We start from the raw sequence: 56519 nt of genomic DNA, 5'->3' as shown, positions 1-56519 counted from the left end.
AGGAGGTCGCGGCCGCGCTCCGCGAGCGCGCCGAGGAAGTCGACGTGTGGGTCTGCAGCGAGTTCAGCGACGACCCCGCGATCACCGAGCAGTTCGCCGATTCGGCGGTCACGGTCGCACCGTTCCCCGAAGACCCGACCGCCGATGCGGCCGGGCGCCTGCTGGCGGTCGACGGTGAGACGGTCCTGCTCAGCGTGCTCGGCGGCGAGGAGCTCCCCGGCGTCCGCACGGAGACGGCCATCTGGAGCTCGGACACGGGCATCGCGACGGTGCTCCTCCAGTTGCTCCGGAGCCACCTCGACGACGACATCGAAGCAAAACTGTAGCGCCGGCCACCCCCGCGACCGGCGAGTTCGACGGACGGTACCCGCGACGACTTCTCGGCCGCACTCGGCGGCCGCGCTCCGCGCTTACTGCATGTTCGTCAGCTTGGCCACGTAGACCAGGCTGAGCATGTGGTCGTCCACGTCGAGGTCGACGCCGTCGTTGGACCCGTTCTCGTCGATGCCGAGCAGGTAGTCGTTGAGCTGTGACTCGACGTCTTCGGTGATCCAGTCGATGGACTCGTAGTAGTGGAGCGCGTCGGCCGCGCCCTTGTAGCCGGCGTGCATCAGCAGGAACTCCAGCCACTCGAAGACGACGAACTCGGCGGCGTAGGTGTCGGGGATCGAGCGCAGGTACGGCTTCGAGAGGTCGTCGCTCCCGCCGACCAGCGGCAGGAGCTCGCGGTAGAGCCCCGCGCGGAAGGAGTCGCCGGCTGACATGTTCACGTCGCCGCCCTCGTCGAGCGGCCCCCACTCCATCTCCGCGGGGTCGGCCGGGTCGGCGGGGTCGGTCGGGTCGTCGTGGTCGGCTCGGCGCTCGTCGACGTCGGCGTCGCCGCGCTTGCGGGCCATCTCCCGCAGCTCGTTGAGGTCGTAGTCCCGGGGGTTTATCGTCATGATACTGTCCGTATTCTCACCCGGTGGCTTAAATCTTCCACTCGGTCAGACGGCCGTCTGACGACACACCCGCCACTTGAGGCCGCGAGCGCGGCGAACTGCCGACCCTCGATCGCGGGCGGCCACCGTCGAACAGTTACGGATCGTCGGGTCGCTGGCCCCCGATTTCAGCTTCTGATAGCCCGGCGCGTATTTTTATAAGCCGGTAGGGCAGAGACCGAGACAACGTGGCGACCAGCAGAACAGGACCGGCGCGCATCTGCGTGACCAACGCGAAGGGCGGGACCGGCAAGACGACCGTGGCGATCAACGTCGCCGGGGCGCTCAACGAGCGCGGCCGCGACGTGCTGTTCGTCGACCTCGACCCGCAGGGTAACGCGACGGAGGGGCTCGGCCTGCTCGACGAGTTCGACTCGGCGCCGCCGACGCTGTTCGACGTGCTGACCGACGGCAGTCAGCGCGACCGGCTCGGCGACCTGATAGTCGACCACCCCGAGATGGACGTGGTCCCGAGCAACATCGACATGCTCCAGGCCGAGCGCGAGCTGACCATCGCAGACCTGGTCGCTCGCGCGACGGCCGGCGACGCCGACATCGACCCCGAAGCGCTGTCGTCGCTCGCGGTCAACGTCACGCCCGACACGGTCACGGGCGGGCACGCGCTCGACACGCTGGACGAGGCGCTCGCGGCGGTCGAGGACGACTACGATTACGTCGTGGTCGACTCGCCGCCGTTCTACGGGAAGCTGACCGACACCGGCATCTTCGCCACCCGGAACGTCCTCGTGCCCGCGCTGACCGAGGCGACCTCGGAGCGGGCCATCGAGCTCCTCATCGACCAGATGGCGGCGCTGGAGTCCCAGGCCGACATCACCGTCGACACGCTGGGCGTGGTCGCCAACCGCGTGGAGACGACGGGCGAGGACGAGACGATGCTCGAGTGGTTCGAGGCGGTCTTCGCGGACGACCCCGTCTGGGAAGTCCGCAAGCGGGTCGCCCTCCAGCGGGCGTTCTCCGCGGGGCAGTCGCTGTTCGCCTACGACCCGTCGGTGGACATGACGGAGGTGTTCCTCGACATCGCGGAGGACCTGGACCGGCAGTTCGGCTACGCGGAGGTTACAGCATGACTGACGACGACGAACGCATGGACCGCGCCCGCCGCATCCGCGAGATGCGAGAGGGTTCCCGGCCACAGGACGACGCATCGAACGACGACCAGCCGGCCGACTCGTCCGCGGACGGCGCCGAGGCCGACGACGCGGACGAACCGGACGCCGACGCGTCCGCCGACCCCGCTCCCGACGGCGGCGACGCGGACCGGGAGGCTGCGTCCGAGGAGGACCAGCCCACGGACGACGCGGACTCCGCAGAGGACGACGGAGAAACGCGGGCCGACGACCCCGCCGACTCGACGGACGACGAGCCCGCCGACGCCGAAGCCGACGACGTATCGGCTGACGCCGACGACGAGTCGGCGGACGGCGAAGCGGTCGACGACGCGGAAGAGGTAGACGACGCGGAGTCCGCGGCCGCCGCGGCGGCGGAGGCGGCCGCGGAGTTGAGCGAGACGGACGAGGGCGGGACGATCCACATCCCCGGCGCGGACGTGGGCGACGTCGAAGTCGACGTCGAAGAGATGGCCCGCCAGGCGGGGCTGAGTTCGGCGGACGGGCCGGACGGCGACGCTGGTGGCGAGGAGGACGACGGCGGCGTCGACCCGGTCGCACCCGGCGCGGCCGGCCGCGCCGAGGGCGCGGAGACCCAGACCGGCGAGGAGACGCGCGTCCTGGAGTTCGCGCTCGGCGACGAGCAGTACTGCCTCGACATCGAGTACGTCGAGGAGATCGTCAAGCGCGAGACGGTGACGCGAGTGCCCAACACCGCCGACTGCGTCGAGGGCGTCGTCGACCTGCGCGGGCAGATCACGACGATCCTCGACCCGAAGGTCCTGCTCGACATCCCCGAGGAGGGGAGCAAGGACCTCATCGTCGTCTTCGACCCCGACGAGTTCGACGACCAGGGGGCGGTCGGCTGGGTCGTCGACGACGTGAATCAGGTCACGCCCATCACCGAGGACGAGGTCAACCCCTCGCCGGTCGACCAGGACCACGTCAACGGCGTCGTCGACCGCGACGGCGAGTTCGTCATCTGGACGACGCCCGAACTCGACCTCGACGAAGCGACCGGGTAGCTCAGTTCGCGTCGCGCCGTTCTGCGGCGTCGTCTTCCTCGCCCTCCGGCCACCCCACTTCTTCCCTGACGAGGTCGACCGCGTTCTCGACGGCGCCGACGCTGGAGAGGTAGCCCGCGCCGACCGACGTTTTCAGCGCCTTCGCCGCTCGACCAGTGACAACGGTCGGGCCGACCTGCGCGACGGCGCCGTCGCCCACGCTGACCAGCCAACCCACGGAGTCGAAGCGGTAGCCGTCCAGCCGGGGCTCGAACCCGCCGTCGCCTGAGCGCTCGTGTTCGACGAGGCGGGCGATGTTGTCGGCAGCGACGCGGGCCTCGCGGATGGCCGCCTGCGCGCTCGCTGGCACGGCTTCCCCGTCGGTGTCGACCACGCGCGCGGCGTCACCGACGACGAACGTGCCGTCCTCGTAGCGGAGCGTGTTGCGGACGACCGGGCGCTCGCCGTCCAGCGCGTCCGGACCGCGGATGCCCCCGGTCCAGACGAACTGGTCGTAGGCCATCGCCTCGCCGTCGGCGAAGGTGATCGCGTCTCCGTCCGCGCCCGCGACGCGGCGGTCGGTCTCGACGCGCACGCCGCGTGTTTCGAGTTCGTCCGCGACGGCCCGCTGGAAGTTCTCCGGGAATCGCGGTGCGACGCTGGCTTCCCGTTCGAGGAGGACTACTTCGGTCGACGCCCCGGCGCCCTCGTCGCTCGCGAGCGCGGCGAGTTCGCCCGCGACCTGCACCCCCGAGAGGCCGGCGCCACCGACGACGATCCGGGCGGGGTCGTCGGCTCCGGCGGATTCGGCGGCGTCGAAGAAGTCCGCGCGGACCCGCTCGGCGTCGGCGAGTCGCTTGAGCGGCGTTCCGTGGGCCTCGACGCCGGGGAGGTCGTAGTAGTTGGTCTCGGCGCCGAGACAGACCGCGCCCACGTCGTAGTCGAGGCGGGACTGGCCGTCCCCGCCGTCGAGCGTCGCGACGCCGGCCGCGGTGTCCACGTCGGTGACCGTCGCTTCGCGGACGGTCGCCCGGTCGAGCACGTCGTCGAGGTCGACGACGATCTCCGCGACGAGGTCCGGGCGGCGCACGACGCGGTGGAGTTCGTGCTGGACGAGGTGGGAGCCGTCCTCGTCGACGACGACCAGTTCGACTTCCTCGGGCAGTTCCGATTCGAGTCGGCGGGCGAGGGTCAGGCCGGCGTATCCGGCGCCGAAGACGGCGACGCGCATGGCGGACCTGCGGCCGCTATCGAGAAAAGCCCACTGACGAACCCGCCGCGGTCGGCTACTCGATCAGGCGTGCGCGGACGCACTCCCACCGCGGCAGGGTGGTGAGCCGCTCGTACTTCTCCGGGTCGACCTCCCGATAGGCGGGGTCGGGCGTCGGTTCGAGGAACCGCTCGATCGCGAACCCGGACTCTGCGAGCGGGTTGAGGTGCTCCGCCAGCGGCCGCCGGTAGTTCCGCGGTTGCATCTCTCCCCAGTCCTGGGTCAGCTTCTCGGTCTCGAAGTACGCCTCGGCGTCGTCGGGCCCGTTCCACCCGGAGACCGGGTTGCCGGTCGAGAAGACGAACCGCCCGTCGGGGCGCAGGACGCGGGCGAACTCCCCGAAGACCGGTCGCCAGTCCGGGATGTGTTCGAGGACGAGCTGGCTGACCACCAGGTCCACGGAATCCTCGTCGAGGAACGTCAGCGGCTCGGTGAGGTCCGCGTGGTAGACCGTCACCGGGTCGTCCGCGTACCGTTCGCGCGCCCGCTCGACCGCCGCCGCCGTGGCGTCGACGGCGACCACCTCGGCGCCTCGCTCGAGGAAGTACTCGGTGTAGTCGCCGATGCCGCAGCCGGCTTCGAGCAGTCGCAGCCCGTCGAGGTCTGGCAGTAGCGACCGCGTCGCCGGCCATTCGAGGTGTCGGCGGTGAGGTTCGTCGCTCCAGTCGGCGTTCTCCTCCGCCATGATCTCGTATGCCTCCCGCGTCGGCTCGTCGATCGGCATGGGATCGTCTACCACAGGGAGCGTGATAACGATATCTGACAGGAACGACCGTGCGGATCACCGCCGCGGGGCCGAGGGACCGGTCATTGAAAGGACTCGCGCCCCTACCGTTCCTATGTACGAGTCCATCCTCGTGCCCACCGACGGTAGCGAGACGTCCGAGTTCGCCGCGGCCCACGCGGTCGCGCTCGCGGACGCCTTCGACGCGACCGTCCACGTCCTCGGCGTCGTCGACGTCGAGGGAGAGGCCGGCCCGTTCGACGCGGGGGGCATCGACGACGAGTTCGTCGATCGGCTGGAGTCCGAGGCCGAAACGGCCGTCGAATCGGTCGCGGAAACGGCCACCGGCCGGCGGGTCGAGACCGCGGTCGTCGACGGCGACCCTGCGGAGACCATCGTGAACTACGCCGCCGAGGAAGGGATCGATCTCGTCGTGATGGGCACCCACGGGCGGACCGGTCTGGACCGAGTCGTGACCGGCAGTACCAGCGCCCAGGTCGTCCGCGAGTCGACGGTTCCCGTGGTGACCGTCCGGGACGTCGACGGGACGCTGACCACCGAGTACGACGACGTGCTGATCCCGACCGACGGGAGCCCCGCCGCCGAGGTGGCCATCGACCACGGGATCGCGGTCGCCGACGCGTTCGACGCGACCGTCCACGCCGTCTACGTGGTCGACACGATGGCGCTGGCGGGCGGCGCCGACACCGCGGTCCCCGGCGGGGGAGGCGGCGGCGGCGCGGCGACCGGCGACATCCTCGAACCGCTCGTGTCCAGCGGCGAGGACGCGACGGAGCGGATCGCCGAGCGAGCCCGCGAGGAGGGGCTCGATGCGACCTCGGAGGTAATCGAGGGGTCGCCCGGCTCGTCGCTCGTCGACTACGTCGACTCCGCGTCCATCGACTTCGTCGCGATGGGGACCCACGGCCGGACCGGCCTCGATCGGGTCCTGCTCGGCAGCACGACCGAGCGCCTGATGCGCCATGCGAACGCCCCCGTGCTGTCGGTCCGGACGGACGAGGACTTGTAGTTCCAGCGCCCGAACGCGCGGTCTCCCTGGCAGAGTTCGACGGCTTTCAGGGGCAACCCGAAGGGGGATGCCCGTATGCGGGGTAGTCGACGTTCAGAGAGAGTATGAGACGGAGACGATTCGTCGCGGCCGTCGGAGCCTTCGTAGCGGCGGGTCTCGCCGGTTGCGGCGAAGCCGGACCGGCCGCCGACAACGAGACAGCGGAGGCCGAAGACGGTCTCGGCGGAGGTGACACGCCCGGATCGTCCGACAGCAGCGGATCGAGCGGCGACACCGAAGCCGAAACCGACGGGATCGCCGGCGGAGACGACGGGATCGGCGACGGCGGCGGGATCGGTGACGGAGACGACGGAATCGGCGACGGAACCGACGACGGGATCGATACCGGAGACGACGGGATCGATACCGGAGACGACGGGATCGGAGCGGAAGCGACGACCGCGAGCGAGGGCGCGACCGATATCGCCGGTGACGGCAGCGACTTCGCGTCCGAGGACGGCGACAGCGTGGGCCACCGCACACCCTGACCGGACGGGGCTCGAACGCCGGGACTCAGAACAGCGCTTCGCTCTCGTCGAGGATCTGCGCCGGGCCGCCGACCTCCCAGACCCGGGTGTCGACGCCGCAGTCGGCGACGACCTCCTCGACGCGGTCGACATGCTCGGCGGTGGTGTTGACGTAGACGCTCGCGCCGGTGTCGACGGAGAAGTAGACGGGCACGTCGTCCTCGCGGAGTTCGCGGACGGCGTTGAAGATCTCGATGGTGCGGGGCTGCCAGTAGACCCACCCGGAGGGGCCGGTCATCGTCGTCGCCGCCAGCGACAGCGAGTCGTGCTCGGCCCGCTCGAAGGCGGCGTCGAAGTCGCCGTCGCGCAGCTCCCCGCGCATCTTCGCGATCTGGCCGTGGATGTGGGCCATCCGCCCCTCGAACATGTGGCTCTCGGCGGCCTCGGCGTGGGCGGAGTCGGTCTCCTTGTAGCTGGGGACCATCCCGGCGACGACGCGGACCTCCGCTTCCAGTTCGTCCGCGACCTCGATCCGCTCCGAGCGACAGTCTTCGTCGTCGGTGCCCGTGCGGAGGTGCGAGTAGGCGCCGGTGACGGCGCGGGCGGCCGAGGCGGACCCGCGGCGGGCGATAGCGGAGACCTCCGGGCGGGACAGATCCAGTCCCGCGGCCTCCGAGAGGGCCATCGCGGCCGCGGCGAACCCGGAGGCCGAGGAGCCGAAGCCGATGTTTGTCGGGAAGGAGTTCTCCGAGGCGAACCGGACGCGGTGGTCGATGCCGGCCCGGTCGCGGACCTCGTCGACGACGCTCCGGATGCGGTCGGCGCCCTTGCCCTCGACGGGCTCGCCGTCGACGACGTACTCGTCTGCCTCGCGGTCGGGGTCGAACTCGACCGTGGTCTTCGTGTGACTCGGCGCGGTGCAGAGGCTGATGGAGTCGTGGTACGGATGGCGGAGTTCCTCGTCGCGCATCCCGTGGTACTTCACCAGTCCCTGGATCGGGTGGGCCTTCGCGGTCGCCTTCATACCCGCAACTCCGCGGGTCCGTACTTTGCTGTTATGGCTCCGGTCCGTCGGACGACGTTCTGCGGTCGGGCGAGTGTCCCGGCAGTGGCTCCTCGTGCGTGAGTATTATCTGTCGTGCGGGGCGATTCTCGCTCATGGAGATCGACCTCGACAGCTTCAGTGCCCGCGACTGGGAGGAGCCAACCGACGCCGACCCGATCCGGTTCGCCATGGTCGGACTCGGGTGGTGGACGCGCGAGCAGGCGATCCCCGCCGTCGAAGACGCTGAGTACTGCACGACGACGGTCCTGGTCAGTTCCAGCACGGAGAAGGCCGAGGACGTCGCGGCCCAGATGGACGGGATCGAGGCGACGCTCACCTACGACGAGTGGGCCGACGGCGCGGCGACCGACGCCTACGACGCGGTGTACATCTGCACGCCGAACGGACTCCACCGCGACAACGTCGAAGCCGCGGCCGAACACGACAAGGCGGTCCTCTGCGAGAAGCCCCTGGAAGCGACCGTCGAGGACGCCCGGGCGACCGTCGACGCCTGCCGGGAGACGGACGTGCCGCTGATGGTCGCCTACCGACTCCAGACGGAACCAACGGTTCGCCGCGCCAGGGAACTGATTCAAAACGGCGCCATCGGCGACGTCGTCTCGATACTCGGGCACATGTCGGACACGATCCTCGACGCCGTGGACGAGACGAGCTGGCGGTTCGACCCCGATCTGGCCGGCGGGACGACGCTCAACGACATCGGGATCTACCCGCTGAACACGATCCGGTTCATCCTGGAGGAGGACCCCCAGGCGGTGTACGCCCGGACGGAGTCCGAACAGCCGGCCTACGAGGGAACCGACGAGCACGCGGCGTTCCAACTGGAGTTCCCCGAGGGTAAACTCGCGTCGTGTACGGTCACCCACAGCGCGACACTGGCCTCGACCCTCCGGTTCGTCGGTACCGAGGGCGAACTGAGCATCGACGGGCTGTTCTTCCCGACCACGAGAAAGGTGCTCCGGGTGTCCGGACCGGACATCGAGGGCGAGTACCGGCCGGAACCGGTCGACCAGATGCACGAGGAGTTCGAGTACTTCGCCAACTATCTCCAGCGCGGTCTCGACCCCGAACCCGACGGCGAACACGGCCTCGTCGACATGCGCGCCATCGAAGCTCTCTACGAGTCCGCCGAGAGCGGCCAGCGCGTCGAACTCGATCTGTGAACGGAATAGCGGTGACGGGCTACTAAGCATCCGGCGCCGAAGGCGCCGGTTCACCGCATCGAGGCCGAAGGCCGAGATGCGGCTTTTTTTCACCCATGTTTTTGGTCGGGGGGTCGCGAACGCAGTGAGCGACCCCCCGGCGAAAAAGATGGTTTAGAGAATCTGGTAACCGCCGTCGACGTAGAGGAGGTGGCCGTTGACGTACGAGGCGTCGTCGGAAGCGAGGAAGAGGTACGCGCCGGCGACCTCGTCGGGCGTCGCCATGCGGCCCATCGGGACGGTCGGCTCGATGTCCTGGCCGCGCAGGTCCGGCAGGTCGGCGTCGTCGAGCAGGAAGCCGTCGCCGAGTTCCTCGTCGACGTCGGGGTTGCCCTGGCCGAAGGTGGTGCGGATGATGCCCGGCGCGACGGCGTTGACGCGGATGTCGTGACGCGCGAGTTCGAGCGCGGCGACGCGGGTGATCATCATCACGGCGCCCTTCGAGGCGTCGTACATCGTGTGGCCGAGCTGGGCGTACTCGGAGCTGATCGAGGCGGTGTTGACGATAGAGCCCTCGACGCCGCGGTCGAGCATGTCACGGGCGGCGGCGCGGCAGCCGGCGAAGACGCCGCGGACGTTGATGGCCATCACTTGGTCGAACTCGTCGGCGTCGGTCTCGGTGAGCGCGGCGTCGCGGTAGATGCCGGCGTTGTTGACCATTACGTCGACGCCGCCGAACTCGCGGGCGGCCTCGACCACCGAGCCGACCTGCTCGGGGTCGGAGACGTCCGTCTCGACGTAGGTGGCCTCGCCGCCCGCGTCCTCGATGGCCTTGTGGGTCGGCGCCGAGAGGTCGTCTTCCTTCGGTTCCTCGCGCATGTCGGCGTTGATCACGGTCGCGCCCGCCTCGCCGTAGCGAAGCGCGACCTCGCGGCCGATGCCGGAGGTCCCGCCGGTCACGATCACCGTCTCGTCCGAGAAGTCGTAGTTCACAGTTCCCATACGTCGATTCCCGGCGTGGGTCCCTTTGTAGCTTTCCGCTCCGGATCCCCGGGATCTATGGTACCGGATGTGGTGAGGGAGAGTATGACAGGACGTGACGGAAACGTGTTGTACGAGCCGCCAGCCGAGGCGCCGGGCGCGGGCGCGATGTACCCGCGCGTCGAGCGGCTGCTGCACGACGACACCGACGGCGAGACGCTGCTCGCGACGTTCGAGCACTACGCGAGCGCCGACCCGGACTGTCCCGACCCGTTCGCCGAGGAGGTGGACGACGCCGTCCCCGAGGACCAGCCGTACTTCCCGATCTACCGGAGCACCGACGGCGGCGAGACCTGGGAGCCGTTCTCGGCCGTCCGCGACACCGAGAACGGCTGGGGCCTGCGCTACCAGCCGGTCCTGTTCGAACTGCCCGAGTCAGTCGGCCCGTGGGAGGCCGGCACGGTGCTGGCCGCCGGCAACTCGATCCCGGACGACCGCTCGCAGACCAAAATCGACGTGTACGCGAGCGAGGACGGCGGCCGTTCGTGGTCCTACGTCAGCACGGTCGCCGAGGGCGGCCGCGCCGTCCCGCAGGCCGGCGAGACGCCGGTCTGGGAACCCGAGTTCGCGCTCGACGCCGACCGCGAACTCGTCTGCTACTTCGCGGACGAACGCCACAGCGACGAGGGATACAACCAGCTCGTCGGTCACCGGCGCTCGGTCGACGGGGGACAGACGTGGGAAGCGGAGGTCTTCGACGCGGTCGTCCCCAACGGCGAGGACCGGCCGGGGATGCCCGTTGTCACGCGACTCCCGGATGGCCGGTACGTGCTGACCTTCGAGGTCGTCGGTCCGGGCGAGGAGGGCGGCGTCTTCGTCAAGACGTCGCCGGACGGTCGCGACTGGGGAGACCCCGAAGACCTCGGATCACCGGTCGAGACCGACGAGGGCGAGCAACTCACGAACGGCCCGTACGTGACCTGGACGCCCGCCGGTGGTTCCGACGGGGCTGCCGATCCGGACCGTGCCGACGGGGCCGTCGTGGCGTCGGCGAAGACGCTCCGGACCGACGCGAACGAGCAGGCGTCCGGGAGCGGGGAGACGCTCCTCGCGACGACCGACTTCGAGGACTTCGACGACTGGGACCGCGTGTCGGCACCGCTCGCGTTCGAAGACGAGTTCGACGCCGGCCACGGGACGGTCGGCTGGACGACGCCGCTGCTGCCGTCGGCCGACGGCGAAAAGTTACTCCAGCTGACCTCGACGCACGTCGCCGACGGCCGCTGTGAGATCCGCTACGCGTCGGCGCCGCTCGACCTGCCCTGAGCGTTCGGCCGCGCTGCGGTTCCCGATCCCCTACTCGTCTTTCCACTTGATCGAGCAGCCGCGACTCGGTTTGAACTCGTCATCGATGTCCTCGCCGGCGAGCAGGCGGTCGACGAGGTCCTTCATCTCCCGCTCGGTCGGCTCGTCGTCGGGGTTGAGCGCGTCGTCCAGCCGGCCGTGGTAGGCGAGGCGGAACTCGCCGTCGACCTCCTCGAAGAGGAACGGGTCGGGCGTGCAGGTCGCGCCGTAAGCGGCAGCGACCTCCTGGCTCTCGTCGCGCAGGTAGGCGTCGTACTGCACCTCGCCGCGCTCGACGTACTCCTCCATCTTCTCGACGGAGTCCTCGGGGTACTCCTCGGCGTCGTTGGGGTTGATCCCGACGACGGCCACGTCGTACTCGTCGGCGAGGGCGTTCAGCTCGTCGAACTTCGCCTGGGCGTACGGACAGTGGTTACAGGTGAACACGAGCAACAGCGCCTCGTTGTCGGCGAAGTCGTCGAGGGCGTGGGTCTCCCCGTCCACGCCGGGCAGTTCGAAGTCCGGTGCGGCGTCGCCGCGGTCGAGCGCGTCTTCCTCGGAGTCGAGTGCGACCATGACGGGCGGGGGTACGGAGGCCGGGAGAATGACGTTTTGGGTGGGGGGCCCGCCGTGCGCGCGACGGCTCCGGCCGATGCCTGCACCACTATTAGGGAGACGACGGCCGATGGGGACCTATGGTCGACGACCACCGAGCGAACGCGGTCAAGGACAGAGTCGAAGCCGGCGAGGTCGCCCTGGGCGTCCTCGACAACACGTACAGCCCGACGCTGATCGAGTTCTACGGGGAACTGGGCGTCGACTTCGTCTGGATCGACTTCGAACACGGCGGCCCGAGCCCGTGGGACGCGAACGCGGTCGAGGGACTGCTCCGCGCCGCCGAGGGGACGGGCACGGAAGTCCTCGCGCGCGTCCCGACGACAGAGCCGGCGCTCGTCCGGAAAGTGCTGGACGCCGGCGTCAGAAACGTCTTCCTCTCGCGCGTGCAGGACGCCGAGGAAGTCGAGCGGGCGGCGCGGGCGGCCCGCTTCGAGTACGACGGCGAACCGGGCGACCGCGGCATGGCGAACCCGCGAGCGCGTCGCTGGGGGCTCGCCGAGGACTACGTCGCGACGGAGGACGAGGAGGTCTTCTTCGGCGTGACCATCGAGAACCGGGAAGCCGTCGACGCCATCGACGACATCGTCGCGGTCCCGGAACTCGACTTCGTCTTCGCCGGTCCGCTCGACCTCTCGGTGTCGCTCGGCCACCCCGGCGAACTCGACCACGACGAGGTCAGCGAGGGGATCGAACGGGTCCGCTCGACGGCCGTCGACGCCGACGTGGCCCTGGGGGGTCTCGGCTTCGGGATGGACGACGTCAACGAGAAGGCCGAGAACGGCTACCAGATCCTCCACGTCGGGAGCACGACGGGCGCGCTGAAGTCCGCGGTCACCGGCTGGCTCGACGGCTTCGAGGGATCCCGGTCGGCCGAGTAGTCGACGGTCGCGGGCCCGCTGTGCGGGTCGAAGGGGAGCGGAATCGGCGAGAGAGGAATCGGCTGGACCGCCGTTCAGTCCGTCCGGGACCGATAGGCGTCCTCGAACGCCGCGGCGGCGGCCAGCAGGTCGGAGTCGGCGACGACGCGGTAGCGCGGTTCGCCCTCGTCGTCCGACGGGGCGACTTCGGTTTCGAGGACGCCGAGGTCGACGAACGCCGCGATCAGGTCGTTCAGGTACAGCGTCTTCAGCGGAACGCCCGAGCGTTCGGCGAGTTCCGATCGGGTGTAGGTGTCGTCCGCGTCCAGGTCGACGAGGGCCCCGAACAGCTTCGCGGCCCCGTCGCTGTCGGCGACGAAGGCCCAGCCGCCCGCGGCGTCCCCCGCGTCGTCGGAGGGGTCGGTATCGAGCATACTGAGCGCCTATGTGAGACGTGCGGATAAAGCCGCATGTCCCGGCAGCGTGCGACTCCCTCCCGGGATGGAGAAACCCTTTTGTTCGCAGTGGGCCGGTAGGTAGGTATGAGCGACCGCGAGGAGATACTGGCGTTGCTCCGCGAGAACGCGCGGTACTCGACCGAGGACCTGGCCCGACAGACCGGCCTCGACGCAGCGGACGTCGAGGCGGTCGTCGAAGAGCTGGAGAGCGAGGGCGTGATCAAGGGCTACCAGGCCGTCGTCGACTGGGACAAGGTCGAGCCCGAACGCGTCCGCGCGGCCGTCGAGTTGAACGTGACCCTCGACCGCGAGACCGGCTACGACGACATCGCCGAGCGCCTCGCGAAGTTCCCCGAAGTGCAGGGCCTCCGGCTGGTCAGCGGCGACTTCGACTTCGCCATGGAGGTCGAGGGCGACTCGATGAGCGAGGTCTCCCGGTTCATCAGCGAGAAGGTGGCGCCCGTCCCCGAGATCACCCAGACGGTGACCCACTACATCATGGAGAGCTACAAGGAGCGCGGCGTCGAGTTCGGGGACGGCCACGACGACGACCGCCTGTCGATCTCGCCATGACGTTCGACCCGACCGACCGCGTCGCCTCGGTACCCCCCTCGGGCATCCGCCGCTTCTTCGAACTCGCCGAGGAGTACGACGACATCATCTCGCTGGGCGTCGGCGAACCCGACTTCGCCCCGCCGTGGGCCGCCCGCGACGCCGCCATCGCCTCCCTGGAGCGCGGGCAGACCTCGTACACGGCCAACCGCGGGATGTCGGAGCTACGCGACCGGATCGCCGTCGACGCGTCCGAGCGATACGGCCTGGAGTACGACCCGGACGAGGAGATCCTCGTCACCTCCGGCGCGAGCGAGGCCGTCGATCTGGCGTTCCGGGCGTTCCTCGACCACGGCGACTCGGTCGCCATCGCCCAGCCCTGTTACGTCTCGTACGTGCCCGGCGCGCGCTTCGCGGGCGCCGACGTGATCGACGTGCCGACGCGGGCCGCAGACGAGTTCAAACTCACCCGCGAAGTGCTGGAGTCGTCCGGCGCCGCCGAGGCCGACGCGCTCGTCATGTGCTACCCGAACAACCCGACCGGCGCGACGATGACGCGAGAAGAACTGGAGCCGGTCGCCGAGTTCGCCCGCGAGCACGACCTGCTCGTGTTCTCGGACGAGATATACTCGGAGCTCACCTACGAGCACGACCACGCCTCGATCGCGACGCTGCCCGGGATGCGCGAGCGGACCATCGTCTTCAACGGCTTCTCGAAGGCCTACGCGATGACGGGCCTGCGACTCGGCTACGCGCTCGCGCCGCCAGCGGCCACCGAGGCGATGAACCGGATCCACCAGTACACGATGCTGTCGGCGCCGACGACCGCCCAGCACGCCGCCGTGGAGGCCCTGGAGAGCTGCGACGACGAGGTCCGGGAGATGCGCGCCCAGTACGACCGCCGCCGGAACTTCGTCCTCTCGCGGTTCGAGGAGATGGGGATCGACTGCTTCCCGGCCGCGGGCGCCTTCTACGCCTTCCCCGAGTGCCCGTGGGACGACAGCGACGCCTTCGCCGAAGCCCTCCTCGAAGAGGAGCGAGTCGCGGTCGTCCCGGGCAACGTGTTCGGGGCCGGCGGGCAGGGTCACCTACGCGTCTCCTACGCGACCGGCCTCGGTGATCTCAAGGAAGCGATGACCCGCATTGAATCGTTTATCAATTGACACCATTCGGAAGTATTTATCCCCTAACTGGAAGTAGGGGCCGTATACGGCCGTCTTATCGGCGTTACGCGGAATTATCGGCGACAACCTCGTGGGCGTAAAGCTTTTTCTGTCTTACCAGTAGTTAGCCTGTAATGGCAATTGATGGTACGGGGGGCAACGAGTCAGACCAGGTCGGGTCAGGGGGCGACCGGTTCTCCGGGGGCGGCCCGACCGTCGGCGAGTACACGTGGAACGACCTGCGGCGGGACGTGCATACGGGCGGCAGGTTCGACCGGAGCGAGTACCTGGGCTTCGACCCGCTGGACATCGAGGACAAGCTCCAGTCGGGCGCGAGCGCGGCGAAGACGCTCGACCAGGTCTGGGGCGACCGGATCGAGGCCGAACGCTCGTTCGTCGTCAAGGACCGCTACACCTGGGAGCACTTCAAGCAGGAGTACTACTACGACGAGGACGGGGAGATCCCCCGTGACAGCGACGGGGAGAAGATCCCCTTCGAACCCGAGGAGCACCTCGGGTTCGACCCGGACGAGACGGAGGACCGACTGAGCGAAGGGGGGAACGCCGCCGAACGGCTGTCGGCCATCGTCGACGAGCGGACGGTCGACGTGAACCCCGACCTCGACGAGGACGCCTTCTTCTCGACGGTCGACGGGCACACGACGGTCGTCAACCGCTACGACCTGGAGAAGGCCGTCCCGCTGGAGAAGAAGGCCCACTTCGTCGAGGTCGAGCGCTACTGGGTGAACAAGCCCTACGCCTGCGTCGTCATCTTCCACTCCCGCAAGGAGAACGAGAAGAAGTACTACGCCATCGAGCCCTACGAGAACGACATCGAGTCCGACCTCGTCAGCTTCCTCTCGGGCAAGCTCAGATCCGCCATCAAGTACTCCGACGACGACGTCGTCGTCGAGGGATCGGAGGCCGACCGCGCCAACGTCATCCAGCGCGAGACCGAGCGCCTGCTCGAACGCTACGACCTCTACACGCCCGGGCAACAGGGGGACCTCGGGATCATGGACCAGTTCAAGGAGGCGCTCGGCATGGAAGTCGGTATCGAGACGCAAGGCGGAGAACTCGACGGTATCGAGGCGCGGCCCGAGCCGGTCGTCATCGAGGACGACCCGAAGACGCTCAACGAGTACCAGGTCGAGAAACTGCTCTACCGCCTCAAACGGGACTTCGTCGGCTACGCGCGGATCGACCCCGTCAAACACGACATCAACGTCGAGGACATCTCCTGCGACGGGTACAACTCCCGCGTGTTCGTCTACCACACGGAGTACGAGAACATCATCACGAACGTCGAGCACGGCAAGCAGTCGCTCGACGACTTCGTCGTCAAACTCGCCCAGCGGTCGGGCAAGGGCATCTCGAAGCGGCAGCCGCAGGTCGACGCGACCCTGCCGGACGGGTCGCGCGCCCAGTTGACCCTGGGCGAGGAGGTCTCCGACCACGGGACCAACTACACCATCCGTCAGTTCAAGGACGTCCCGTTCACGCCGGTGGACCTCATCAACTGGAACACGTTCTCGCTCGACGAGATGGCGTTCCTCTGGCTGTGCATCGAGAACAACAAGTCGATGATCTTCGCCGGAGGTACCGCCTCGGGGAAGACGACGTCGCTGAACGCCATCTCCCTGTTCATCCCGAGCAACGCGAAGATCGTCTCCATCGAGGACACCCGCGAGGTCGAACTGCCCCAGCGTAACTGGGTCGCCTCCGTGACTCGCCCCTCGTTCGGCGAGGACGACAAGGGCGACGTCGACGAGTTCGACCTGCTGGAGGCCGCACTGCGTCAGCGCCCCGACTACATCGTCATGGGCGAGGTGCGCGGGGAGGAAGGTCGCGACCTCTTCCAGGTCATGTCGACCGGGCACACGGCCTACTCCACCTTCCACGCCGACACCGTCGGCGAGGTCATCAAGCGGTTCACGACCGAGCCGATCAACGTCTCGAAGACGCTGTTCACGGCGCTGGACCTGGTGTCCATCCAGACCCAGACGCGGGTCGACGGCAACAAGGTCCGCCGGAACAAGAACCTCACCGAGATCAACGAGTACTCCGCGGAGCACGACGAGATCAACGTCCGCGACGTCTACGAGTGGCAGGCCGAGACCGACGAGTTCCTCCAGATGGGCAACTCCAACACGCTGGAGGAGCTCAAGTTCGACCGCGGGTGGAAACAGGAACGGCTCGACGAGGAGCTGTTCATGCGGAAGGTCGTCCTCGCGTACCTCATCGAGCAGAACCTCAACACCTACACGGAGGTCGCGGCCGCCGTCCAGGCGTTCATCAACGACCCGGACACCATCATGGCCCTCATCGCCGAGGACAAACTGGAGCGCTCGCTCGAGGACCTCCGGGAGATGGAGTCGGTCAAGATCAACATCGACCCGGAGAAAGAGGAGATGGTCCCGCGGCCGGACCCGCCGGCGGAGATGCTCGACGAGGCCGGCGACATCCTGGAGAACGCGCAGCCGCTGTTCCAGCAGTTCCGCGACAAGGAGACCTCGGACATCGTGAGCGCGCTGACGGGCTCGGGCGTCGACGAGGAGGAGACCGACATCACGCCCGTCGAGAAAGAGGACGACGACGAGATCGACTTCAGCGAGTTCGTGCCCGCGGCCGGTGCGGAGGCTGACGAGGCATGAGCCTCGGGCGCGAGTCCAAGCAGCTCGGCGGCGCGAACACCGTCGGGGACACGTTCTACCCGCTCTACCAGACGCTGTTCGACGAGGACGGCGACTTCGTCAAGGGCATCGACGACAAGCTCGCCGAAGCGCGGATGGACGACAACGTCGAGATGTACATCTCGCGCGCGCTGGCGGTCGGCACCGTCGCCGGCGTGACCCTCTGGCTGCTCGGGATGTTACTCGGGTACCTGATCGTCCAGATGCTCGGCATCACCAACCCCGAGTTCATCGGCCTCCGGCTGCCCGATTCGATCCGGCCGGTCGTCTCGGCGCTGAAGGTCCCCGCGATCATCTTCGTCTCGGGGATCGTCTTCGGCGCCATCGGGTTCGGGGTCGGCTTCGGCTCGCTCGTCTCGATACCGTACTTCCGGTCGAACGCGCGCAAACGCGAGATAAACGTCCTCCTCTCCGACTCGATCGCCTTCATGTACGCCCTCTCCGTGGGCGGTCTCAACCAGCTCGAAATCCTGCAGGCGATGGCCCAGGCCGACGACACCTACGGCGAGGTGGCCAAGGAGTTCCAGTCGCTCGTCCTCGAGACGGAGTACTTCGACACCGACTACCGGACGGCGATCCGCAACCAGGCGCTGGAGACGCCCAGCGACGAACTCAGCCAGTTCCTGACGGACATGCTCTCTATCGTCGACTCCGGCGGGGACATGACTTCGTTCCTCGAGGACCAGAAGGACAAGCACATGCGGACGGCCAAGCAGGAGCAGAAGAAGATGCTGGACACGCTGGAGTTGTTCGGCGAGATGTACATGACGCTCTCGCTGTTCCCGCTCCTGCTCATCATCATCCTCGTCATCATGAGCATGATGTCCTCGGGGTCGAAGATGGACATGATGATGGGGACGGTCTACGGGCTCATCCCGCTGACCGGCGTCGGGTTCCTCGTGCTCACCTCGACGGTCACCCAGGACTCCATCGGCGACGGCTACCTCCGCCCCGACCGGGACGCCGAGGAGACCTACTCGGAGGCCGACGACGGGCTCCTGAGTCTCGGCCTCGTCGAGGGGTACACGGGCACCTACGGCGTCTTCGACCGCATCAAGAGCCGCGAGGGGACCTACCGCGCGACGGAGATCCTCAAGCGGCCCCACATCTTCTTCCGGGACAACCCGCTGTTCGTCCTCGGCTTTACGATCCCGATAACGATCGCCTTCTTCGCGGTCGTCGTCATCTTCCACCTGGCGCCGATGACCATCTCGGAGCTCGTCGTCCCGGTGGGCGCCGACGTGCCGGACAAGCTCAACACGCCGGACAAGCGGTGGACCTACCCGGTCATCACGGGGACGTTCATGTGGGTCTACGTCCCGATCTACGTGAACCTACTGCCGCTCGCGGTCTTCTACGAGTGGAACCTCCGGACCCGCCGGAGCGTCGTCGGTAACCTCTCCGAGAACCTCCGGAAGCTCGCCAGCGCCAACGACACCGGGATGACCCTCCTCGAATCGATCCGGGTCGTCGCCGACACCTCCTCGGGCCGCATGGCCGACGAGCTTGAGACGATGCACGCGAAGGTCAACTACGGCACCAGCCTCAAGAACGCGCTCCGGGAGTTCAACAACCGCTATCACATCCCCCGGCTCGCCCGGACGGTCAAGCTGATCAGCGAGGCCCAGGAGGCGTCCAGCCAGATCCAGGACGTGCTCTCGACGGCCGCGCAGGCCTCGGAGAACCAGGACGACATCGACCTGGAGCGCAAGTCGCGCACGCGGATGCAGATGGTCATCATCATCATGACCTACCTCACCCTGCTGGGCGTGATGGCGCTTCTGAAGATCAAGTTCCTCAACGTGATGGCGGACCTGGCCAGCCAGTCCGCCTCGTCGGGCGGTGGCGGCAGTCAAGCGCCCGGCGGGAACTTCAGCGGCGTCAACACGCACATGCTCTCGGTGCTGTTCTTCCACGCCGTCGTCCTGCAGGCGCTCCTGTCCTCGTTCATCGCGGGGTACATCCGCGACGTGAGCCTGCTCGCCGGCGTCAAGTTCGCCGTGGTGCTCCCGACGATCGCACTCGTGGTCTGGTACGTCGTCACGCTCATGTCGTGACGCGACCGGCCCCGTTCTCTCCGCCGTAGGCTGTCGCCACGAGTCCGGCGTACCCCGGCAACGCCCTTAGGTACGCGAGGGCCCAACCGAACCTATGGAGGCCCCATCCACGCTCCAGTCAGCCGCGGCCGAGGACGAGGACATCGCGATCACCCGCCGAGACGTCGACGGGCAGACGGTAATCGTCGTCGACTTCGGCGAGCAGGTCGACGCCAAGCTCGACGTCGTGGGTGACACGGCCATCGTCGTCGCCGGCGACCGGCAGTTCGAGTTCGAGGTCACCGACGAGGTGACCGACCTGTCGGTCAACGACGGGATGCTCACTCTCAGGTCCTGAATCAGCTATTCCGTCGCTGCGCGGACCGACACGGCTTCCGCTCCGTCTTCTTCCCGCTCACCGCCCGATAGCGCCGTCTGTCGCGGTCGGCTACTCGTCGAGTTCGTCTGTCGCGGTCGGCTCGTCAGTCGTCGCGGTCGAGCCGCCGGGTGCGGTCGTCCCATTCGGCGCCGTCGTCCCCGGCTGGACCGGTTCCGGCGTCGACCGTCGCGATACGTTCCCAATCCAAGTGGGCGCCCGCGGCGTCGACTCGCCCACGCCGCTGTAGTCGTATCGGAAGCTCACGTCGGACCGGTCGCCCCCGACGAAGCGATCGTACTCGACCGACAGCGACCGGACGAATCCGTCGGGCGTCACGTACGCCGTCGCGCTGTAGTTGCGGATCGCGACCGACGACGACGCGAGCGTGTCGGGGACCGGTCCGTCGGCGGTGTAGAGACGGTAGTAGGTCTGGCCCCCGCGCTCGACGGTCGTCACGGCGAACCTCGCTCCGTTGAGGAACCGCCGGATGGCGGCGTCTGCGAAGACGTACTGGCTATGGTCGCCCGGGACCTCGATCAGGTCGTAGCGCGTCTCGTTGCCCTCCGTCGAGCGCAGGAACCCGCCCGACTCGTTGACGTACAGCGACGTGTTCGCGCCGGAGCCGAGGCTGGCCTGCTGGACGAAGAAGCTCCCGTTGCCGACGACGGCTCGACGGGTGAACACCCCGCCGAGGAAGTCCTGTTCGCCTGTGTCGTAGTCGACGAACCAGGTGTACGACCGGTTCTCGACGTACGCGCTGTGCGCCCGGGCGAGTTCGATGGCGTTGACTGACCCGTCCGCGCTGACGCCCGGCGGGAGGTCGGCAGCTGTTGCCGTGGCGGTCGCACCCCCGTCGGCGTCGGTTACCGGAACGGGCGTGACGGTGTCCGTCGGGGCGCCCTGCTGGCTGTCGCTCCCGAACGGAACTGCGCTACACCCCGACAGGAGAACAAGCGCCACGAGGACGACCGCCCGTTTTCCCATTGGGCGACGCTACGGACCTGAGGTACAATACGGCTTCGGCGGGTGAAGTCGCGTCGAGGGAACTGTGGTAGAGCGTTAACCGCCGGCATCCGCGCCGAGGGGAACGATGCGTACCGTACGCGAGCGCGGAGCGTTCGCGGCTTCCCGAGTTTCTGTGGACGAGGTCCCGTAACGAGCCGACGGCTCGCGAGGAACCCCACAGGAAGAAGTGGTGTGGACTCGCCGGGACCGAGCGAACGCGTTGCGTTCGCGAGGGTCGGCGAGTCCGCTGACTGGAGTGAGCGAAGCGAACGGAAGGAAGTGGACTCGCCGGGATTTGAACCCGGGGCCTTCCCCGTGCCAGGGGGATGATCTACCACTGATCTACGAGCCCGCCTACAAAAACACGTATCCGGGGACTTTTCATAAACCCATCGAAGCGGGCGGCCGATCGTCATCGAGTGACACGGCCGTACTGTCAGCATATCAACCATCGGAGTATCAATTTCTGTACTGTCGGGCCAACGGATATAACGGGGACCGTCGTTCAGTCGGCAAGGCTCGGAACCCGCGGCGCTTTCGGGGGACGGCGTCCGCGGCGACCGGCAGAGACACACAATGCGAGGACTCGGGGACCTAACGGGGCCCGTAAAGACACACGGCACGGGCTCACAGCGAGAGGAGCGTATAGAGCGACGGCACCGCCGTCGAGGCGAGCGCGGTCAGACGACGCTGGATTTCGCCATCGGGATGAGCGTCTTCCTGCTGGCGCTGACGTTCGCGATGGCGTTCGTCCCGGGGATGCTGGAGCCGTTCTCGGACAGCGGGCAGTCCGAAACGCCGGCGGTCAATCGCGTCGCCGACGACCTCACCCAGCGGTCGCTGGGCAACGCGAGCGCCCCGTACGTGCTCGACGGAGAGTGCACGCGAGCGTTCTTCGACGAGTCGTTCACGGCGTGCGGATTCGACGGCGATCCGATCCAGGAGCGCGTCGGCGTCGTCGACCGGACGCCGGTGAACGTGACGATCAGGGGCGACGTCGGGTCGAGCAAAGACGCGATACTCTGCTGGGACGGGAGTTCGCTCGTCGAGCAGAGCGCGGGCTGCGGGACCGTCCTGACCGACGGGTCGAACCCGGCGGGGAGCGGCGGGAAGACGGTCAGCGCGCAGCGAGTCGCGCTACTCGACGGACGGGACGTCACGGTCGAGGTGGTGATGTGGTGAGCGCTCGTCGGCCGCCGCGGTCGCCGTCAAGTCGCGGAGACGGGAGCGGGGGCCGGGAGGGACGCGGCGCCTCGGACGGAACGAGCGGCGACCGCGGACAGGCGCACACGCTGGAGGGCATCGTCGCGAGTCTGATCTTGCTGTCGGCGGTCGTGTTCGCGCTGGAGATGACGGCTGTGACGCCGCTGTCGGCGAGCACGTCGAGCCAGCACATCGAGAACCAGCAGGAATCGACGGCGCGGGGCGTCCTCGCGTCGGCGGCAGAGACCGGCGCGCTCGAACGGGCGCTGCTCTCGTGGAACGCGACGAGCGAGCAGTTCTACCACACGGGCGAGGTCGGCTACTTCACCACCGGGGCGCCGCCGAACCGCTTCGGGACGATGCTCGAACGGTCGTTCGACAGGAAGGGCATCGCGTACAACGTCTACCTGCGCTACCAGGGGTCCGACTGGCGGACCCACACGCAGCGGTACGTCTATCAGGGACAGCCGAGCGACCACGCGGTCCGCGCGACGTGGTCGCTGACGCTCATGGTGAACGACGAGATCCGCGACGAGAACGGCGACCCGACGGGGACGACGGTCAGCGGGGAACCGACGTACTTCGCGCCCCAGCCGTCGAGTTCCAGCGTCTACAACGTGATCAACGTGGAGGTGGTCGTGTGGCGGATCTGAGGCCGGAGGTCGGGGGACCGGACCGCGACCGCGGCCAGATCATCCTGGTCGGCGCGTTCGCGCTGGCGGTCGTGTTCATCGCGCTGGCGCTGGTGATGAACGCGGCCATCTACACGGAGAACCTCGCGACGCGCAGCGAGTCGGCGGAGACGTCGAACGCCCACGCCTTCCACCGGGCGACGGAGACGGCCGCGACAGACGCGTTCCGCTACGCGCACAGCCACCACAGCGGCGACCACGACGCGCTCAACCAGAGCGTGACCGACGCCATGGAGACCTACCACAACGCGACCCGGCGCCAGCAGGCGGCCCACGCCCAGCTCACGAACGTCAGCGTCGCGACGACGCCGGGGATCAACGTCACGAACGACCCCAGCGACCTCGGTAACGGGGGCACGGGCGACTGGACGCTGGTCGACGGGGTCTCGAACACCCGCAAGTTCCGGGTCGGCGTCCAGAGCTGGAGCGGGACCGACAGCGACGAACTGTGGGTCGTCGCCGGCGACCACGAGACCTGGTATCTGAACGTCTCCTACAACACGACGACTTCGGCGTACGAGGTCGGCGTCAACGACTCGGGGAGCTACCAGTCGTGCACGAACACGGCGACGCTGCCGCTCACCGTCGACGTCTCCTCGGGGACGGTCGGCGGGACGAGCTGCCCGGCCCTCGACCTGGGGAGCGTCTCCGGGTCGTACGACCTGAAAATCCGCAACGGATCGGTCGCAGACGGGAAGTACACGATGGTGGTCGACGGAACGCCGACCGGCGAACTGTCCAGCAGCGAGTACGAGAACGTGCTCTACTCGATGAGCGTGGACCTGGTCTACTGGTCGTCGGACGTCCGCTACCGCTCGACGATTCGGGTCGCCCCGGGTGAGAGCGATGGGTAGCCCGCCGCCGCGCCGTCGCGGGCGATTCGCCGGTGAAGCGACGACTGACCGCGGCAAGGGGCGCTCGGCGCTCGGCGCGCTCGCGGGCGTCGGTCGGTTCGCAGGCGCGAACCGCGCTCAATCGACGACCTTGGAGTACACGCTCGCCCTCGCCGTCGCGTCGCTGGTCGTCACCGGGCTGTTCGTCGCCGCGGGCGACTTCGTGACCCAGCAGCGGACGGAAGTCGTCAGGACGGAACTCGGCGTCGTCGGGCAGCAACTCGCCGGCGACGTCGTCGCCGCGGACCGGCTGGTCCGCGCCGGCGCGAGCACGCAGACGGTCGCGGTCAACGCGTCGCTCCCGCCGTCTATCGCCGGTTCGCACTACAACGTCGCTGTCACCCACGCGGGGTCCGAGCAGTGGTTGAACCTCTCGACGACGAACCCGTCGGTCTCCGTCGCGATCCGGATCGAGACCGAGACGCCGGTGGCCGCCGGTGCGGTGTCCGGCGGCGACGTCAGCGTCGTCTACGACCCCAGCGGCCCGCACCTGGAGGTGCGAGGATGAACGGTCGGCCGGCCGGCGACGAGCGCGCGGTGAGCGACGTCGTCGGCTTCGTCCTGGTCTTCGCGATGATCGTCAGCGTGGTCGGCATCGTCTCGCTGTCGGGCCTCGCCAGCCTCGAATCGGCTCGCGACGCCCAGCAGACCGACAACGCCGTCCGCGCGATGGAGGTGCTCTCGGACAACATGGGCGACATCGCCGAACGGGGCGCGCCCAGCCGCGCGACCGAGATCAGCCTCGAAGACGCGTCGCTCTCGCTCGCGAACGAGACGATCGTGACGGTCCGCGACCCCAACGAGAGCACCAGCGACCCCTCGTTCCTGGTGAACCGAACGCACAAGATCCGGCCGATCGTCTACGACGACGGCGACACGGAACTCGTCTACGCGATGGGGGCCATCTTCCGCGACGACCCGCAGGGCGGGACGGTCGTCCAGTCGTGGTCCCCCGTGTTCGACAAGGAGCGCACGCTGATCCCGATCGTCACGACGGTCTCGGCGACCGACACCGGCCAGCAGATCCAGAGCTCAACGGTCCTCGTCCGCGCGAGCGCGAACGACCGCCTCGTCCCCGTGGCCGACGACACCGGGAAGTACGACGACGTCTGGATCAACGTGACCTCGCCCCGGCGCGACCTCTGGCTGTCGATGCTCGGTCGGGACCCGGCGCTGACGTGCTCCCGGTCGGGATCGGAGCGGGTCTCCTGCCAACTCGACGAGACGCCCGAGCAGCTATTCGTCACCGAAGTCCGGATCGCGGTCCAGTTGAAGCCCTGACTCGACCGGCCACTGTTCTCGCGGCCGGAGGTCTGGAGGCCACCGGGGACGCTTCCGCGCGTCGCGTCCGCTGGGCTGGTCTCTCTGTCGAGTAGCACGGTCAGAGGCCCAACATTGCTCGAACGAATCAGCCGCCCGAGATCGCTCGAAGGATCCGGCCGGTCGCCCTCCGGACACAACAGCGGGAGAATCGGTCTGTCGCCTCGGCCGCGCTCACTTGCTGGTGACGTTGACCGGGTTCTCCGTCACGTGGAGGTAGGTGACCGGGGTGATGTCGCCCTCCAGTTTGAGGTTGGTGTTCTCGACGCTGGGGTCGTAACTGAAGTCGTTGGGGTTGCCGTTGACCGTGATGCTCTCGCAGACCACCCCGCCGACGATGTTCGGGTCGACGGAGCCGCCGCCGTTCATGTTGCAGTCCGATCCGGGCGCGTACAGCAGGCCGACGAGTTTGAAGTTCCCGTTGCCGTTGACCGCCCCGTCGGAGTGCACGACGACCGAGAGATTGCCGGCCGGTCCGCCGTCGTTGAAGTAGTCGCCCGAGCCCATGTCGACGGAGTTGCGAACGAGAATCGTCGTGTTGTAGTCGCTGGTGATCGACACCCCGTCGGGGCTGAAGTTCTCGTCGACGACGATCGTGACGTCGTCGCCGGGGTTGTCGATTTCGATCGCCTCGGAGACGTACGAGTCCGTGTAGTACGTCCCGCCGCTGGTGATCGTTAACGGGTCGCCCGTGGGCATGTCCGAGCACGCCGACGTGTCGGTCGTGCAGTCTTCGATGCGGTCCTCGATGCGGCCGTCGGGGAGCGGGTAGTTGATGCCGGTCTCCGAGGGAGAGGGAGACGGATCGTTGCCGTTCATGCGGATCCCGCCCGGCTGGGTCGCCGCGAGGACGTTGTCGTAGCTCTCGTCGAACGGGACGACGAGTTTCGCGCGGGCGGTCTCCCGGGAGTGGTTGTAACTCACGTTGCCCTGCGTCCGCTGGACGAAAAAGCGCCCCCACGCCTCGTAGTAGTCGCTCTGGACGGTGACGTTCACGTACCCCGTGTCGAGCGGGTTCGTGAAGTTGGCGTCCGCGGTCGCGTTGGGGTAGCGGACGTGGGTCTGGCCGCCCTTGCTGACCGTCGCGCTGGAGCCGAGAGTCGGCGTGCCGTCGACGGTGATGATCGGCAGCGTCAGGGTCGACCCCCGGAAGTGGAACTCCGGCGGGGAGAGCATGGTCGTCCCCGCTTCGGTCCCCTTCCAGACGCCGCCGCCCTGGTAGGCGATGTCGTGGTCGCCGTTCTCGTAGCGGACGGCGCCGAGCGTGACGTTGGTCAGCGTCTTCGTCTCGTCCGCGGACTGGTTGTAGATGGTGACGTTCATCCAGCCGGCGGTGTCGTCGACGCGGTAGGTAGCGCCGCTGGCGGCCGTCAGCTCTACCCCCTGATGGCTCGTGCCCCCGAGCGCGACCATCGCGCTCCGCGAGTCGAACTGCGTCAGCGCCTTCTCGGCCCGGCTGACGTCGAGCCCGTTGCTCGTGTCGTCCAACGCCGCCGCCCCGACGGACAATACCAGCGCGGTCCCGGCGATGACGACGGCGAACAGCAGTACGATCCCCAACACGTTACTCACGCCCCGAGCGTCCTGACTCATCGGTTTCTGCTCTCCGTTCGACACCCCGGTCAATAAACGCGCGCCTTCGTTTATCACGATTGAAGTTAGATCGGGGCCCGTCGACCAATTCGACGGCTCATCCCCTGTATCTCGCGAAAACGGGCCGTATCGCCACTGATAACGGCTCGAACCGGGCCGGCGGCGGCCCTATCGACCCGTAGTCGGTCGGTGAGGGGCTTCGTCGGCGGACCGGTCGTCACGGCCACGGGTCGACGAATCGGCCGTCCTGGCTACCCTTCAGTCGATCAGCCGTCCTCCCCACTGGCCGATGGAAACTGTTTAGTGTGCGAGGAGGTACTCTCCGGTGGGAACGCACGACCGCAAATCTGACATCGTCGCGCGATTGCGCGACTCGGGATTGCGGCCGTGTTCGCGCCGATCCGGGGGTCTCGCACCCGTGAGACCCGCCGCGGCGCACACACGCACTGCGCGGTCTCACGACCGCCGAACAGCGGTCAGTCGCGTTCCAATTCAGACACATGGCACGAATGCATACACGCCGCCGTGGCTCGTCCTCCTCGGACAAGCCGGCGGTCGACGAACCCCCGGAGTGGAGCGACGTAGACGAATCGGCGATCGAAGAGCGCGTCGTCGAACTGGCCGAGCAGGGCCTCAGCTCCAGCGAGATCGGCCTGAAGCTCCGCGACGAAGGCGTCAACGGGACGCCCGTCCCGGACGTCTCGCTGGCCACCGGCAAGAAGATCACCGAGATACTCGAAGAGAACGACGCCGCGCCGGACCTGCCGGAGGACCTGCGCAACCTGCTGGAGCGGGCCGTCCGCCTGCACGAGCACATGGACGAGAACCCGACCGACCACCAGAACAAGCGCGCGCTCCAGAACACGGAGGCGAAGATCCGCCGCCTGGCCGACTACTACCGCGGCGACGAGCTGGACGAGGACTTCACCTACAGCGCCGACACCGCGGCGGAACTCCTCGAATAGATGTCCGCCACCGCCCGCTCCGAAGACGACGCTGCCGCCGGCGAACTCGCCGGGCGGCTCCGCGAGGCCGGCTTCGTCCGCCTCGTCGGCGCCGCCACCGGCGACGGGCTGGCCGCCAGCGGCGTCCTCGCGCGGGCGCTGACGGACCTCGATCGCCCCTTCCAGATCAGTCTCGCGACGCTCCCGGCCGACGCCGAGCGCGCGACCGACGCCGACCTGACCGTCGCCGTCGGACGCGCCGACCCGACGGCCGACTGCTCGCTGTCCGCGGCCGCACGGCCGGCCAGCGAGACGGCCTTCGAGGTGGCCCGTGAACTCGGCACCGAACCCGACCTCGCGCTCGCGCTCGCCGGCGTCACCGCCGACGGACGCGCGCTCGACGGTTCGGCCGCCGAGGCCGCCGCGGACGCAGATATCGAGCGCCGACCCGGCGTGGCCGTTCCGACGAGCGACCTCGTGGACGGCCTCGCCCACTCGACGCTCGTTCACGCGCCGTTCTCCGGCGACGCCGACGCGACCGCGGCGGCGCTGGCCGACCTCGGATTCGACCCGAGCGACGACGGTCTCGACGCGAGCGCGCTCGACGACGACGAGCGCCGTCGCGTGGCCTCGCTGGTCGCGCTGCGAGCGGCCGGCGACGACGACGTCCCGCCGCGGGGCGGCCGCGCGGTCGAGCGGGCGCTCCGCCCGTTCGCGGGCGGCCCGTTCGGCACTATCGGCGGCTACGCGGACGTCCTCGACGCGCTCGCGCGGGACGAGCCCGGCACCGGCGTCGCGCTCGCGCTCGGTCACGACGTGCAGGCGGTCGCGCTCGACGCGTGGCGCTCGCACGCCCGGCGCGCCCACGACGCCGTCGCCGACGCGACGACCGGCCGGTACGACGGCCTGTTCGTCGCCCGCGCCGAGACCGAGGAGGCGCCCGTCGGCACGATGGCGCGACTCGTCCACGACTACCGCTCGCCCGAGCCCGTGACGCTTGCCGTCGCGGACGGCGCGGCAGCGGTCGCGTCCGACGAGCGCGACCTCGAATCCGTCCTGGCGACGGCCGCCGAGGGCGTCGACGGCACCGCCGCGGCGGACGCGACCGGGACGACGGGGCGCGCCCGCTTCGACGTGGAGACGGGCGCGTTCATCACGGCGTTCAGGGAGGCCCTATGAGACGAGCGACGATCACGACGACCCACGGTGACGAGGAGGCCGCGACGCGAGTCGCCGCCGCGCTCGCTCCCGACAACACCGCGGAGATGGACACGCGCGTCGACGGCGACGCGGTGGTCACGGCGGTGACGCGGGAGACGACCGGCGGGCTCCGGTCGACGGTCGACGACTACGTGGTCAACTGCCGGGTCGCCTCGCGGCTCGGCGCGGAGGGCGACGACGGCGACGAGGATCACGCGGAACGGAGCACAGCGCAGACAGACGACACACCCGACACAGACACCAACACATGAGCGAACGATCAGTCTCACGACGCAAGCAAGAGAAGCGGTGGTACACACTGATGGCTCCCGAGCAGTTCGACCGGGAGGAACTCGGTGAGACCCCCGCGGACGAACCGGACAAGGTGCTCGGCCGCACCATCGAAACCACGCTGGGCGACCTGCGCAACGACGCCAGCGAGAACAACACCAAGCTGACCTTCAAGGTCAACGAGGTCGCGTCGGACTCGGCGTACACCGAGTTCGTCAAACACGAGCTGACGCGGGACTACCTGCGCTCGCTCGTGCGCCGCGGCTCCTCGAAGATCCAGGCGTACATCACCGTCCTCACCGAGGACGACTACCGCGTCCAGATCCAGCCCGTCGCGCTCACGACCAAGAGCGCCGACGAGAGCCAGGAGAAGGCCATCCGCCGCACGATGATCGACATCGTCGAGGAGTCCGCGCAGGACCGCACGTACGAGGAACTCGTCGACAGCGTCGTCGAGGGCCGTCTCTCCTCGGCCATCTACAACGACGCGAAGACCATCTACCCGCTGCGCCGCGTGGAGATCCAGAAGCTGACCCTCGAGGCACGCCCCGAGGAAGTCGCCGCCGAAGAGGAGACCTCCGTCGACGTCGACGAAGAGGAAGTCGCCGTCGACGAGACCGCCGACTGACGACGCACGCCTTTCGATTTCTTTCGCCCGCGGAACCCACGCGGAGAGCGACGCGTCCGTCGCGTCTGGCCGTCGTCGTATCCGGCCGTCGTCGCGCTACGTATCCGTCGGCTTCGCCGTCGCGTCCTCGCTCACGACGACGACACCGACCATCCCGCCGGTCTCGTGGGGGATGCAGAAGTAGTTGTGCGTCCCGACCGTCTCGAAGGTGTGCTCGTAGGTCTCGTCCTGGTAGATCGCGCCGTCGTTGCCGTCGAGCCAGCCGTCCTCGGCCGCCGACTGCGTGTCGAACTCGCCGGACGACCAGTAGTCGGCCTCCTCGGGGATCTCCGCCTCGTAGGCGGTGACGGTGTGGGCGTGGGAACTCGTGTTCTTCCAGACCACGGTCGTGCCGGGCGGGACCTCGACCGTCGCCGGGTCGAACTTCCGGGCGGTCATCCCGACGTCGTAGTCGCCGGTCTCGCCGCTGCCCTCGCCGCAGCCAGCCAGTCCGGCCGCGATCGCGACGGTGCCCGCACTCCGGAGGAACGCCCGTCTGTCCATACGCGAGCGTCGGACCCCCGGGCAAATAGAGGCCTCGGTATCCGTCTCGAAGGGAGGCGGGACGGCGAGGCAGTCAACCAGTCGGTCGAGCGACCGTGCCGCGATATCGCAACCGGCTCGCGGCCGCTCCCGCGCCCAGCACGCAGAGGGAGAGCCCGCTCGCCAGTACGATGAGGATCCCCGGCCTGATCAGGTAATGATCGACACTCCAATACGCGTAGAGGGTGTCATAGAACGATTAGCACACCAAAGAGCAGGGTGAACGCTGAGGTGGATGAGTTCAGCGACCCTGCAAGATGATCCTTCGGTAGAGTCGTTCTTCAATGTCGTGGAGACAGAGACGCTAGCGCTGTTCGAGCACCTCTCCTTCGAATTTCTCGAAGAGTTTGACGTGTTCGCCCCGGCGCAGACGGGGCGAACACGAGACCACGAACCACCAGAGCTGATGCGTGGCTTTCTCCACTGCTACTACAAAGATATCTACGGCATCCGCCCCGTCGAACGAGAGCTTCGGAACACGGTCGTCTGGTTGAGCTGTGGCTTCGATCGACCGCCGTCGAGAGACGCGGTCGATCGCTTCCTCACCGACCTCGAACACGTCGCTAACGAGGTGTTCGATCACCTCGTCGAGCAGGCCGCCCGCCGCGGCCTGCTCGACTTGACCTACTGTATCGATTCGACCGACGTGAGGGCGATGCCAGCCGACCCAGATGCGTCAAAGTGCTACGATCCAACCAAGGACGAGTACTACTACGGCTACGGCTGTACAATCGTCTCGACCGGGCAAAAGATACCGATCGCAGCGGAGTTCACCGAGAGCAAACAAGCACCAGAAGAGACGGCGATGCGCGTCACCCGTGACGCGCTCGCCGTCGAGCAACCGATCTGGATGGTCGGTGACAGCGCCTACGACACGCTCGACTGGCACGACCACCTGCTGGCCGCAGGGGTCGTGCCAGTCGCTCCGTACAACGCGCGAAACACCGACGACCCGCTCGATATCGAGTACAGGGTCGAAGACCGCATCGAGGAACACAGTGAAGACGTTCAGCTGAAGCAACCGACGCTAGATGAGACGTACAACCGCCGCACGGGAGTTGAACGAACCAACGAATCAGTGAAGGACTGCGGCCTCGGGCGCACCCACGCCCGAGGCCGCGTCCACGCACGAGCGCAGGTGTTCCTCGCGCTGTGCCTTCGCCTTGTCATCGCGATCACCAACTACGAACGTGGAGACAATCCGGGAAGCACGATCATCACGGTGTGAGAAGAGTTCTATGACACCCTCATACGCGTACGCTAGTCCCCCGACCCACCAGCAGAGAAGGACTCCCGAGAGACAGGTGCAGGCGTCCCGGAGCCAGTTCCACCGCCGGAAGACGAGCGCTCCGCCGATAGCAGGGACCAGCCCGGCAAACACCAGGGAGTCGAACGAGGAACCGGATCCGGACCCCATCCCCGCTAACCCGATCGCGGTGACGTACGGCTCGCCGTTCAAATACTGGGACGTGTTTTCGACCCACGGCAACCAGGTACCGACGAGCGGTAACAGACAGAGGCAGGCCGTGGCAGCGTCGTATCTGGTCGCGGGCTGTTCGAGCGGCGGCATACGTCTCGGTCGCTCCCGATGTTGTAAGTGCTTTGTCTGTACGGGCGCCCACACGCGGTAGGCGCGTGAGCGAACCGCCGAACGAAAAAGATGGTCGAGTAACATCTATCAGTCCTCGGCGGGTAGCGATCAGTATGCGCCTCAAGCCCGACTGGTCCCTCCGGGTTCGCATGGTCGTCGCGATGGCCGGGATGGCGGTCCTCTACGCCGCGTTCGTCGGCGTCGCGGCGTGGTGGGCGACCGACGCGCTCGGCGGCGCCGGCGTCGTCCTCGTGGTCGCCGTCGCGGGCGCGCTCGTCACCCTCCAGTACAAGTACGCTCCCGCGGCCGCGCTGAAAGCCCTCGACGCCGAGCGGGTCGACGAATCGCAGTACCCAGACCTCCACGCGCGCGTCGGCCGCCTCGCCGCCCAGGCTGGCGTCCCCAAGCCCGACGTGGCGGTCGCGCCGCAGGCCCAGCCCAACGCCTTCGCGACCGCGAAGGGGCGCGACGACGCCGTCGTCGCCGTGACCGAGGGGACGCTCGACACGCTGCAGGGCGACGAACTCGACGCCGTGCTGGCTCACGAGATCGCACACGTCGAGCACCGAGACGCGCTCGTGATGTCGGTCGTGACGTTCCTGGTGACCGCCGCGGCGATGGTCGTGCGGAACTTCTGGTGGTTCGGCGACGGCGGCGGTGACGGGGGCGGTGGCGGCGACGGCGGGATGCCGTGGTTGCTCGCGTTCGTCGCCGTCTCGATGGTCGCGTGGCTCGGGGGCTACCTCGTGTCGCGGGCGATCAGCCGCCACCGCGAGTTCGCCGCCGACCGCGGCGCGGCCGTCATCACCGGCAAGCCCGGCGCGATGGCCGCCGCCATCGAGACGATCTCCGCCGAGATGGCCGCGACGCCCGAAGACGACCTGCGCGAGCACGCGGAGATGAACGCGCTGTTCATCGTCCCGGCCGACGCGAAGTCGCGCCTCCTGAAGGCGATGCAGACCCACCCCGACCCCGAGAAGCGGGTCGAGCGGCTCTCCGAACTGGCCGGCGAGTTCGAGCGAGCGTAGCCGGGCTGGCGAACCCCGACTCCTTCCGGAGGATCGACCTCGTAGCCGCAGTGCGGTCGCTGGAAGCCGAGGGCGCTCGGTACGCCCCCGAACTCGCCCGGAGACCCGAGGACCGATATCGCTCGCCCCGAGGACGCCGAATGGAAACGCCTTTGCCCCAAAGAGACGCATTTCGAGGCATGAGCAACGGGGACGACGAAGCGGCCGAGGAGGACGCCGCTCCCGAGGAAGAAGCCGACGCCGACGAGGCCGAGGAGACGACAGAACTGTCGGCCGACACCCTCGACCAGCGGCTCGACGACGCCGAGGCAGACCTCGAAGCGGCCGAGACCGAGGCAGACCTCGACGCGGTCGAAGAGACGCTCAACGAGATCGAGGCCGACCTCGAAGCGGCCGACCTGCCCGAACCCGACGAAGACGACGAGGACGCCGAGGACCCGGCGGCCGAACTCGAAGACCGCCTCGCCGACCTGCGCGACCAGCTCGACGACCAGCGCGGGCCCTACGCCGAGGACGTCGTCGCCGTCCTCGAAGACGCCGAATCGACCGTCGCCGACACGCGCTGGACCGAAGACGGTCGACCCGACGTCGTCGCCGCCGTCCAGTCGTATCTGGGCACTCTCGCCGACGAACTCGACACCGAGATCTCGCCGGAGAGCGACGACACCGACGATCTCGGCGACGCGCTCGATCAGGCGGCACAGGTCGTCGAGGGGAGCACGCTCGACCCCGACGAGGACGCCGAGACCATCGCCACGCTGCTCGAAGACGCAGAGGCGCTCCAGGACGACCTCGAGGCCGCCGAGGAGTGGGACGACCTCACGGTTCGCCAGCAGCTCGACGCGGAGGGGTTCTACGACGTGCTCGAATCGGAGAACCGGAAGGACTTCCCCGCCGAGTGGAACGCGGTGAAGGTCTACGAGGAGATGGGCGAAGTCGAACCCATCGTGAAGGCCCTGGAGACGTTCGACTCGGACTTCATGGAGGAGAACATCCTCAGTTCGCTCTGGCGGATGGGATCGGAGGAGGCCTTCGACGCCGTCCACCAGCGCGCCCAGAAGCGCAACAAGAAGCCCGTCGAGATCCTGGGGAAGATCGGCGACGAGCGCGCGACCGAGACGCTCCACGACTTCATCGACGGCGACGGCGACCCGGCGCTACAGAAAGTCACCCTGCGTGCTCTCGGCGAGATCGGCAGCGAGGACTCGGTCCAACCGGTCGCGAACCGACTCGACGCCGACAGCTACGAGGTCCGCAGCGCGGCCGCGCGCTCGCTGGGCCTGATCGGCGACACCCGCGCGATCGAACCCCTGTCGGACGTACTGGAGAACGACGAGGCGAATGAGGTCCGCGCGAGCGCCGCCTGGGCGCTCAACCAGATCGGCACCGAGCACGCACTGGGCGTACTCGAAGACTACACCGACGACCGCGCCTTCCTCGTCCAGTCCGAAGCCCGGAAAGCCGTCTGAAGCGCTCGACGCCCGAGTCCCCGTTTTCTTCGCCCCTCTCGACGCTCGACGACCCTGACCTTTATATCCGAGAGCGCGGCCACCTGGCCGCGTGTTCAGCGTAGCGCGGCTCGCCGCGGTCTGCCTGCTCGTCGTCGGCGTCGCCGGTCCGGCAATCGGGGCGATAGCGGCGTCCGGAGACGCGTCGGGCGCGATAGCGACTGCGGCTCCCCGGCCGTCCGAGCCGCGTATCGCGGCCGTCTATCCGAATCCCGTGGCCGACGGCGACCACGGCGAGTTCGTCGTGCTCGCGTTCCCGGACGGAACCGACCTCGGTCGGTACGAACTTACCGACGGGGACGGCTCGCTCTCGCTGCCGAACGGGTCAGCCGGCGGTCGCGTCGCGGTCACGGCCGCGCCCGCGAGGGTTCGAAATCTCACGGACCGCCGCGTCGTCGGCGCGGACGGATCCGTCTCGCTCGCGAACGGCGGCGACCGAGTACGCTTGATCCGCGGGAACGACACGGTCGCGACCGCGAGATACCGCGACGCGCCCGAAGGCGAAATCGGTCGCTTCGACGAGCGCGGAGGCGTCACGTGGCGACCGCTCGGACGAACGAACCGGTCAGTCGTCACCGCCGGCGGCGGCCAGGTGCGGGCGTTCACGCTCCCCGACGCGCCCGAGGTTCCCGTCCAGACGATCCGCGACGCCGACCGGCGGATCCTCCTCGCCGGGTACACCTTCACCTCCGAACGGGTCGCGCGGGAACTCGAACGCGCCGTCGACCGCGGCGTCGACGTGCACGTCCTCCTCGACGGCCAGCCCGTCGACGGCATCTCCCGCCGGCAGGCGGTCGCGCTCGATTCCTTGGTAGACGCCGGCGTGACGGTCGAACTCCTCGGCGGACCCCACGGTCGGTACGCCTACCACCACGCGAAGTACGCCGTGGTCGACGACAGCGCCGTCGTGCTGACGGAGAACTGGAAACCGGCCGGTACGGGCGGCCGTGCGAGCAGGGGCTGGGGCGTCGTCGTCTCCCAGCCGCGGATCGTCCGCGGCCTCGCAGCGACGTTCCGCGCCGACGCGGACTGGCAAGGTGCGCGTCCCTGGTCGCAGGTGCGCCGCGGACGCTCGTTCGAGACGTCGGGCGTCGCGAACGGCACCTATCCGAGCCACCGCTCGCCCGAGACCGTCCCCGTCGACCGGACGCAGCTCCTCGTGACGCCCGACAACGCCGGTTCGGCGATCACGGCGGCGCTCGACGGCGCCGACGAGTCCATCGACGTGATCCAGATGTCGATCGACGGCCCCGACCAGCGGTTCCTCCGCGCGACGGTCCGAGCGGCCCGTCGCGGCGTCGACGTGCGGATCCTGCTCAGTAGCGCCTGGTACGTCGAAGAAGAGAACCGGCGACTCGTCGAGCACCTCCGCGAAGTGGCCGAGCGCGAGGGCCTCCCGCTCTCGGCGAAACTGGCCGAACCCGGGGGCGACTACGAGAAGATCCACGCGAAGGGGGTCGTGATCGACGGCGATCAGGCGCTCCTGGGGAGCCTGAACTGGAACGGCGAATCGATCCGACGGAATCGCGAGGTCGTCCTCTCGCTGGAGGGCGAGGCGGTGGGTGCGTACTACCGGAACGCTTTCGAAGCCGACTGGGGCGAGAAAACGGAGCGCTCGCTGCCGGTCGGTATCGTCGCCGGCGTCGCCGGCTGTCTCCTGCTCGCGTTGTTGGTCGCCCGCCGCATCGACTTCGGACCGGACGTGGGCGTCGGACCGGGTCGGTGACGACGGCTCCCTGGCTGCGAGCGAACGGCCGACGAGAAACGGGACGAAAAGCGAAGTTACGGCGGTACCGGAGCGTCTCCGTCAGTCTTCGGCGAACGCGGCGGAGCTGCCGAGCGCCTCGTCGATCTCGGCGTCGGCCATCTTCTCGACGAGGGCGTCGATGACGGTCTCGCGCATGCCGCGGACGAACTTGATGGAGCCGACGACGAGGTGACCGCCGCCGCTGACGCCGCCGCCGTCGACCTCCGCTTTCAGCTCCTCGACCATGTTCGGGATGTCGAGGCGGACGCCGTCCGAGCGGAGCACGGCGAAGTCCGGACCGTAGCCGATGCTGATGACCGGGTCGCCGGTCTCGGCGACCTTCGAGTCGTGGATCTTGCCGGTCGTCTTGCCCGGGGCGGGGTAGGTGAACCGGTGGGCGTGGTTCTCGACGTCGATCCGGTAGAGGTGGGCGTCGTTGTCGAGTCGCTCGTGCTCGACGTGGGGCATCGCGGCGTCGAGCTGGCGTTCGACGTCGCGCTCGGCGCGCGTGGCGAGGAAGTCGACGAGTTCGCGGTGGCGCTGTTCGTCGTCGCAGTCGACGTTGAGCGCGTCGGTGATGAGCTGACCGCCGTCGTCGTAGCGCAGCCAGAAGGTCGCGTAGTCAAGCGCCTCGCCGACGTCGCGCAGCTCGGACTCGTCGTACCCTTCCTCGCGGGCGAGTTCGAGGTAGTCGTCCATCGCGTCGGCCTCCGAGCGGTCCGAGAGGCCGGCGACGGCCGGGACGTGGCGGAGGTCGTCGGTGATACCGGGATCGATCATCCGCGCGAGTTCGACGCACATCATCCCCGTCGTGATGCGGTAGTCCTCGTCGTGGAGATACGGGTTGACGTGCTCGTCGAGCAACTCCTCGACGGCGTCGGGGTCGGGGTGGTGGTGGTCGACGACGACGATGGGCACGTCGTAGTGGGCGAGGTTCCGGTAGGCGGGGGTGTCCTCCTCCGTCGACCCGTTGTCGAGCATGAGCAGGAGCGGGAGGCGCTGGCCGTGCCGTTTCCGGTCTTCCAGCGCGAAGTTCAGGTCGCGGGTCACGTCTTCCATCTCGTAGTACGGCGCCTTGCTCGGCAGGCGCTTGAGGAGGTGCTGGGCGGCGTCGGGGTCCTCGTAGGTGTCCTCGATGAACCGCTCCAGCGCGACCTGCATCGGGACGCTCGCGCAGATGCCGTCGCCGTCGGCGTGGTGGCGCATCCGGATGGGCCGCCCCTCCAGGATCTCGCGGCGGAGCCGGCGCGCGACGGACTGCAGGTCGTCGTGGAGTTTCTCGAAGGCGTCCCACTCCACGAGCGGGTCGGGGTCGTGCGGCGCGGCCAGTTCGTCGAGTCGCTCGTTCTGGTCCTCGCGGAGGGCCGCCGCCTCGTCGCCCTCTAGCACCTGGAGGTCGTCGATCTCGACCTGGACGGCGCCCTCGCGCGTCTCGACGTAGCCCTCGACGCTGACCACGTCGTCGAGTTCGACGTCCTCGTAGGCGCGGACGCCGGCGTCCTCGAAGGCGGTGCAGGGCGCGATGCCGGTCGCGTCGCGCACCTGGAAGACGGTCGGGCCGCCGGTCTGTTTGATCTGGACGACGACGCCCTCCAGCGTGACGGACTCGCCGACGACGTCGCCGAGGTCGGCGACGGCGTGGCTCTCTCGGGAGACCGATTCGACCTCGTAGTCGTCGAGGCTGACCTCGTTGAACGCCAGGTCGCCGTTCTCGCGGACCTCTTCGAGCTGGACCACAAGTTCGTCGCCGACCTCGTAGGTGCCGACGAGGTTCGAGGCGTGGACGAGCCCGGAGACGTCGTCGGAGACGTCGACGAAGACGCCGTAGTCGACGACGCCGTTAACCTCGGCGAGGTAGAGGTCGCCCTCGGAGACGTACTCGAAATCACAGTTCGCGTCGAGGTCGTAGACGGTGGTCCCGCCGTCGGGGACCGCGACGCCGGAATCCCCGGCGTCAGGTACAGGAGTCATTTGTACTCGATAGCGCTCCGACCGCAGTTTAACCTTCGGAAAGTCTTCCGAGACCATCTTTTTGGCTCGGGGGTCGCCGCAGGCGACCCCCGAGCGAAAAACATGGGTGAAAAAGCGGGACCTCACTGCGTTCGGTCCCGTGAACCGCGCGCCTGCGGCGCGCGGACATGCAGTCACGAACAGGTCGTGAGATGATTGATTGCAGGCCCACTGGAGATGAATCACCTGTTCAGTAGAGCGTGCGAACCGAACGATCAGGCGCGGAGATGAATCGTATCGTTTGTTTCACCACGGTTGATCAGGTGCTTCCTATCTCTGTGTAGATTACTTACGTACTATCCGGCGCCAGTCCGTTGCTCCAAGCCCTTAAACAGCTTCGAGGATATTCTAAGACAATGGATTCCCCTGAACCGACGTCAGATCTCACGATAGAGGATTTTCGGGGGTTCTTCGATCGACCCGACCAGGCCGATACGCCGGTCTCTACGGCGGAAGTGGCCGAAGTGCTTGAGTGTTCTCAGCAGACGGCACACCGGTATCTCGAGACGCTCACCGAACAGGGAGAACTCCGATCGAAGACAATGGGTGAGTCGAACAGGATCTGGTGGGGGACCGGGACAGAGAGGTCTATTGGCCAACAGCCGGACGAACAGCAGTTCCGTGCTTTCGTGAGCGCCGTCAAGGATTACGCGATCTTCATGCTAGACCCGGACGGCGTCGTCGTCAGCTGGAACGAGGGCGCCCAGCGGATCAAGGGCTACTCCGAGGAGGAGATCGTCGGCGAACACTTCTCGACGTTCTACACCGAGGAGGACCGCGAGGCGGGTCAACCCGAGTACAACCTCGAAGCCGCACGGGAGCACGACCGGGTCGAGGACGAGGGCTATCGCGTCCGCAAGGATGGATCGACGTTCTGGGGGAACGTCACGATCACGGCGATCCGGGACGAACAGGGGGACCTTCAGGGGTTCACGAAGGTCACGCGGGACATGACCGAGCGACACGAGTACGAGGAACGGCTCCGCCAGGAGAAAGAGCGGTTCGAGACGCTCATCCAGGAGGTCAGAGACTACGCGATCTTCATGCTCGATACCGACGGGTTCGTCCAGACGTGGAACGACGGCGCCCGCGAGTTGAAAGGCTACACGGAAGACGAGATCGTCGGCGAGCACTTCTCGACGTTCTACACCGAGGAAGACCGCAAAGCAGGACGCCCTGAACGGAACCTCAGGAAGGCTGCGGAAAACGGTCGGACTGAAGACGAGCGCTGGCGTGTTCGCAAGGATGGAGAGAAGTTCTGGGCGAACGTCATAATCACGGCGCTCCACGACGACGACGGCGAACTGCGCGGATTCGCGAAGGTCACGCGGGACATGACCGAGCGCAAGGAACGGGAGCAGCAACTCCAGCGCGAGCGCGACCTGATCGAGCAGATCCTCGAGACGAGCCCGGTCGGGATCACGGTCGTGAATTCCGACGGTTCGACGAACCGGGCGAACGAACGCATGGCCGAACTGCTCGGGAATCAGGTGGCCGATATGTCTGAATACATGGTTGGTCAGCGAGACATGTACGGTGCCGACAGAGAGGTGCTCCCGGTCGAGGAGCGCCCCGCGAATCGCGTGTTCGAGACCAGCAAGCCGGTCTATGACCGCGAGATCCTCTTCGATCCGCCAGACGGTCAAAAGCGGTGGCTCTCGATAAACGCCAGCCCGATCACCGACGAACAGGGCGAGCCGGAGCAGGCCGTCATCACGGCGACGAACATCACTGAACTCAAGGAACTAGCTACGCGACGCAAGCGGGAACTGGAGGAACGCGAGAAGGACCTCGCTGCCGTCAAACTCGCGACGAACCTGCTAGAGCCCAGCGAACAGCCGCTGGAGGAACTGCTCGAGGGATTCGTGACCAGCCTGTCCGAGTCATTCCGGTATCCCGATTCTACCGCCGTACGGGTTTCAGTCGGCGATCAGGAGGTGGCCACCGAACGATACCGGCCGTCCGACCAATCTATCACGGCGGCGACCCGGACGACTAACGGTACCCCGATCGAGATCGACGTCGTCCTCGTCGAAGCCCCGGAGAGCATCACCGAGCAGTTCCTCCCCGAGGAGGAGGAACTGCTCGACACGCTCGTGACTCTCCTGCGGTTCCACTTCGAGCGACAGGAGTACATCGAGCAGTTGCAGGCCGAGACCAACCGACTCGAACAGTTCGCGTATGCGGCTAGTCACGACCTCCAAGAACCGCTGCGCATGATCTCGACGTACCTCCAGTTCCTCGAGCGGGACTACGCGTCTGCCTTCGACGAGGACGGCGAGGACTACCTCCAGTTCGCCCTCGACGGCGCCCAGCGGATGCGCGAGATGATCGAGGGGTTGCTCACGTATTCACGTGTCGAGACGCAAGGAGAACCCTTCGAACCCGTCGATCTCGACGCCGTACGCGACGACGTTCTGGACGACCTGCAGATGCGTATCGCGGAGACCAACGCCGAGATCACGGCCGAACCGCTCCCGGAGGTCGAGGGGGACGCGGGACAGCTCCGCCAGGTGTTCCAGAACCTCATCGACAACGCCATCGAATACAGCGAGGACACGCCAAGGGTCCAGATCACGTGCAAACAGCGTGGTTCCGAGTGGATCATCTCAGTTCAGGACGAAGGGATCGGTATTGAACCGGACATGCAGGAACAGATCTTCGACGTGTTCGAGCGCCTCCACAGCCGCGAGGAACACGACGGGACCGGGATCGGTCTCGCGCTGTGCGAACGGATCGTCGAGCGGCACGGCGGCGAGATCTGGGTCGAGTCCCGGCCGGGAGAGGGATCGACATTCTCGTTCACACTCCCGGCCGCAAGCAGTGACGATCCGTGAAGTCCCTGTACTGAGCACTCGCGCGAACGGAGTGAGCGCGATTCACCGCATCGAGGCCGAAGGCCGAGATGCGGCGTTTTCACCCACGTTTTTGGCTTGGGTGCCCGCAGCGGCCTCCGGCCGCGAGGACACCGCCGAGCGAAAAAGATGGTTTGGAAAGCCTTGTTATGCGGGCTACCCCAAGCAGGGACATGGGACTGTTCCGCTCGGGCGAGGTGGTCGGCATCGCCGAGGCGGCGCTGGAGTTCGCGCTGGAGGCCTCGGAGGACGCCCACCCGGACGAGTACATGGGCTTTCTGCGCGGCGAGGACGCACGCAAGTTCGACCTCGACTACGAGGGGACCGTCCTCACGGACGTGCTCGTCATCCCCGGGACCGAATCCAACCCGGTCAGCGCCACCGTGAAGACCAGCATGATCCCCAACGACTCGCGGGCGGCGGGGTCGATCCACTCCCACCCCAACGGCGTACTTCGGCCCAGTGACGAGGACCTCCAGACCTTCGGCAAGGGGAAGGTCCACATCATCATCGGTGCGCCCTACGGGAAACACGACTGGCAGGCGTTCGACCGCGAAGGGAACCCCGTCGACCTGCCGGTGCTGGAGGTCGAACTCCCCGAGGACGAGTTCTTCGACTTCACGCAGGAAGACATCGACGAGGAGCTCATGGAGGAGAGCGGCTACGGCTCGGACCCCACCGACTTCAGGTCCGAGCCCGACGACGAGGAGTGGAGCCAGCGATGACGGAGGGGCGGGAAAGTAGCTCCGACGACGACCGAACGCCGAGTGCGGAGTCGACGGACATCGTCGTCGCGCAGGGCACTTTTGACATCCTCCATCCGGGCCATCTCCACTACCTGCGGGACGCGAAGGCGATGGGCGACCGACTCGTCGTCATCCTCGCGCGCTCGGAGAACGTGACCCACAAGGCGTCGCCGGTGGTGCCGGGTCCCCAGCGCCGGGAGATGGTCGCCGGCCTCGACCCCGTCGACGAGGCGCGACTCGGGCATCCGGAGGACATCTTCGCGCCCATCGAGGACCTCGATCCGGCGGTCATCGCGCTGGGCTACGACCAGCATCACGACGCCGACGGCATCCGCGCGGCGCTCGCCGAGCGCGGCATCGACTGCGAGGTCAGGCGGGCCAGCGCCTACGAACCCGACTACGACGGGGGCCTCCTCTCCTCGGGACAGATCGTCGACCGGATCCTCGCCGAGCGCGGGGACTCGGGTCCGCGTCAGTGACGGCTCCAGCGTAGTCGCGGGTCCAGGAAAAGCGCGAATTCTCCGTTCAACCGGCGTCCGAACGGTGTTCCGGGCCGCGATCTGCTGTCAGAACACCAACCTTTAAATCACATCGGCACGCCTCGGGAGGGTATGGAACGGGTCACGGTGGAAGACGTGCCGTCACGGTCGTATCGGGGGCTGGAACTGTTCATGCTGATACCACCGGTGTTGATGGGCATCTTCGGGCTCGGGATCGTGGTTCTCGGGCTGATGAGCTTCGGGAGTTCCTCGGCCGCCGCCGGTACGGCGGGGGCCGCGTCCACTGCCGGCACGACTGGCGCCGCGGGCGGCGGCATGACGGCGCTACTCGGCGGCGTGGCGATAGTGTGGATCCTCGCGCTCCTGTTCGGCCTCGCTTCGGCCGTCGCGATCCCGCTGTTCCTGTACCTCGATGCCGGAAAGATCGCCGACCAGGATCTGGACTGGGAACCGAGTCAGGGGCTGTACGCGGTCGGCGGGTTCTTCCTCAGCGGCCTCGTCGTCTGGCACTACCTCTACAAGCGCCACCAGTACGTCATCGACTGGGTCGACACCGAGGCCTGGTGGTACCTCGCGCTCATGGGCGTCGGCATCGGTATCCTCGGTATCGTTGGCAGCGGTATCGACCCGATGCTCATGCCGATCGGCCTGCTCGGCCTCCCGCTGTTCGCCGTGGGGATCTACAAGGACGCGACCTACGTGCGCCTCCAGAGCGACTGGCGTCCTAACCCGGTGAACCACTTCCTCGCCGCCTTCTTCACCGGGATCATCGCCATCCTCGGCGTGTTCTACTTCGGGTACTACGCCTACAAACGCCACTCGCACGTCGGTCTCATCTGAGATTCCACGGGGTCTGTAGCGCGTTTCGGTACCTCCGGCCTCCCGTCCAGCGGCTGGTTGCGGACACTCACTGAGCGAGAGGACTGCGGAAACCGGCAGAAGACGGACCTGCTTACAGCAGGTCGTGCTCGGCGAGGCGCTCGACGCCCTCGCGGAGGCGGTCCTCGCTGTTGGCGTAGGCGAGGCGGACCCAGCCGGGGGTCCCGAACGCGCTTCCGGGGACCGTCGCGACGTGGGCGGTCTCGATGGCTTCCTCGGCCCATGCCACGTCGTCGTCGGCGACGGGGAGCATCAAGTAGAACGCGCCCTCGGGCGTCGGGACCTCCTTGCCGTGCTCGGCGAACAGGTCGACGAGCATGTCGCGGCGCTCCTCGAAGGCCGAGCGCATCTCCTCGACGGCCTCGTCGGTGTTCTCCAGCGCTTCGACGCCGGCGTGCTGGACGAAGTTGACGGCGCAGGTGACGGAGTGGCCGTGGATCTTGCCGGACTGGTCGATCAGTTCCTCGGGGGCGGCGTAGTAACCCAGGCGCCAGCCGGTCATCGCGTAGGCCTTCGAGAAGCCGTTGAGGGTGATGGTCCGGTCCTCCATGCCCTCCAGCGAGCCGATGCTCGTCGGCTCGACGCCGTCGTAGGTGATCTCCTTGTAGATCTCGTCTGCGACGACGGTGACGTCGTGCTCGACGGCGATGTCGCGCACGCCTTCGAGGGCCTCGTCGGAGTAGACGGCGCCGTGGGGGTTGCCCGGTGAGTTGACGACGAGGATCTCCGTGTCGTCGGAGACGGCCTCGGCGAGGTCGTCGAGTGCGGGTTCGAGCGCGAAGTCGTACTGGGCGGTGTCGACGCGTTTCAGGGACCCGTCCGAGAGCTTCACCATCGCCTCGTAGGAGACCCACGCCGGGTCGAGCAGGACGACCTCGTCGCCGTCGTCGATGAGCGTCTGGAAGACCTCGAACAGGCCCTGCTTGCCGCCAGGCGTGACGACGATATTCTCGGTGCCGTACTGGTCGAGGCCGTCGTCGTGGAGCTTGTCGACCACCGCGGACTTGAGCTCGGGGATGCCGTTCGAGGGCGTGTAGCCGGTGTGACCGGCGTCCAGCGCGTCTTTGGCGGCCTGCTTGACGTTCTCGGGGGTATCGAAGTCGACGATGTCGCCGACGGAGAGGTCGACGACGTCGACTCCCTCGGCCTCCAGTTCGGAGGCCTTGTTGCTGATAGCGACTGTGGCGCTCGGTTCGATGCGGTCGACGCGTGCTGCGAAGTCCATGAGTGTATGTGTGCTGTGTTCCGCGCTGTTTCGACGTCAGGGCAGTTCTTCGACGAGGTCGACGGCGCTGTCGACGACGGTCGCGCCGTAGTCGGTGCGCGCCTTCGCCTCGGCCGTGCTCATGCCGGGGCCGATGATCCCGAAGGTGACCGGGGTGTCCCGGTCGAGGCTCACGTCGGTCAGCGCCTGCGCGGCGGCGTCGGCGATGACCTCGTCGTGGTCGGTGTCGCCTTCGACGATGGCGCCGAGGACGGCGACGGCGTCGACGTCCTCGCGGCGGGCCAACCGGTCTGCGGCCAGCGGCGTGTCGTAGGAGCCGGGCACCTCGACGGTCGCGACGACGTCGGCGTCGCGCTCGCGGGCGGCCTCGCGGGCCGCCGCTTCCATCCCGTCGATGACCGACCCCTCCTTGTCGAACTGGGCGACCACCAGACCGAGCTGTGCCATACCTGCGGCCAAGCCAGCGCGGGTAAAAGAACTACCGTTCGCGTCCCGCCGACCGACTGTTCGGCGGCGATCGAGGCCGACACCGGCCGGAGAGGGACACGCTTATTCCGCCCGGTGGGTAACCCCGCGGCAATGACACTCTCCTCGCCCGCACCCGTCCTCGGCGTCGTCGGCGGCGGCCAGCTCGGCCGGATGCTCGCCGAGGCCGCCGCGCCACTCGGTGTCGAAGTCCTCGTCAGCGACCCGACCCCGGACGCACCGGCCGCGCCCGTCGCCCGCGACCAGATCGTCGGCGGCTTCGACGACCCCGAGGCGGTCCGCGAACTCGCCGAGCGATCGGACTACCTCACTTTCGAGATCGAACTCGCCGACCCCGACCTGCTCGAACGGGTCGCCCAGGAGACGGACACGCCGGTTCACCCCAAACCCGAGACGCTTCGGATCATCGAGGACAAACTCGTCCAGAAGCGCCGCCTCGCCGAGGCCGGCGTCCCCGTCCCCCAGTTCCGCGAGGTGGACTCCGCCGACGAACTGCGCGAGGCGCTCGACGACCTGGGCTACCCCGCGATGCTCAAGGCCCGCAAGGGCGGGTACGACGGCCGCGGGAACGTCCCCGTCGAGACGCCCGACGACGTCGAGGAGGCGTTCGCGGAGATCGTCGACGCCGCGCAGGGCGGGAGCCAGGAGGACCCGTCGGGCGTCGCCATGGTCGAGGAGATGGTCGACTTCGAGCGCGAACTGGCCGTGATGGGCTGTCTGGGGAGCGCGCTGCACGGCGACGGTGCCCAACAGCGCGACACCTTCCCCGTCACGGAGACGATCCACGAGGAAGAGATCCTCCGCGAGACCGTCTCGCCGGCCCGGGCGGAGGAGTCCGTCCGCGAACGCGCCCGGCAGGTCGCGCTCGACGTCCTCGACGTCATGGAGGGCCGTGGCGTCTACGGGATCGAACTGTTCGAAGGGCCAGAGGGCGAGATCCTCCTCAACGAGATCGCGCCCCGGCCGCACAACTCCGGCCACTGGACCATCGAGGGGTGTCACACCTCGCAGTTCGAACAGCACGTCCGCGCCGTGACCGGGCGACCGCTGGGGACCACCGACCGGCGCGCGCCGACGGTCTCCGCCAATATCCTCGGCGACGTGGACGAGCGACAGGAGGCGACGCTCTCCGGCGAGGACGAGGTCTTCGAGGCGCCGCGCGCGCACCTCCACTGGTACGGCAAGCGCGAGGTGTACCCGCTCCGGAAGATGGGCCACGTGGCGCTAGTCGGCAAGCGCGACGAGCGGACCGACAGGCTTCTCGCGGAGGTCCGGGAGCTGCGCGACGGGCTCTCGTTCCGATAGCGCCCCGAACGACACGCACTGCTTGCCGAACCGCACACGCTTACGGTCTCCCCGCGTGCACTCCCGTCCATGACCGCCGACTCCGTCCAGTCGATCATCGACCAGCTCCGCGAGGAGGCCGAGATGGACCTGCCGAACGAGGAGACGCCCGACGTGGGCATCGTCATGGGATCTGACTCGGACCTGCCGACGATGGCCGGCGGGCAGGGCAAGCGACCCGGGGCGTACGCCGCGCTCGCCGACGAACTCGGGTTCGAGGAGCAGACCGACTACGAGGACGCCCCGGAGAGCCGGTTCACCTTCGAGACGTTCGTCGTCTCGGCCCACCGGACACCGGACCTGATGTACGCCTACGCGGAGACGGCCGAAGTGCGCGGGATCGACGTGATCATCGCCGGTGCGGGCGGGAAATCGGCCGACCTGCCGAACATGACCGCGTCCATCGCCTACCCGCTCCCGGTCATCGGCGTCCCCGTCCAGGAGAAGTCAGTCGATTCGGTCATCGGGATGCCACAGGGCGCGCCGATCACCGCCGTCGACGCGGGGAAGTCGTTCAACGCCGCGCTGACGGCGGCACAGATCCTCTCACGCCAGCACACCGAGATCCGCGAGCGACTGGTCGAGTACCATCGGGAACTGCAAGAAGACGTGGGCGATGTCTCGCGTGACCTGCACGAACTCGGGACGCCAGGGTTCAAAGACCAGTACTGGGACCAGGAGTAACGTTACGCCGGCTTCCGGCCCGATATCACGCGAACCTCGTCGTCCTGTCTGAAGGGGCCGCCGCCCAGTTCTCCGAGTCGCTCGCGCAGGTCCGCCTCGAAGTCGTCACTCTGGTCGCCGAAGGTCGTCGGCGAGCAAAACGACAGCGAGAAGACGTAGCCGACGATGCCGTCCACGGTCCACTCGCGAGTCTCCTCGAACGTGGCGACTTCGACGTCCTCGAACTCTCGCTCGGCGATCAGTTCGTCGTACGGGTTCTCGTAGGGTTCGGTGCGCGGACCGGTGCGTTCGGGCAGATCGTCGCGGTAGTCGGCGGCGAGGGCGTACACCTCGTCCTGCCACGGCTGGCTACCGCTCGTGAGCCACTCGGTGTCGTCGAAGACGGCGACCCCGCCGCCGGGCTCGGTCAGTTCGCGGATCCGGTCGAGGGTCGGTTCGCGGTCCATCCAGTGGAACGACCGCCCCATCGTCGTCACCCTGAACGGGCCGAGGCGCTCGCCGACCTCCCCGCGCAGGTCGGCGTCCGAGCCGACCACCCACTCGACGTTCTCGCGGCCGGCCGCGCGGGCCTGCTCGCGCGCCTCGTCGATCATCCGCTCGTTCGGGTCCATCCCGACCACCGTCCCGACGGTCGCGGCCAGGGGGACGGCGATCTGTCCGGCGCCGCAGCCGAGGTCGAGGGCGCGCGCGGACTCGTCGAAGTCGAACCGGTCGGCGAGGTAGTCGATCGGTCGGTCGCCGTACCGGGGTCGGTACTCGGCGTAGTACGACTCCGCGCTCGCGAAGGGGTCCTCCGAGGACATTTCTGCACTCGGATACGACTGAAGCGACGGCTGGACGAAGAGCGTATCGGTCGGTCCGTCGTTCGGGTCGCGGGCGCCGAGAGACGCCGTCGCCAGTGATCGCTCGGTGCGAACTGGTTCGGTAGACTCGGATTACCCGTCGGCCGGAAATCGTCGGCCGAGAGGCGCCGAGGACAACAATCAACCCTTATATGGCCCGACCCCAAACCGTCGAACGATAGAGAGTCATGAGTAACCCATGGATAGCCATCGGGGCGCTCGCGCTGGTGGCGCTGGCCATACCGCTCAGTATGATGGTGGTGTCAGCGCTGTTGCGACCGAGCGTGCCGGAACAGGGAAAACGCGCCGTCTACGAGAGCGGCGAGGTCCCGACTGGCGACACGCGCATCAAGTTCAACATTCAGTACTACATGGTCGCGCTGCTGTTCGTCGTCTTCGACATCGAGACCGTCCTGATCTTCCCGTGGACGGTCATCTACCAGGACGCGGTCGCGAACGTCGGGCTCGCGAAGGCGCTGGTCCCGATGCTCGTGTTCATCGGCGTCCTCGTCATCGGCCTCGGCTGGGCGTGGCGTAACGGCGCGGTCAAGTGGGTCCGCAGCCCGCGGGCTCAAGCACAGCGGGTCGAACAGTAATCATGAGTAGCGACAATCAAGACACGCACGAGCTAGGCACAGACATCGAATCGACCCAGGACGCGCGGCTGGGTGAGGGCGTCGACAACCGGTTCAACTCGACGCTGCGGGAGGCGTTCGGCTCGACGCCGTTCATCCTCACGAAGTTCGACAAGTTCATGAACTGGGTGCGGGGGTCGTCGATGTTCATGCTGCAGTTCGGGATCGCCTGCTGCAGCATCGAGATGATCCACACCTACGCGATCAAGCACGACCTGGACCGCTTCGGTGCCGGCGTGCCGCGCGCGTCGCCGCGCCAGGCCGACGTGATCATCGTCCCGGGGACCATCGTCTCGAAGTTCGCCCCGCGGATGAAGCGCGTCTACGACCAGATGCCCGAGCCCAAGTTCGTCGTCTCGATGGGGTCGTGCACTATCTCCGGCGGCCCGTTCCAGGAGGGCTACAACGTCGTCAAGGGCGCCGAGGAGGTCATCCCGTGCGACATCCACGTCCCGGGCTGTCCGCCGCGACCCGAGGCGCTCATCTACGGCGTCGCCAAGCTTCAGGAGCGCATCGCCAACGGCGAGTCCTCGCCCGTCACCGTCAAACCGTACGAACTGGAGCAGTTCGGCGACCTCGAACGGGACGAACTCGTGGAGAAGCTCGCAGACCAGATCGACGAGGACGACCTCGTCATGCGGTACAACTGGAGTGACTCGCCATGAGCTTAGAGGAGACGGAAGGCGACCTACTCGCCACGCAGGACGTCGGCGTCACCGAGGAGGGCGTCGACTACGACGCGCTCGCGGACCTGCTCGGCGACACGGTCATCGACCGCGAGAGCCACGTCAACGCGGAGGCGTTCGTCGTCCGGCCCGACGAGGTGCAGGACGCGCTGTTCGCCCTGCGTGACGAGGCCGGCTTCGACCACTGCGCGTGCGTGACCGCACAGGACTACGACGACCGCTACGAGTCTATCTACCACCTGCGGAAGTACGACGACCCCACCCAGGAAGTGTCGGTCGTCGTCCCCACGACGAAGGACGACCCGGTCAGCCAGACCGCGGAACCGGTCTACCGCACGGCCGACTGGCACGAGCGTGAGGCCTACGACCTGGTCGGCATCGAGTACGAGGGCCACCCGGACCTGCGGCGGATCCTCCTGCCCGAGACCTGGCAGGGCCACCCCCTGGCCCAGGACTTCAGCGGCGAGGAACCGCAGATCGTCACCCTCCGCGAGCACGCCAACCCGCTCGAAGGCGATCACCGCGCGGAGAGCGACGACGCGGACACGATGTACATCAACATCGGCCCGCACCACCCCGCCACGCACGGCGTGCTCCACGTCGAGACGGTCCTCGACGGCGAGCAGATCGCCCACGTCGAACCCGACATCGGCTACCTCCACCGCTGCGAGGAGCAGATGTGCCAGCAGGGCACCTATCGCCACCAGATCATGCCCTACCCCGACCGGTGGGACTACGTCTCGGCCGGCATCCTCAACGAGTGGGCGTACGCGCGCACCGCGGAGGACCTGGCCGACATCGAGGTGCCCGAGTACGCGCAGGTCATCCGGACGATGGCCGCGGAGATGTCCCGCATCGCCGCGCACATGCTCGCGCTCGGGACGTTCGCGCTGGACGTCTTCGGCGACTTCACCGCCGTCTTCCAGTACGCGTTCCGCGACCGCGAGGTCGTCCAGGACCTCCTGGAGGACCTGACCGGCCAGCGTCTGATGTTCAACTACCTCCGGTTGGGCGGCGTGGCCTGGGACCTGCCCGAGCCCCGCGAGGAGTTCTTCGAGAAGACGCGGGACTTCCTCGACGACCTGCCGCACAAGCTCACGGAGTACCACGACCTGGTCACCTCCAACGAGATATTCCAGATGCGCTGCGTCGACACGGGCGTCCTGCCGCCGGAAGAGGCCAAGCAGTACGGCGCGACGGGGCCGGTCGCACGCGGCTCCGGCATCGACTACGACCTGCGCCGCGACGACCCCTACGGCTACTATCCCGAACTCGACTGGGACGTCGTCACCGAGGACGGCTGCGACAACTACGCGCGCGTCCTCGTGCGCATGCGCGAGGTCGAGCAGTCCGCCCGCATCATCGAGCAGTGCGTCGACCTGCTCGAAGACTGGCCGGAAGACGAGCGCGACATCCAGGCGAACGTGCCCCGCACGCTCCGCCCGGACCCCGACACCGAGATCTACCGCGCCGTGGAGGCCGCCAAGGGCGAACTCGGCATCTACATCCGCTCGGACGGCACCGACAAACCCGCGCGCTTCAAGATCCGGAGTCCGTGCTTCTCGAACCTGCAGACGCTGCCGGTCATGTCCGAGGGCGAGTTCATCCCCGACATGATCGCGTCGCTCGGTAGCCTGGACATCGTCCTCGGGGAGGTGGACCGGTGATGCTACCGCTCCAGTCGGAGACGCCGTTCCCCAAGATCATCGCCGACCTGCTCGGGCTCGACATCAACGAGCCGTGGGTCATCGCGGTCACAGCGATCGTCGCCGCGGCCGTCATCGCGACGGTCCTGCTGACGATGACCGCGGTCCTGGGCATCTGGGGCAAGCGGAAGATCACCGCGGCCTTCACGGACCGCATCGCCGTCAACCGGCACGGTCCCTACGGGCTGCTGATCATCCCCGCGGACGCGGTGCGTCTGCTCTCGAAGGAGCTCATCGTTCCCGAGGGCGTCGACCGCCCGGCGTGGGATCTGGCGCCGCTCATCATCGCGAGTTCGGCGCTGCTCGGGTTCGCCGTCATTCCGTTCGGTAACGACCTGCAACTGGCCGACCCGGAGATCGGGCTGGCCTACGTCTTCGCCGTCGCGTCTATCGCGTCGCTTGGCCTGCTGATGGCCGGCTACGCGTCGAACAACAAGTTCTCGTTCCTCGGTGGGCTGCGCGCGGTCGCGCAGAACCTCGCCTACGAGATCCCGCTGGTCCTGACGGGCGTCTCGGTGGTCCTGTTCGCCGGGTCGCTCCGCCTCTCGACCATCGTCGACGTGCAACAGCAGACGCTGGTCTCGCTGGGCGGCATCGCGATCCCGTCGTGGTTCGCGTTCGTCAACCCGTTCGCGTTCGCGCTGTTCCTGATCGCGAACCTCGCGGAGGTCGGCCGCAACCCGTTCGACATCCCCGAGGCGCCGACGGAGATCGTCGCCGGGTACCAGACCGAGTACTCGTCGGTGTACTTCGTGCTCATCTACCTCGGCGAGTTCATCCACATCTTCCTCGGAGGCGCGATCATCGCGACAATCTTCCTCGGCGGCCCCTCGGGCCCCGTGCTCCCGGGCGTCGTCTGGTTCTTCATCAAGATGATCTCGGTCTACCTGTTCACGCAGTGGGCGCGGTCGGCGGTCCCCCGCGTGCGCATCGACCAGCTCATCCAGATCGGCTGGAAGGGCATGCTCGTGCTCTCGTTCGCGAACCTGGTCCTGACCGCTATCATCGTCGGGGTGGTCAACGCATGACCGCGACGGCCCCGACGGTCGGAGGTGACTCCCAATGATAGGCATCCTCAAATCCATGGCAACGACGATGAAACACGCGCTCGACGGCGAGACGTTCACCGTCGAGTACCCCGAGACGCCGCCGGAGGTCAGTCCGCGGTTCCGCGGCGTCCACAAGTTCAGCCAGGAGCGCTGTATCTGGTGTCGGCAGTGCGAGAACGTCTGCCCGAACAACACCATCCAGATCGTCACGGACGACCAGCGCAACGGCGAGCAGTACAACCTCCACATCGGCCAGTGCATCTACTGCCGGCTCTGCGAGGAGGTCTGCCCCGTCGACGCCATCCTGCTGACACAGAACTTCGAGTGGACGGCGGACACGAAAGACGAGTTCGTCCTCGACAAGGAACAGCTGAAGAACGTTCCCTGGTACAAGGACATCGACCCGCTCGAATCCAGAGAGCCGGACCGCGGCGCGTGGATCGGTGAAGGCGACGGCGAAGTCGACTATCAGTAGGCCGTCCCTCGTTTTTCGAGATTCGGTTTCCGTCCGCGAGAGCGAAGCGAGCGCGGTTCCCCGGACGCGAGAGAACGAAGTGAGCGAGACGTCCGGCCTGTGTCGTGAACGTAGTGAACGACACCTCGTCAGAGCTTGGCTCTGACGGCGTTTTCGCCCACGTTTTTGCGCGAGTGGGTCGCGAAGCGACCCCGAGCGGAAAAAGTGGTAACCAGGTGGTCAGGAGAGATGTGCGGTGACGTCGGTCGAGGACACCATCCCGACGTAGTCGTCGTCGACGACCGGGAGGTGTTTGATGCCGTAGGTGTCCATCATCGCGGCGACCTCTTCCATGTAGAGGTCGGGCGTGGCGGTCTCGACGTCGGTCGTCATCACTTCGTCCACCCGTAACGCGGAGACGTCTTTTCCCTCGGCGACGGCGTCGAGCACGTCCGTACTGCTGATAATCGCGCGCGGCGTGGTCAAGACGACGAGCGCGTTGATGTCCTTCGCCCGCATTTGCCGTGCGGCGTCCATCACCGAGGCGTCTTTCGAGATCGTCTCCAGCGGCGTGGACATCACGTCTTCGACTGTCGGTCTGTCAGTTGCACCCATACCACACGGAAGGGCGCCGACGGTTATGGGGTTTGCCCAGGGCGGCTCCGTCCGCGGTGTCTGCAACCGTGTCGGATCATTCGTCCGCGTCGGCCGTGCGAACTGCCGGTGCGGCCTCCTCGGTTTCGAGGACGATCGGATCGGGGAGGCGGGGGTCGGGCTCCCGCCCCAGAGTGAGCAGGCGTTCGGTGAGGGTGAGCTCCTCCGACCCGGGGCTGGGCTTTTGGATCTCCTCGTGCTCGACCACCAGTCCCTCGGGCTCGGCGGCGATGCGGACCGCGGTGAGCTGATACGACGGGTAGAACACCGGCGGGAGGACGCCGATGACGCCGTCGCGGCGGTGGAGGCGCTTGAGCCACGTACCAGTGTTCACGAGCAGGCCGCCGTCGACCTCCCGGAGCGCGGGGCGGTGGGTGTGGCCGTAGCAGAAGACCACTGTGTCCGGGCGGTCAGCGAACACCTCGCGGGCGGCGGACTCGTAGGGCGCCTCGGCGTCGACGGTGAGCGCCGTCTCGAAGACGCCGAAGCGCTGGATCGTCTTCCGGACGTCCCGGCGGATGAAATACAGCGGGATGCCGACGAGCACCAGCAGTCCGGTGACGGCCACGTTGAGGGCGAGGAGGAACCAGACCGCGGTACCGGCCGTGCCGAACTGGCCGAGGAACGCGGTGGTCCGGTCGACCGGCATCGACCAGACGCCGACGAGGTCGAGGCCGGCGAGCACCGCGAGGACGACGCTGACGTTGAACAACAGCAGGAACGGGACGAGCGCGTACCGCAACAGGGGGTTCATCTCGCGGTAGAAGTACTTCGAGAGGAGCCAGCTCGGCACCCGCTCGGTGGGCGTCACCGCCTGGATGTCCCGGAGCCAGTTGTACCGGCCGCGGTCGGAGAGCTGTCCCGCCCGGCTCGTCACGAGCGTGTTGAAGTAGTATCCGAGCGGCGTCGCGTGCGGGTCCCCCCAGTTTTCGATCCGGTTGTTCGGGTCGCGCTGGTGACCGTGTTCGAAGTACACCACCCGGTCGCCGACGCGGCGGCTGATCGACTGGCGTTGTACCACGTCGACGTTGTACTCGGCGAAGCGCTCGACGTACTCGTCGTAGGCCGCCAGTTCGTGGTCGTGGTTGCCCGGGAGCAAGGTGATCTGGATAGCCGCGCCGGTCGCGCGAAGTTGCTCGAAGAGGTCCGGGTACCGGTCGAGGAGCACGTCGAACTTCGCCGGCCCGTCGACGTGGGTGAACTCCCACAGCCCGAACGCATCGCCGTTGATTATCAGCTCCGCGTCCTCCTCGGAGCGCTCCAGCCGCTCGAGGAAGGCGAGCAACTCGTCGAGGAACTCGACGTGTTCCAGTTGCTCGTCCCCGCCGATGTGGAGGTCGCTGATCACGTAGTACACGCCCTCGTCGGTGTCCGGCATCGGTTCCGACGTTGGGACTCCTCGCAATAGGGCGTTGCCCCGTCGCCGCTCGTCGACGCGACCGCGTAGGACGGGCCGCTATCGTCTACCGACACGGGCGAGAGACGTAGACGTGGACGAACACGGGCGAGAAACGCAGTCGGCGGTAAACGGGGGAAGAAAGCGAAGTGGGCGGCGAACGCGAACGGGGAGGGGGGCTCAGTCGCCGTGGACCTGGTCGCGGATCTCCTCGGGGACGCTCGGGTCGCGCAGGGTGGTGGTGTCGCCGAGTTCGTCGCCGTTGGAGATGTTCTCGAGGAGGCGCCGCATGATCTTGCCCGACCGGGTCTTCGGGAGGTCCTCGACGAAGACGACGCGGGCGGGACGGGCGAACTTCCCGATCTCGTCCTCGACGGCCTCGATGATGCGATCGTGGACTTCCTCCTGGCTGGCGTCGATGCCCTCGCGGACGACGACGTACACGTCGGGGACTTCGCCCTTCTCGTCGTGGTCGCGGGCGGCGACGGCGGCCTCCGCGACGTACTCGACCTCGGAGACGGCGGACTCCAGTTCCATCGTCCCGAGGCGGTGCCCGGCGACGTTCATCACGTCGTCGAGGCGGCCGAGGACGCGGAAGTAGCCGTCTCTCTCGTGGACGGCGCCGTCGCCGGCCTTGTAGACCCAGTCCTCGCTCGCCGAGCTGTCGGTGTCAGAGAAGTCCCGCCAGTACTCCTCGATGAAGCGCTCGTCGTCGCCGTAGACGGTCTGGAGCATGCCGGGCCAGGGCTTCTCGATGACGAGGTTGCCCGCCTTCCCGCTGGCGGGCTCCATCGGTTCGCCGCTGTCGTCGTACAGGGCGGGCTGGATGCCCGGGCACGGGAAGCCGGCGGAGCCGGGTTTCATGTCCTTCAGCGCCGGCAGGTTCGTGATGAGGTGGCCGCCGGTCTCGGTCTGCCACCAGGTGTCGACGATGACGGCGTCCTCGTCGCCGATATGCTTGTAGTACCACAGCCACGCTTCCGGCTGGATGGGTTCGCCGACCGTGGTCATGTGGCGGAAGTCGAAGTCGTAGTCCTCGACGTACTCGGCGCCCCACTTCATGAACATGCGGACGGCCGTCGGCGAGGTGTGGAAGATGTCCACGTCGTAGCGTTCGGCGATCTCCCAGATGCGGCCCTTGTGGGGGTGGTCTGGCGTGTCCTCGTACATCACGGACGTGGTACCCAGCGACAGCGGCCCGTAGACGATGTAGGAGTGGCCCGTGATCCACCCGATGTCCGCGGCGCACCAGTAGGTGTCCTCGGGCTTGATGTCGAGGACGTACTTCGAGGTGGCGGTGACGTACGAGAGGTAGCCGCCGGTGCGGTGCTGGCAGCCCTTCGGCTTGCCCGTCGTCCCCGAGGTGTACATCAGGAACAGCGGGTCCTCGGCGTCCCTGGAGACGGGGTCGACGCGGGCGCGCTCGTTGTCGGCCAGCAGGTCGTCGACGAGGACGTAGGGGTCGTCGCTGTCGACCGAGACGTCCTCGTGGAGTTCGTCGTGGCGCGACCACAGCAGGACGGTGTCGACGTCCGAGTCGGCGAGTTCGAGCGCCTCGTCGCACTTCTCCTTGTGGTTGAGGAACTCGCCGCGGCGGTAGTAGCCGTCGCAAGTGACGACGACGTCCGACTCGGCGTCGTCGATGCGGTCGGCGAGCGCCTGCGCGGAGAAGCCGGCGAACACCTCCGAGTGCGGCGCGCCGATGCGGGCACAGGCCAGCATCGTGATCGGCAGGGCCGGGAGCATCGGGAGGTGACAGGTGACGACGTCGTCCTCCTCGACGCCGACGTCCTGCAGCGCGGCGGCGGTCTCGTTGACCCGGTTGTACAGGTCCTGGTAGGTGATCGTCTCGCGCTCGTCTTTGTCGGTACCCTCCCAGATGAACGCGGCCTGATTCTTGCGCTCGTCGAGGTGGCGGTCGATGCAGTTGTACGAGGCGTTCAGTTGCCCGCCGCTGAACCACTCGTAGAACGGCGGGTTCGAGTCGTCGAGCACCTCGTCCCAGTGTTCGTCCCACTCGAGCAGTTCGGCGTACTCCTCGAAGGCCTCGGGGTAGTTCTCCTCGAAGCGGTCGTAGATGTCCGGGTCGGTCGCGTTGGCCTGGCCGACGAACTCGGCCGGCGGCCGAAAGTACTCCTGTTCGGTCAGCCGCGACTCCAGCGGTGTTCCTGCGTCCTCTGACATGGCTATCGACCCCTCCCTGTCGGTCCCGA

Annotated in this window: 54 protein-coding genes and 1 tRNA gene (1 of these 55 only partly in view); 37 read left to right on the top strand and 18 right to left on the bottom strand. The window is 67.6% G+C overall.

The window, feature by feature from the left end; translation table 11 throughout:
• Positions 1–326 carry the final stretch of a TrmB family transcriptional regulator gene (locus PSC72_RS03885; RefSeq protein WP_274324578.1) on the top strand. 457 nt of this gene lie to the left of the window's left edge, so 326 of the gene's 783 nt are visible here — the last part of the coding sequence; its start codon lies beyond the left edge, outside the window; the stop codon is at positions 324–326.
• Between the two features lie 84 nt (positions 327–410).
• Here PSC72_RS03885 and PSC72_RS03880 read toward each other — a convergent pair whose 3' ends face one another.
• The gene (locus PSC72_RS03880) at positions 411–941 is read right to left on the bottom strand and encodes a FlaD/FlaE family flagellar protein (RefSeq protein ID WP_274324577.1); all 531 of its coding nucleotides are present in this window, start codon (positions 939–941) and stop codon (positions 411–413) included.
• Between the two features lie 227 nt (positions 942–1168).
• Between PSC72_RS03880 and PSC72_RS03875 the strand changes: the two genes are divergently transcribed.
• Positions 1169–2068, top strand: a complete 900-nt coding sequence (locus PSC72_RS03875; RefSeq protein ID WP_274324576.1) for a ParA family protein — start codon at positions 1169–1171, stop codon at positions 2066–2068.
• Positions 2065–3132: a chemotaxis protein CheW gene (locus PSC72_RS03870; protein WP_274324575.1), complete on the top strand. Its 1068-nt coding sequence runs from the start codon at positions 2065–2067 to the stop codon at positions 3130–3132. Before PSC72_RS03875 ends, PSC72_RS03870 begins: the two co-directional genes overlap by 4 nt.
• A 1-nt stretch (position 3133) precedes the next feature.
• On the opposite strand, the gene PSC72_RS03865 is transcribed toward PSC72_RS03870, so the two are convergent.
• Positions 3134–4342, bottom strand: coding sequence for an NAD(P)/FAD-dependent oxidoreductase (locus PSC72_RS03865; protein ID WP_274324574.1), 1209 nt, complete (start codon positions 4340–4342; stop codon positions 3134–3136).
• 55 nt (positions 4343–4397) lie between these two features.
• Positions 4398–5105, bottom strand: coding sequence for a class I SAM-dependent methyltransferase (locus PSC72_RS03860; protein WP_274324573.1), 708 nt, complete (start codon positions 5103–5105; stop codon positions 4398–4400).
• Positions 5106–5220: 115 nt separating this feature from the next.
• Here PSC72_RS03860 and PSC72_RS03855 point away from each other — a divergent pair, with 115 nt between their 5' ends.
• Both PSC72_RS03855 and PSC72_RS03850 read left to right on the top strand, forming a co-directional pair.
• Entirely contained in the window at positions 5221–6135 is a 915-nt protein-coding gene (locus PSC72_RS03855) for a universal stress protein (RefSeq protein WP_274324572.1), read from the top strand.
• Between the two features lie 104 nt (positions 6136–6239).
• Positions 6240–6662 carry a hypothetical protein gene (locus PSC72_RS03850; RefSeq protein WP_274324571.1) on the top strand — a complete coding sequence of 141 codons (423 nt, stop codon included), beginning with the start codon at positions 6240–6242 and terminating at the stop codon, positions 6660–6662.
• Between the two features lie 25 nt (positions 6663–6687).
• On the opposite strand, the gene mvaD is transcribed toward PSC72_RS03850, so the two are convergent.
• Positions 6688–7665 (bottom strand): phosphomevalonate decarboxylase MvaD, encoded by a 978-nt coding sequence (gene mvaD, locus PSC72_RS03845; RefSeq protein ID WP_274324570.1) that lies wholly within the window; start codon positions 7663–7665, stop codon positions 6688–6690.
• A 134-nt stretch (positions 7666–7799) separates the two neighbouring features.
• Here mvaD and gfo6 point away from each other — a divergent pair, with 134 nt between their 5' ends.
• The gene (gfo6, locus tag PSC72_RS03840; protein ID WP_274324569.1) at positions 7800–8870 is read left to right on the top strand and encodes a D-xylose 1-dehydrogenase Gfo6; all 1071 of its coding nucleotides are present in this window, start codon (positions 7800–7802) and stop codon (positions 8868–8870) included.
• A 153-nt stretch (positions 8871–9023) separates the two neighbouring features.
• On the opposite strand, the gene PSC72_RS03835 is transcribed toward gfo6, so the two are convergent.
• On the bottom strand, positions 9024–9851 hold the full coding sequence (locus PSC72_RS03835) for an SDR family NAD(P)-dependent oxidoreductase (protein ID WP_274324568.1): 828 nt from the start codon (positions 9849–9851) through the stop codon (positions 9024–9026).
• A gap of 84 nt (positions 9852–9935) precedes the next feature.
• On the opposite strand from PSC72_RS03835, the gene PSC72_RS03830 reads away from it, so the two are divergent.
• Positions 9936–11156, top strand: a complete 1221-nt coding sequence (locus PSC72_RS03830; protein ID WP_274324567.1) for a sialidase family protein — start codon at positions 9936–9938, stop codon at positions 11154–11156.
• A 30-nt stretch (positions 11157–11186) separates the two neighbouring features.
• Here the strand turns inward: PSC72_RS03830 and PSC72_RS03825 are convergent, their stop codons facing one another.
• A complete protein-coding gene (locus PSC72_RS03825; RefSeq protein ID WP_274324566.1) occupies positions 11187–11750 on the bottom strand; it encodes a thioredoxin family protein in 564 nt (187 codons plus the stop codon).
• 119 nt (positions 11751–11869) lie between these two features.
• On the opposite strand from PSC72_RS03825, the gene PSC72_RS03820 reads away from it, so the two are divergent.
• Entirely contained in the window at positions 11870–12670 is an 801-nt protein-coding gene (locus PSC72_RS03820; RefSeq protein ID WP_274324565.1) for an HpcH/HpaI aldolase family protein, read from the top strand.
• Positions 12671–12744: 74 nt separating this feature from the next.
• Here PSC72_RS03820 and PSC72_RS03815 read toward each other — a convergent pair whose 3' ends face one another.
• Positions 12745–13083: a hypothetical protein gene (locus PSC72_RS03815; protein ID WP_274324564.1), complete on the bottom strand. Its 339-nt coding sequence runs from the start codon at positions 13081–13083 to the stop codon at positions 12745–12747.
• A 108-nt stretch (positions 13084–13191) separates the two neighbouring features.
• Between PSC72_RS03815 and PSC72_RS03810 the strand changes: the two genes are divergently transcribed.
• The 5 genes from PSC72_RS03810 to PSC72_RS03790 all read left to right on the top strand — a co-directional run bounded on the left by PSC72_RS03810 (position 13192) and on the right by PSC72_RS03790 (position 19909).
• Positions 13192–13680: an Lrp/AsnC family transcriptional regulator gene (locus PSC72_RS03810; protein ID WP_274324563.1), complete on the top strand. Its 489-nt coding sequence runs from the start codon at positions 13192–13194 to the stop codon at positions 13678–13680.
• Positions 13677–14822 carry a pyridoxal phosphate-dependent aminotransferase gene (locus PSC72_RS03805; RefSeq protein ID WP_274324562.1) on the top strand — a complete coding sequence of 382 codons (1146 nt, stop codon included), beginning with the start codon at positions 13677–13679 and terminating at the stop codon, positions 14820–14822. Before PSC72_RS03810 ends, PSC72_RS03805 begins: the two co-directional genes overlap by 4 nt.
• Before the next feature lie 134 nt (positions 14823–14956).
• The gene (locus tag PSC72_RS03800; protein ID WP_274324561.1) at positions 14957–17476 is read left to right on the top strand and encodes a type II/IV secretion system ATPase subunit; all 2520 of its coding nucleotides are present in this window, start codon (positions 14957–14959) and stop codon (positions 17474–17476) included.
• Positions 17473–19572 carry a type II secretion system F family protein gene (locus PSC72_RS03795; RefSeq protein ID WP_274324560.1) on the top strand — a complete coding sequence of 700 codons (2100 nt, stop codon included), beginning with the start codon at positions 17473–17475 and terminating at the stop codon, positions 19570–19572. The genes PSC72_RS03800 and PSC72_RS03795 overlap by 4 nt, the downstream gene beginning before the upstream one ends.
• Before the next feature lie 94 nt (positions 19573–19666).
• Positions 19667–19909 (top strand): hypothetical protein, encoded by a 243-nt coding sequence (locus PSC72_RS03790; RefSeq protein ID WP_274324559.1) that lies wholly within the window; start codon positions 19667–19669, stop codon positions 19907–19909.
• A gap of 90 nt (positions 19910–19999) precedes the next feature.
• Here PSC72_RS03790 and PSC72_RS03785 read toward each other — a convergent pair whose 3' ends face one another.
• Both PSC72_RS03785 and PSC72_RS03780 read right to left on the bottom strand, forming a co-directional pair.
• On the bottom strand, positions 20000–20914 hold the full coding sequence (locus PSC72_RS03785; protein WP_274324558.1) for a hypothetical protein: 915 nt from the start codon (positions 20912–20914) through the stop codon (positions 20000–20002).
• Positions 20915–21215: 301 nt separating this feature from the next.
• Positions 21216–21287 (bottom strand) — tRNA-Ala (locus PSC72_RS03780).
• A gap of 356 nt (positions 21288–21643) precedes the next feature.
• Between PSC72_RS03780 and PSC72_RS03775 the strand changes: the two genes are divergently transcribed.
• From PSC72_RS03775 to PSC72_RS03755, 5 genes are all read left to right on the top strand, one after another.
• Positions 21644–22117 carry a DUF7287 family protein gene (locus PSC72_RS03775; RefSeq protein ID WP_274324557.1) on the top strand — a complete coding sequence of 158 codons (474 nt, stop codon included), beginning with the start codon at positions 21644–21646 and terminating at the stop codon, positions 22115–22117.
• A gap of 110 nt (positions 22118–22227) precedes the next feature.
• Positions 22228–22791 carry a DUF7288 family protein gene (locus PSC72_RS03770; RefSeq protein WP_382261841.1) on the top strand — a complete coding sequence of 188 codons (564 nt, stop codon included), beginning with the start codon at positions 22228–22230 and terminating at the stop codon, positions 22789–22791.
• Positions 22779–23684 carry a DUF7261 family protein gene (locus PSC72_RS03765; protein WP_274324555.1) on the top strand — a complete coding sequence of 302 codons (906 nt, stop codon included), beginning with the start codon at positions 22779–22781 and terminating at the stop codon, positions 23682–23684. Before PSC72_RS03770 ends, PSC72_RS03765 begins: the two co-directional genes overlap by 13 nt.
• Complete coding sequence (locus PSC72_RS03760) at positions 23677–24231, top strand: DUF7266 family protein (protein WP_274324554.1); 555 nt, start codon at positions 23677–23679, stop codon at positions 24229–24231. Before PSC72_RS03765 ends, PSC72_RS03760 begins: the two co-directional genes overlap by 8 nt.
• The gene (locus tag PSC72_RS03755; RefSeq protein ID WP_274324553.1) at positions 24228–25004 is read left to right on the top strand and encodes a DUF7289 family protein; all 777 of its coding nucleotides are present in this window, start codon (positions 24228–24230) and stop codon (positions 25002–25004) included. The genes PSC72_RS03760 and PSC72_RS03755 overlap by 4 nt, the downstream gene beginning before the upstream one ends.
• Positions 25005–25217: 213 nt before the next feature.
• Here PSC72_RS03755 and PSC72_RS03750 read toward each other — a convergent pair whose 3' ends face one another.
• Complete coding sequence (locus PSC72_RS03750; protein ID WP_274324552.1) at positions 25218–26636, bottom strand: DUF7289 family protein; 1419 nt, start codon at positions 26634–26636, stop codon at positions 25218–25220.
• Between the two features lie 500 nt (positions 26637–27136).
• Here PSC72_RS03750 and PSC72_RS03745 point away from each other — a divergent pair, with 500 nt between their 5' ends.
• The 4 genes from PSC72_RS03745 to PSC72_RS03730 are packed head-to-tail and all read left to right on the top strand — an operon-like array spanning position 27137 to position 29699.
• Entirely contained in the window at positions 27137–27601 is a 465-nt protein-coding gene (locus PSC72_RS03745; RefSeq protein ID WP_274324551.1) for a 30S ribosomal protein S15, read from the top strand.
• Positions 27602–28759, top strand: a complete 1158-nt coding sequence (locus tag PSC72_RS03740; protein ID WP_274324550.1) for a hypothetical protein — start codon at positions 27602–27604, stop codon at positions 28757–28759.
• Positions 28756–29052 carry a KEOPS complex subunit Pcc1 gene (locus PSC72_RS03735; protein WP_274324549.1) on the top strand — a complete coding sequence of 99 codons (297 nt, stop codon included), beginning with the start codon at positions 28756–28758 and terminating at the stop codon, positions 29050–29052. The genes PSC72_RS03740 and PSC72_RS03735 overlap by 4 nt, the downstream gene beginning before the upstream one ends.
• Positions 29049–29699, top strand: coding sequence for a 30S ribosomal protein S3ae (locus tag PSC72_RS03730; RefSeq protein ID WP_274324548.1), 651 nt, complete (start codon positions 29049–29051; stop codon positions 29697–29699). Before PSC72_RS03735 ends, PSC72_RS03730 begins: the two co-directional genes overlap by 4 nt.
• A 96-nt stretch (positions 29700–29795) precedes the next feature.
• Here PSC72_RS03730 and PSC72_RS03725 read toward each other — a convergent pair whose 3' ends face one another.
• On the bottom strand, positions 29796–30242 hold the full coding sequence (locus PSC72_RS03725) for a plastocyanin/azurin family copper-binding protein (protein WP_274324547.1): 447 nt from the start codon (positions 30240–30242) through the stop codon (positions 29796–29798).
• A gap of 274 nt (positions 30243–30516) precedes the next feature.
• Between PSC72_RS03725 and PSC72_RS03720 the strand changes: the two genes are divergently transcribed.
• The 4 genes from PSC72_RS03720 (at position 30517) to PSC72_RS03705 (ending at position 36134) form a co-directional block, all read left to right on the top strand.
• Positions 30517–31509 (top strand): transposase, encoded by a 993-nt coding sequence (locus PSC72_RS03720; RefSeq protein WP_274322795.1) that lies wholly within the window; start codon positions 30517–30519, stop codon positions 31507–31509.
• A 476-nt stretch (positions 31510–31985) separates the two neighbouring features.
• Positions 31986–32900 (top strand): M48 family metalloprotease, encoded by a 915-nt coding sequence (locus tag PSC72_RS03715; protein WP_274324546.1) that lies wholly within the window; start codon positions 31986–31988, stop codon positions 32898–32900.
• 179 nt (positions 32901–33079) lie between these two features.
• Positions 33080–34369 (top strand): HEAT repeat domain-containing protein, encoded by a 1290-nt coding sequence (locus tag PSC72_RS03710; protein WP_274324545.1) that lies wholly within the window; start codon positions 33080–33082, stop codon positions 34367–34369.
• 91 nt (positions 34370–34460) lie between these two features.
• Positions 34461–36134 carry a phospholipase D-like domain-containing protein gene (locus PSC72_RS03705; protein WP_274324544.1) on the top strand — a complete coding sequence of 558 codons (1674 nt, stop codon included), beginning with the start codon at positions 34461–34463 and terminating at the stop codon, positions 36132–36134.
• 81 nt (positions 36135–36215) lie between these two features.
• Here PSC72_RS03705 and PSC72_RS03700 read toward each other — a convergent pair whose 3' ends face one another.
• A complete protein-coding gene (locus tag PSC72_RS03700; protein WP_274324543.1) occupies positions 36216–38126 on the bottom strand; it encodes a DHH family phosphoesterase in 1911 nt (636 codons plus the stop codon).
• A gap of 668 nt (positions 38127–38794) precedes the next feature.
• Here PSC72_RS03700 and PSC72_RS03695 point away from each other — a divergent pair.
• From PSC72_RS03695 to PSC72_RS03680, 4 genes are all read left to right on the top strand, one after another.
• Positions 38795–41002, top strand: coding sequence for a PAS domain-containing sensor histidine kinase (locus PSC72_RS03695; RefSeq protein WP_274324542.1), 2208 nt, complete (start codon positions 38795–38797; stop codon positions 41000–41002).
• A gap of 191 nt (positions 41003–41193) precedes the next feature.
• A complete protein-coding gene (locus PSC72_RS03690; RefSeq protein WP_274324541.1) occupies positions 41194–41745 on the top strand; it encodes a Mov34/MPN/PAD-1 family protein in 552 nt (183 codons plus the stop codon).
• Positions 41742–42245: an FAD synthase gene (locus PSC72_RS03685; RefSeq protein WP_274324540.1), complete on the top strand. Its 504-nt coding sequence runs from the start codon at positions 41742–41744 to the stop codon at positions 42243–42245. The genes PSC72_RS03690 and PSC72_RS03685 overlap by 4 nt, the downstream gene beginning before the upstream one ends.
• A 132-nt stretch (positions 42246–42377) precedes the next feature.
• Positions 42378–43106, top strand: coding sequence for a hypothetical protein (locus PSC72_RS03680; protein WP_274324539.1), 729 nt, complete (start codon positions 42378–42380; stop codon positions 43104–43106).
• 112 nt (positions 43107–43218) lie between these two features.
• Here PSC72_RS03680 and PSC72_RS03675 read toward each other — a convergent pair whose 3' ends face one another.
• Together PSC72_RS03675 and ribH are read right to left on the bottom strand one after the other, a co-directional pair.
• Positions 43219–44370 (bottom strand): pyridoxal phosphate-dependent aminotransferase, encoded by a 1152-nt coding sequence (locus PSC72_RS03675; protein WP_274324538.1) that lies wholly within the window; start codon positions 44368–44370, stop codon positions 43219–43221.
• A gap of 36 nt (positions 44371–44406) precedes the next feature.
• Positions 44407–44817: a 6,7-dimethyl-8-ribityllumazine synthase gene (ribH, locus tag PSC72_RS03670; protein WP_274324537.1), complete on the bottom strand. Its 411-nt coding sequence runs from the start codon at positions 44815–44817 to the stop codon at positions 44407–44409.
• Between the two features lie 132 nt (positions 44818–44949).
• Here ribH and PSC72_RS03665 point away from each other — a divergent pair, with 132 nt between their 5' ends.
• Positions 44950–46161, top strand: a complete 1212-nt coding sequence (locus tag PSC72_RS03665; protein WP_274324536.1) for a 5-(carboxyamino)imidazole ribonucleotide synthase — start codon at positions 44950–44952, stop codon at positions 46159–46161.
• Between the two features lie 69 nt (positions 46162–46230).
• Positions 46231–46884 (top strand): 5-(carboxyamino)imidazole ribonucleotide mutase, encoded by a 654-nt coding sequence (gene purE, locus PSC72_RS03660; RefSeq protein WP_274324535.1) that lies wholly within the window; start codon positions 46231–46233, stop codon positions 46882–46884.
• A 2-nt stretch (positions 46885–46886) separates the two neighbouring features.
• Here purE and PSC72_RS03655 read toward each other — a convergent pair whose 3' ends face one another.
• Positions 46887–47687 (bottom strand): class I SAM-dependent methyltransferase, encoded by an 801-nt coding sequence (locus PSC72_RS03655; protein ID WP_274324534.1) that lies wholly within the window; start codon positions 47685–47687, stop codon positions 46887–46889.
• Between the two features lie 227 nt (positions 47688–47914).
• Between PSC72_RS03655 and PSC72_RS03650 the strand changes: the two genes are divergently transcribed.
• The 5 genes from PSC72_RS03650 to PSC72_RS03630 are packed head-to-tail and all read left to right on the top strand — an operon-like array spanning position 47915 to position 52277.
• Positions 47915–48322 carry an NADH-quinone oxidoreductase subunit A gene (locus PSC72_RS03650; protein ID WP_274324533.1) on the top strand — a complete coding sequence of 136 codons (408 nt, stop codon included), beginning with the start codon at positions 47915–47917 and terminating at the stop codon, positions 48320–48322.
• 2 nt (positions 48323–48324) lie between these two features.
• A complete protein-coding gene (locus tag PSC72_RS03645; protein WP_274324532.1) occupies positions 48325–49026 on the top strand; it encodes an NADH-quinone oxidoreductase subunit B in 702 nt (233 codons plus the stop codon).
• The gene (locus PSC72_RS03640; protein WP_274324531.1) at positions 49023–50714 is read left to right on the top strand and encodes an NADH-quinone oxidoreductase subunit D; all 1692 of its coding nucleotides are present in this window, start codon (positions 49023–49025) and stop codon (positions 50712–50714) included. Before PSC72_RS03645 ends, PSC72_RS03640 begins: the two co-directional genes overlap by 4 nt.
• A complete protein-coding gene (locus PSC72_RS03635; RefSeq protein WP_274324530.1) occupies positions 50714–51781 on the top strand; it encodes a complex I subunit 1/NuoH family protein in 1068 nt (355 codons plus the stop codon). Before PSC72_RS03640 ends, PSC72_RS03635 begins: the two co-directional genes overlap by 1 nt.
• 34 nt (positions 51782–51815) lie before the next feature.
• Positions 51816–52277 (top strand): NuoI/complex I 23 kDa subunit family protein, encoded by a 462-nt coding sequence (locus PSC72_RS03630; protein ID WP_274324529.1) that lies wholly within the window; start codon positions 51816–51818, stop codon positions 52275–52277.
• Between the two features lie 219 nt (positions 52278–52496).
• On the opposite strand, the gene PSC72_RS03625 is transcribed toward PSC72_RS03630, so the two are convergent.
• From PSC72_RS03625 to acs, 3 genes are all read right to left on the bottom strand, one after another.
• A complete protein-coding gene (locus PSC72_RS03625; protein WP_274324528.1) occupies positions 52497–52871 on the bottom strand; it encodes a CBS domain-containing protein in 375 nt (124 codons plus the stop codon).
• A 76-nt stretch (positions 52872–52947) separates the two neighbouring features.
• The gene (locus PSC72_RS03620; protein ID WP_274324527.1) at positions 52948–54288 is read right to left on the bottom strand and encodes a metallophosphoesterase; all 1341 of its coding nucleotides are present in this window, start codon (positions 54286–54288) and stop codon (positions 52948–52950) included.
• Between the two features lie 198 nt (positions 54289–54486).
• Complete coding sequence (acs, locus tag PSC72_RS03615) at positions 54487–56490, bottom strand: acetate--CoA ligase (protein WP_274324526.1); 2004 nt, start codon at positions 56488–56490, stop codon at positions 54487–54489.
• Between the last annotated feature and the right edge of the window lie 29 nt (positions 56491–56519).

It is taken from the genome of Halosimplex aquaticum, from assembly GCF_028747785.1.
GTDB classification, from domain to species: Archaea; Halobacteriota; Halobacteria; order Halobacteriales; family Haloarculaceae; genus Halosimplex; species Halosimplex aquaticum.
This window is presented reverse-complemented; position numbering and strand designations above follow the sequence as displayed.

Coding starts and splice junctions, on each gene's coding strand:
- PSC72_RS03715 (WP_274324546.1), top strand. CDS start 31,986: ATGCGCCTCAAGCCCGACTGGTCCCTCCGGGTTCGCATGGTCGTCGCG.
- PSC72_RS03870 (WP_274324575.1), top strand. CDS start 2,065: ATGACTGACGACGACGAACGCATGGACCGCGCCCGCCGCATCCGCGAG.
- PSC72_RS03810 (WP_274324563.1), top strand. CDS start 13,192: ATGAGCGACCGCGAGGAGATACTGGCGTTGCTCCGCGAGAACGCGCGG.
- PSC72_RS03850 (WP_274324571.1), top strand. CDS start 6,240: ATGAGACGGAGACGATTCGTCGCGGCCGTCGGAGCCTTCGTAGCGGCG.
- mvaD (WP_274324570.1), bottom strand. CDS start 7,665: ATGAAGGCGACCGCGAAGGCCCACCCGATCCAGGGACTGGTGAAGTAC.
- PSC72_RS03775 (WP_274324557.1), top strand. CDS start 21,644: ATGAGCGTCTTCCTGCTGGCGCTGACGTTCGCGATGGCGTTCGTCCCG.
- PSC72_RS03835 (WP_274324568.1), bottom strand. CDS start 9,851: ATGGGAACTGTGAACTACGACTTCTCGGACGAGACGGTGATCGTGACC.
- gfo6 (WP_274324569.1), top strand. CDS start 7,800: ATGGAGATCGACCTCGACAGCTTCAGTGCCCGCGACTGGGAGGAGCCA.
- PSC72_RS03730 (WP_274324548.1), top strand. CDS start 29,049: ATGAGCGAACGATCAGTCTCACGACGCAAGCAAGAGAAGCGGTGGTAC.
- PSC72_RS03745 (WP_274324551.1), top strand. CDS start 27,137: ATGGCACGAATGCATACACGCCGCCGTGGCTCGTCCTCCTCGGACAAG.
- PSC72_RS03690 (WP_274324541.1), top strand. CDS start 41,194: ATGGGACTGTTCCGCTCGGGCGAGGTGGTCGGCATCGCCGAGGCGGCG.
- PSC72_RS03790 (WP_274324559.1), top strand. CDS start 19,667: ATGGAGGCCCCATCCACGCTCCAGTCAGCCGCGGCCGAGGACGAGGAC.
- purE (WP_274324535.1), top strand. CDS start 46,231: ATGACCGCCGACTCCGTCCAGTCGATCATCGACCAGCTCCGCGAGGAG.
- acs (WP_274324526.1), bottom strand. CDS start 56,490: ATGTCAGAGGACGCAGGAACACCGCTGGAGTCGCGGCTGACCGAACAG.
- PSC72_RS03620 (WP_274324527.1), bottom strand. CDS start 54,288: ATGCCGGACACCGACGAGGGCGTGTACTACGTGATCAGCGACCTCCAC.
- PSC72_RS03805 (WP_274324562.1), top strand. CDS start 13,677: ATGACGTTCGACCCGACCGACCGCGTCGCCTCGGTACCCCCCTCGGGC.
- PSC72_RS03655 (WP_274324534.1), bottom strand. CDS start 47,687: ATGTCCTCGGAGGACCCCTTCGCGAGCGCGGAGTCGTACTACGCCGAG.
- PSC72_RS03795 (WP_274324560.1), top strand. CDS start 17,473: ATGAGCCTCGGGCGCGAGTCCAAGCAGCTCGGCGGCGCGAACACCGTC.
- PSC72_RS03675 (WP_274324538.1), bottom strand. CDS start 44,370: ATGGACTTCGCAGCACGCGTCGACCGCATCGAACCGAGCGCCACAGTC.
- PSC72_RS03855 (WP_274324572.1), top strand. CDS start 5,221: ATGTACGAGTCCATCCTCGTGCCCACCGACGGTAGCGAGACGTCCGAG.
- PSC72_RS03680 (WP_274324539.1), top strand. CDS start 42,378: ATGGAACGGGTCACGGTGGAAGACGTGCCGTCACGGTCGTATCGGGGG.
- PSC72_RS03860 (WP_274324573.1), bottom strand. CDS start 5,105: ATGCCGATCGACGAGCCGACGCGGGAGGCATACGAGATCATGGCGGAG.
- PSC72_RS03820 (WP_274324565.1), top strand. CDS start 11,870: ATGGTCGACGACCACCGAGCGAACGCGGTCAAGGACAGAGTCGAAGCC.
- PSC72_RS03815 (WP_274324564.1), bottom strand. CDS start 13,083: ATGCTCGATACCGACCCCTCCGACGACGCGGGGGACGCCGCGGGCGGC.
- PSC72_RS03755 (WP_274324553.1), top strand. CDS start 24,228: ATGAACGGTCGGCCGGCCGGCGACGAGCGCGCGGTGAGCGACGTCGTC.
- PSC72_RS03865 (WP_274324574.1), bottom strand. CDS start 4,342: ATGCGCGTCGCCGTCTTCGGCGCCGGATACGCCGGCCTGACCCTCGCC.
- PSC72_RS03830 (WP_274324567.1), top strand. CDS start 9,936: ATGACAGGACGTGACGGAAACGTGTTGTACGAGCCGCCAGCCGAGGCG.
- PSC72_RS03640 (WP_274324531.1), top strand. CDS start 49,023: ATGAGCTTAGAGGAGACGGAAGGCGACCTACTCGCCACGCAGGACGTC.
- PSC72_RS03685 (WP_274324540.1), top strand. CDS start 41,742: ATGACGGAGGGGCGGGAAAGTAGCTCCGACGACGACCGAACGCCGAGT.
- PSC72_RS03700 (WP_274324543.1), bottom strand. CDS start 38,126: ATGACTCCTGTACCTGACGCCGGGGATTCCGGCGTCGCGGTCCCCGAC.
- PSC72_RS03720 (WP_274322795.1), top strand. CDS start 30,517: ATGAGTTCAGCGACCCTGCAAGATGATCCTTCGGTAGAGTCGTTCTTC.
- PSC72_RS03880 (WP_274324577.1), bottom strand. CDS start 941: ATGACGATAAACCCCCGGGACTACGACCTCAACGAGCTGCGGGAGATG.
- ribH (WP_274324537.1), bottom strand. CDS start 44,817: ATGGCACAGCTCGGTCTGGTGGTCGCCCAGTTCGACAAGGAGGGGTCG.
- PSC72_RS03625 (WP_274324528.1), bottom strand. CDS start 52,871: ATGGGTGCAACTGACAGACCGACAGTCGAAGACGTGATGTCCACGCCG.
- PSC72_RS03750 (WP_274324552.1), bottom strand. CDS start 26,636: ATGAGTCAGGACGCTCGGGGCGTGAGTAACGTGTTGGGGATCGTACTG.
- PSC72_RS03630 (WP_274324529.1), top strand. CDS start 51,816: ATGATAGGCATCCTCAAATCCATGGCAACGACGATGAAACACGCGCTC.
- PSC72_RS03740 (WP_274324550.1), top strand. CDS start 27,602: ATGTCCGCCACCGCCCGCTCCGAAGACGACGCTGCCGCCGGCGAACTC.
- PSC72_RS03725 (WP_274324547.1), bottom strand. CDS start 30,242: ATGGACAGACGGGCGTTCCTCCGGAGTGCGGGCACCGTCGCGATCGCG.
- PSC72_RS03650 (WP_274324533.1), top strand. CDS start 47,915: ATGAGTAACCCATGGATAGCCATCGGGGCGCTCGCGCTGGTGGCGCTG.
- PSC72_RS03735 (WP_274324549.1), top strand. CDS start 28,756: ATGAGACGAGCGACGATCACGACGACCCACGGTGACGAGGAGGCCGCG.
- PSC72_RS03710 (WP_274324545.1), top strand. CDS start 33,080: ATGAGCAACGGGGACGACGAAGCGGCCGAGGAGGACGCCGCTCCCGAG.
- PSC72_RS03800 (WP_274324561.1), top strand. CDS start 14,957: ATGGCAATTGATGGTACGGGGGGCAACGAGTCAGACCAGGTCGGGTCA.
- PSC72_RS03665 (WP_274324536.1), top strand. CDS start 44,950: ATGACACTCTCCTCGCCCGCACCCGTCCTCGGCGTCGTCGGCGGCGGC.
- PSC72_RS03760 (WP_274324554.1), top strand. CDS start 23,677: ATGGGTAGCCCGCCGCCGCGCCGTCGCGGGCGATTCGCCGGTGAAGCG.
- PSC72_RS03785 (WP_274324558.1), bottom strand. CDS start 20,914: ATGGGAAAACGGGCGGTCGTCCTCGTGGCGCTTGTTCTCCTGTCGGGG.
- PSC72_RS03635 (WP_274324530.1), top strand. CDS start 50,714: ATGCTACCGCTCCAGTCGGAGACGCCGTTCCCCAAGATCATCGCCGAC.
- PSC72_RS03825 (WP_274324566.1), bottom strand. CDS start 11,750: ATGGTCGCACTCGACTCCGAGGAAGACGCGCTCGACCGCGGCGACGCC.
- PSC72_RS03645 (WP_274324532.1), top strand. CDS start 48,325: ATGAGTAGCGACAATCAAGACACGCACGAGCTAGGCACAGACATCGAA.